Source organism: Actinomadura sp. NPDC023710 (genome assembly GCF_040639875.1).
Taxonomy (GTDB): Bacteria; Actinomycetota; Actinomycetes; order Streptosporangiales; family Streptosporangiaceae; genus Spirillospora; species Spirillospora citrea.
In genome coordinates, this window is sequence record NZ_JBFAGB010000042.1 from 1 (window position 1) to 54143 (window position 54143).

56 protein-coding genes, 3 tRNA genes and 1 riboswitch (1 of these 60 running past the window's edge) are annotated in these 54143 nt (G+C 72.9%); of the genes, 22 read left to right on the plus strand and 37 right to left on the minus strand.

Annotation, left to right across the window (positions count from 1 at the left end):
- Positions 1 to 133: 133 nt before the first annotated feature.
- The 7 genes from AB0H37_RS35895 to AB0H37_RS35925 all read right to left on the minus strand — a co-directional run bounded on the left by AB0H37_RS35895 (position 134) and on the right by AB0H37_RS35925 (position 7971).
- A complete protein-coding gene (locus AB0H37_RS35895) occupies positions 134 to 910 on the minus strand; it encodes an SDR family oxidoreductase (protein ID WP_360617128.1) in 777 nt (258 codons plus the stop codon).
- Positions 907 to 1761, minus strand: coding sequence for an ABC transporter permease subunit (locus AB0H37_RS35900; RefSeq protein WP_360617129.1), 855 nt, complete (start codon positions 1759 to 1761; stop codon positions 907 to 909). The genes AB0H37_RS35895 and AB0H37_RS35900 overlap by 4 nt, the downstream gene beginning before the upstream one ends.
- Entirely contained in the window at positions 1758 to 2648 is an 891-nt protein-coding gene (locus AB0H37_RS35905; RefSeq protein ID WP_360617130.1) for an ABC transporter permease subunit, read from the minus strand. The genes AB0H37_RS35900 and AB0H37_RS35905 overlap by 4 nt, the downstream gene beginning before the upstream one ends.
- A gap of 25 nt (positions 2649 to 2673) precedes the next feature.
- On the minus strand, positions 2674 to 3855 hold the full coding sequence (locus AB0H37_RS35910) for an ABC transporter ATP-binding protein (RefSeq protein ID WP_329089033.1): 1182 nt from the start codon (positions 3853 to 3855) through the stop codon (positions 2674 to 2676).
- Positions 3852 to 5069, minus strand: coding sequence for an extracellular solute-binding protein (locus AB0H37_RS35915; protein WP_329089032.1), 1218 nt, complete (start codon positions 5067 to 5069; stop codon positions 3852 to 3854). The genes AB0H37_RS35910 and AB0H37_RS35915 overlap by 4 nt, the downstream gene beginning before the upstream one ends.
- Positions 5070 to 5114: 45 nt before the next feature.
- Positions 5115 to 6158: a LacI family DNA-binding transcriptional regulator gene (locus AB0H37_RS35920; protein ID WP_329089030.1), complete on the minus strand. Its 1044-nt coding sequence runs from the start codon at positions 6156 to 6158 to the stop codon at positions 5115 to 5117.
- A 97-nt stretch (positions 6159 to 6255) separates the two neighbouring features.
- On the minus strand, positions 6256 to 7971 hold the full coding sequence (locus AB0H37_RS35925) for an MFS transporter (protein ID WP_360617131.1): 1716 nt from the start codon (positions 7969 to 7971) through the stop codon (positions 6256 to 6258).
- An 86-nt stretch (positions 7972 to 8057) separates the two neighbouring features.
- On the opposite strand from AB0H37_RS35925, the gene AB0H37_RS35930 reads away from it, so the two are divergent.
- Positions 8058 to 8459, plus strand: coding sequence for a PPOX class F420-dependent oxidoreductase (locus AB0H37_RS35930; RefSeq protein ID WP_329089025.1), 402 nt, complete (start codon positions 8058 to 8060; stop codon positions 8457 to 8459).
- 21 nt (positions 8460 to 8480) lie between these two features.
- On the opposite strand, the gene AB0H37_RS35935 is transcribed toward AB0H37_RS35930, so the two are convergent.
- From AB0H37_RS35935 to AB0H37_RS35965, 7 genes are all read right to left on the minus strand, one after another.
- On the minus strand, positions 8481 to 9575 hold the full coding sequence (locus AB0H37_RS35935) for a hypothetical protein (RefSeq protein WP_360617132.1): 1095 nt from the start codon (positions 9573 to 9575) through the stop codon (positions 8481 to 8483).
- Positions 9576 to 9752: 177 nt separating this feature from the next.
- Positions 9753 to 11951, minus strand: coding sequence for a carbamoyltransferase HypF (gene hypF / locus AB0H37_RS35940; protein ID WP_360617133.1), 2199 nt, complete (start codon positions 11949 to 11951; stop codon positions 9753 to 9755).
- A 114-nt stretch (positions 11952 to 12065) separates the two neighbouring features.
- The gene (locus AB0H37_RS35945; protein ID WP_179835814.1) at positions 12066 to 12695 is read right to left on the minus strand and encodes an SRPBCC family protein; all 630 of its coding nucleotides are present in this window, start codon (positions 12693 to 12695) and stop codon (positions 12066 to 12068) included.
- Complete coding sequence (locus AB0H37_RS35950; RefSeq protein ID WP_329089018.1) at positions 12692 to 13048, minus strand: metalloregulator ArsR/SmtB family transcription factor; 357 nt, start codon at positions 13046 to 13048, stop codon at positions 12692 to 12694. The genes AB0H37_RS35945 and AB0H37_RS35950 overlap by 4 nt, the downstream gene beginning before the upstream one ends.
- A 45-nt stretch (positions 13049 to 13093) precedes the next feature.
- Positions 13094 to 13687 carry an FMN reductase gene (locus AB0H37_RS35955; protein WP_329089016.1) on the minus strand — a complete coding sequence of 198 codons (594 nt, stop codon included), beginning with the start codon at positions 13685 to 13687 and terminating at the stop codon, positions 13094 to 13096.
- On the minus strand, positions 13684 to 14763 hold the full coding sequence (locus tag AB0H37_RS35960; RefSeq protein WP_360617135.1) for an LLM class flavin-dependent oxidoreductase: 1080 nt from the start codon (positions 14761 to 14763) through the stop codon (positions 13684 to 13686). The genes AB0H37_RS35955 and AB0H37_RS35960 overlap by 4 nt, the downstream gene beginning before the upstream one ends.
- Before the next feature lie 126 nt (positions 14764 to 14889).
- Positions 14890 to 16035 (minus strand): TDT family transporter, encoded by a 1146-nt coding sequence (locus AB0H37_RS35965; protein ID WP_360617136.1) that lies wholly within the window; start codon positions 16033 to 16035, stop codon positions 14890 to 14892.
- A 93-nt stretch (positions 16036 to 16128) separates the two neighbouring features.
- Between AB0H37_RS35965 and AB0H37_RS35970 the strand changes: the two genes are divergently transcribed.
- Entirely contained in the window at positions 16129 to 17043 is a 915-nt protein-coding gene (locus tag AB0H37_RS35970; RefSeq protein ID WP_360617137.1) for a LysR family transcriptional regulator, read from the plus strand.
- A 47-nt stretch (positions 17044 to 17090) separates the two neighbouring features.
- Here AB0H37_RS35970 and AB0H37_RS35975 read toward each other — a convergent pair whose 3' ends face one another.
- The gene (locus AB0H37_RS35975; RefSeq protein ID WP_360617139.1) at positions 17091 to 17666 is read right to left on the minus strand and encodes a YceI family protein; all 576 of its coding nucleotides are present in this window, start codon (positions 17664 to 17666) and stop codon (positions 17091 to 17093) included.
- A gap of 99 nt (positions 17667 to 17765) precedes the next feature.
- Here AB0H37_RS35975 and AB0H37_RS35980 point away from each other — a divergent pair, with 99 nt between their 5' ends.
- From AB0H37_RS35980 to AB0H37_RS36000, 5 genes are all read left to right on the plus strand, one after another.
- Positions 17766 to 18569, plus strand: a complete 804-nt coding sequence (locus tag AB0H37_RS35980; RefSeq protein WP_329089010.1) for a universal stress protein — start codon at positions 17766 to 17768, stop codon at positions 18567 to 18569.
- Positions 18570 to 18726: 157 nt separating this feature from the next.
- Positions 18727 to 19695: a CHAP domain-containing protein gene (locus tag AB0H37_RS35985; RefSeq protein WP_360617140.1), complete on the plus strand. Its 969-nt coding sequence runs from the start codon at positions 18727 to 18729 to the stop codon at positions 19693 to 19695.
- A 42-nt stretch (positions 19696 to 19737) separates the two neighbouring features.
- A tRNA-Gly gene (locus tag AB0H37_RS35990) sits at positions 19738 to 19810 on the plus strand.
- A 28-nt stretch (positions 19811 to 19838) separates the two neighbouring features.
- A tRNA-Cys gene (locus tag AB0H37_RS35995) sits at positions 19839 to 19909 on the plus strand.
- A 14-nt stretch (positions 19910 to 19923) separates the two neighbouring features.
- A tRNA-Val gene (locus AB0H37_RS36000) sits at positions 19924 to 19995 on the plus strand.
- A gap of 583 nt (positions 19996 to 20578) precedes the next feature.
- On the opposite strand, the gene AB0H37_RS36005 is transcribed toward AB0H37_RS36000, so the two are convergent.
- Both AB0H37_RS36005 and AB0H37_RS36010 read right to left on the minus strand, forming a co-directional pair.
- Positions 20579 to 20989 (minus strand): Rid family hydrolase, encoded by a 411-nt coding sequence (locus AB0H37_RS36005; protein ID WP_329089008.1) that lies wholly within the window; start codon positions 20987 to 20989, stop codon positions 20579 to 20581.
- Positions 20990 to 21069: 80 nt separating this feature from the next.
- Positions 21070 to 23115 carry a right-handed parallel beta-helix repeat-containing protein gene (locus AB0H37_RS36010; protein WP_360617142.1) on the minus strand — a complete coding sequence of 682 codons (2046 nt, stop codon included), beginning with the start codon at positions 23113 to 23115 and terminating at the stop codon, positions 21070 to 21072.
- A 200-nt stretch (positions 23116 to 23315) separates the two neighbouring features.
- Between AB0H37_RS36010 and AB0H37_RS36015 the strand changes: the two genes are divergently transcribed.
- Entirely contained in the window at positions 23316 to 24188 is an 873-nt protein-coding gene (locus tag AB0H37_RS36015; RefSeq protein WP_360617144.1) for a DMT family transporter, read from the plus strand.
- 24 nt (positions 24189 to 24212) lie between these two features.
- On the opposite strand, the gene AB0H37_RS36020 is transcribed toward AB0H37_RS36015, so the two are convergent.
- The 3 genes from AB0H37_RS36020 to AB0H37_RS36030 all read right to left on the minus strand — a co-directional run bounded on the left by AB0H37_RS36020 (position 24213) and on the right by AB0H37_RS36030 (position 27248).
- Positions 24213 to 25193: an NAD(P)-dependent alcohol dehydrogenase gene (locus tag AB0H37_RS36020; protein ID WP_360617145.1), complete on the minus strand. Its 981-nt coding sequence runs from the start codon at positions 25191 to 25193 to the stop codon at positions 24213 to 24215.
- Positions 25194 to 25352: 159 nt separating this feature from the next.
- Entirely contained in the window at positions 25353 to 26063 is a 711-nt protein-coding gene (locus tag AB0H37_RS36025; RefSeq protein WP_360617146.1) for a TetR/AcrR family transcriptional regulator C-terminal domain-containing protein, read from the minus strand.
- A 54-nt stretch (positions 26064 to 26117) separates the two neighbouring features.
- Positions 26118 to 27248 (minus strand): FAD-dependent oxidoreductase, encoded by a 1131-nt coding sequence (locus AB0H37_RS36030; protein ID WP_360617147.1) that lies wholly within the window; start codon positions 27246 to 27248, stop codon positions 26118 to 26120.
- Positions 27249 to 27338: 90 nt separating this feature from the next.
- Here AB0H37_RS36030 and AB0H37_RS36035 point away from each other — a divergent pair, with 90 nt between their 5' ends.
- Positions 27339 to 27716 (plus strand): helix-turn-helix transcriptional regulator, encoded by a 378-nt coding sequence (locus AB0H37_RS36035; protein ID WP_360617149.1) that lies wholly within the window; start codon positions 27339 to 27341, stop codon positions 27714 to 27716.
- A 26-nt stretch (positions 27717 to 27742) separates the two neighbouring features.
- Here AB0H37_RS36035 and AB0H37_RS36040 read toward each other — a convergent pair whose 3' ends face one another.
- Positions 27743 to 28345: an ATP-dependent Clp protease proteolytic subunit gene (locus tag AB0H37_RS36040; RefSeq protein ID WP_179835830.1), complete on the minus strand. Its 603-nt coding sequence runs from the start codon at positions 28343 to 28345 to the stop codon at positions 27743 to 27745.
- Entirely contained in the window at positions 28342 to 28968 is a 627-nt protein-coding gene (locus AB0H37_RS36045; protein WP_179835831.1) for an ATP-dependent Clp protease proteolytic subunit, read from the minus strand. Before AB0H37_RS36045 ends, AB0H37_RS36040 begins: the two co-directional genes overlap by 4 nt.
- Positions 28969 to 29182: 214 nt before the next feature.
- Between AB0H37_RS36045 and AB0H37_RS36050 the strand changes: the two genes are divergently transcribed.
- The gene (locus AB0H37_RS36050; RefSeq protein WP_329088998.1) at positions 29183 to 29566 is read left to right on the plus strand and encodes a hypothetical protein; all 384 of its coding nucleotides are present in this window, start codon (positions 29183 to 29185) and stop codon (positions 29564 to 29566) included.
- A gap of 3 nt (positions 29567 to 29569) precedes the next feature.
- Here the strand turns inward: AB0H37_RS36050 and AB0H37_RS36055 are convergent, their stop codons facing one another.
- From AB0H37_RS36055 to AB0H37_RS36100, 10 genes are all read right to left on the minus strand, one after another.
- Positions 29570 to 30529, minus strand: a complete 960-nt coding sequence (locus AB0H37_RS36055; RefSeq protein WP_360617151.1) for a catechol 2,3-dioxygenase — start codon at positions 30527 to 30529, stop codon at positions 29570 to 29572.
- The gene (locus tag AB0H37_RS36060; protein ID WP_360617153.1) at positions 30526 to 31584 is read right to left on the minus strand and encodes a 4-oxalomesaconate tautomerase; all 1059 of its coding nucleotides are present in this window, start codon (positions 31582 to 31584) and stop codon (positions 30526 to 30528) included. Before AB0H37_RS36060 ends, AB0H37_RS36055 begins: the two co-directional genes overlap by 4 nt.
- The gene (locus AB0H37_RS36065; protein ID WP_360617154.1) at positions 31581 to 32279 is read right to left on the minus strand and encodes a 4-carboxy-4-hydroxy-2-oxoadipate aldolase/oxaloacetate decarboxylase; all 699 of its coding nucleotides are present in this window, start codon (positions 32277 to 32279) and stop codon (positions 31581 to 31583) included. Before AB0H37_RS36065 ends, AB0H37_RS36060 begins: the two co-directional genes overlap by 4 nt.
- The gene (locus tag AB0H37_RS36070; protein ID WP_360617155.1) at positions 32276 to 33040 is read right to left on the minus strand and encodes a PIG-L deacetylase family protein; all 765 of its coding nucleotides are present in this window, start codon (positions 33038 to 33040) and stop codon (positions 32276 to 32278) included. The genes AB0H37_RS36065 and AB0H37_RS36070 overlap by 4 nt, the downstream gene beginning before the upstream one ends.
- Before the next feature lie 59 nt (positions 33041 to 33099).
- Positions 33100 to 33933 (minus strand): ABC transporter ATP-binding protein, encoded by an 834-nt coding sequence (locus AB0H37_RS36075; RefSeq protein ID WP_360617157.1) that lies wholly within the window; start codon positions 33931 to 33933, stop codon positions 33100 to 33102.
- A gap of 1 nt (position 33934) precedes the next feature.
- On the minus strand, positions 33935 to 34717 hold the full coding sequence (locus AB0H37_RS36080) for an ABC transporter permease subunit (RefSeq protein WP_360617159.1): 783 nt from the start codon (positions 34715 to 34717) through the stop codon (positions 33935 to 33937).
- Positions 34714 to 35535 (minus strand): ABC transporter permease, encoded by an 822-nt coding sequence (locus AB0H37_RS36085; protein ID WP_360617161.1) that lies wholly within the window; start codon positions 35533 to 35535, stop codon positions 34714 to 34716. Before AB0H37_RS36085 ends, AB0H37_RS36080 begins: the two co-directional genes overlap by 4 nt.
- Entirely contained in the window at positions 35532 to 36491 is a 960-nt protein-coding gene (locus AB0H37_RS36090; RefSeq protein ID WP_360617162.1) for an ABC transporter substrate-binding protein, read from the minus strand. The genes AB0H37_RS36085 and AB0H37_RS36090 overlap by 4 nt, the downstream gene beginning before the upstream one ends.
- A 497-nt stretch (positions 36492 to 36988) precedes the next feature.
- The gene (locus tag AB0H37_RS36095; protein ID WP_179835841.1) at positions 36989 to 37162 is read right to left on the minus strand and encodes a hypothetical protein; all 174 of its coding nucleotides are present in this window, start codon (positions 37160 to 37162) and stop codon (positions 36989 to 36991) included.
- A gap of 145 nt (positions 37163 to 37307) precedes the next feature.
- Positions 37308 to 38285: a helix-turn-helix domain-containing protein gene (locus AB0H37_RS36100; protein WP_360617164.1), complete on the minus strand. Its 978-nt coding sequence runs from the start codon at positions 38283 to 38285 to the stop codon at positions 37308 to 37310.
- Positions 38286 to 38409: 124 nt separating this feature from the next.
- On the opposite strand from AB0H37_RS36100, the gene AB0H37_RS36105 reads away from it, so the two are divergent.
- The 3 genes from AB0H37_RS36105 (at position 38410) to lexA (ending at position 40235) form a co-directional block, all read left to right on the plus strand.
- Positions 38410 to 38835 carry an LPXTG cell wall anchor domain-containing protein gene (locus AB0H37_RS36105; RefSeq protein WP_329088979.1) on the plus strand — a complete coding sequence of 142 codons (426 nt, stop codon included), beginning with the start codon at positions 38410 to 38412 and terminating at the stop codon, positions 38833 to 38835.
- A 9-nt stretch (positions 38836 to 38844) separates the two neighbouring features.
- The gene (locus AB0H37_RS36110) at positions 38845 to 39510 is read left to right on the plus strand and encodes a DJ-1/PfpI family protein (RefSeq protein ID WP_218935251.1); all 666 of its coding nucleotides are present in this window, start codon (positions 38845 to 38847) and stop codon (positions 39508 to 39510) included.
- Positions 39511 to 39572: 62 nt separating this feature from the next.
- Complete coding sequence (lexA, locus tag AB0H37_RS36115; RefSeq protein ID WP_329088976.1) at positions 39573 to 40235, plus strand: transcriptional repressor LexA; 663 nt, start codon at positions 39573 to 39575, stop codon at positions 40233 to 40235.
- 25 nt (positions 40236 to 40260) lie between these two features.
- On the opposite strand, the gene AB0H37_RS36120 is transcribed toward lexA, so the two are convergent.
- Together AB0H37_RS36120 and AB0H37_RS36125 are read right to left on the minus strand one after the other, a co-directional pair.
- On the minus strand, positions 40261 to 40800 hold the full coding sequence (locus AB0H37_RS36120; protein WP_329088975.1) for a YciI family protein: 540 nt from the start codon (positions 40798 to 40800) through the stop codon (positions 40261 to 40263).
- Positions 40801 to 40825: 25 nt separating this feature from the next.
- On the minus strand, positions 40826 to 42157 hold the full coding sequence (locus AB0H37_RS36125; RefSeq protein ID WP_329088973.1) for a cytochrome P450: 1332 nt from the start codon (positions 42155 to 42157) through the stop codon (positions 40826 to 40828).
- Positions 42158 to 42285: 128 nt separating this feature from the next.
- Here AB0H37_RS36125 and AB0H37_RS36130 point away from each other — a divergent pair, with 128 nt between their 5' ends.
- Positions 42286 to 43074: an SAM-dependent methyltransferase gene (locus tag AB0H37_RS36130; protein WP_268247829.1), complete on the plus strand. Its 789-nt coding sequence runs from the start codon at positions 42286 to 42288 to the stop codon at positions 43072 to 43074.
- Between the two features lie 89 nt (positions 43075 to 43163).
- Here the strand turns inward: AB0H37_RS36130 and AB0H37_RS36135 are convergent, their stop codons facing one another.
- Entirely contained in the window at positions 43164 to 44009 is an 846-nt protein-coding gene (locus AB0H37_RS36135) for an LLM class F420-dependent oxidoreductase (protein WP_179835847.1), read from the minus strand.
- 68 nt (positions 44010 to 44077) lie between these two features.
- Positions 44078 to 44554 carry a hypothetical protein gene (locus tag AB0H37_RS36140; protein WP_360617165.1) on the minus strand — a complete coding sequence of 159 codons (477 nt, stop codon included), beginning with the start codon at positions 44552 to 44554 and terminating at the stop codon, positions 44078 to 44080.
- A gap of 134 nt (positions 44555 to 44688) precedes the next feature.
- Between AB0H37_RS36140 and AB0H37_RS36145 the strand changes: the two genes are divergently transcribed.
- The 3 genes from AB0H37_RS36145 to AB0H37_RS36155 are packed head-to-tail and all read left to right on the plus strand — an operon-like array spanning position 44689 to position 48877.
- Positions 44689 to 46254, plus strand: coding sequence for a GMC family oxidoreductase N-terminal domain-containing protein (locus tag AB0H37_RS36145; RefSeq protein ID WP_360617167.1), 1566 nt, complete (start codon positions 44689 to 44691; stop codon positions 46252 to 46254).
- 59 nt (positions 46255 to 46313) lie between these two features.
- The gene (locus AB0H37_RS36150; protein WP_360617168.1) at positions 46314 to 47738 is read left to right on the plus strand and encodes an aldehyde dehydrogenase family protein; all 1425 of its coding nucleotides are present in this window, start codon (positions 46314 to 46316) and stop codon (positions 47736 to 47738) included.
- Positions 47735 to 48877 carry a M20 family metallopeptidase gene (locus tag AB0H37_RS36155; RefSeq protein ID WP_360617169.1) on the plus strand — a complete coding sequence of 381 codons (1143 nt, stop codon included), beginning with the start codon at positions 47735 to 47737 and terminating at the stop codon, positions 48875 to 48877. Before AB0H37_RS36150 ends, AB0H37_RS36155 begins: the two co-directional genes overlap by 4 nt.
- 102 nt (positions 48878 to 48979) lie before the next feature.
- Here AB0H37_RS36155 and AB0H37_RS36160 read toward each other — a convergent pair whose 3' ends face one another.
- Positions 48980 to 49891, minus strand: a complete 912-nt coding sequence (locus AB0H37_RS36160) for a class I SAM-dependent methyltransferase (protein ID WP_329088958.1) — start codon at positions 49889 to 49891, stop codon at positions 48980 to 48982.
- Between the two features lie 209 nt (positions 49892 to 50100).
- Positions 50101 to 50161, plus strand: a riboswitch (cobalamin riboswitch).
- 59 nt (positions 50162 to 50220) lie between these two features.
- On the opposite strand from AB0H37_RS36160, the gene AB0H37_RS36165 reads away from it, so the two are divergent.
- The 5 genes in view from AB0H37_RS36165 to cobO are tightly spaced (at most 8 nt apart) and all read left to right on the plus strand, a layout consistent with a single transcriptional unit that may run on beyond the window.
- Positions 50221 to 50406, plus strand: coding sequence for a CbtB-domain containing protein (locus AB0H37_RS36165; protein WP_179835852.1), 186 nt, complete (start codon positions 50221 to 50223; stop codon positions 50404 to 50406).
- Between the two features lie 8 nt (positions 50407 to 50414).
- Positions 50415 to 51215 (plus strand): CbtA family protein, encoded by an 801-nt coding sequence (locus tag AB0H37_RS36170; RefSeq protein WP_179835853.1) that lies wholly within the window; start codon positions 50415 to 50417, stop codon positions 51213 to 51215.
- Entirely contained in the window at positions 51196 to 51771 is a 576-nt protein-coding gene (locus AB0H37_RS36175) for a histidine phosphatase family protein (RefSeq protein ID WP_360617171.1), read from the plus strand. The genes AB0H37_RS36170 and AB0H37_RS36175 overlap by 20 nt, the downstream gene beginning before the upstream one ends.
- Positions 51768 to 53717 carry a VWA domain-containing protein gene (locus AB0H37_RS36180; RefSeq protein ID WP_360617172.1) on the plus strand — a complete coding sequence of 650 codons (1950 nt, stop codon included), beginning with the start codon at positions 51768 to 51770 and terminating at the stop codon, positions 53715 to 53717. The genes AB0H37_RS36175 and AB0H37_RS36180 overlap by 4 nt, the downstream gene beginning before the upstream one ends.
- Position 53718: 1 nt before the next feature.
- Positions 53719 to 54143, plus strand: partial view of a cob(I)yrinic acid a,c-diamide adenosyltransferase gene (cobO, locus tag AB0H37_RS36185; protein ID WP_329088950.1) — the 5' portion only. It continues 178 nt past the right edge of the window; the window shows 425 of its 603 coding nt (coding positions 1–425); it begins with the start codon at positions 53719 to 53721; its stop codon lies beyond the right edge, outside the window.

Here is a 54143-nt window from a genome sequence, read left to right on the forward strand (position 1 = left end):
CAAAAACAATTTTTTCCCCACCCCCCACCCCACCACCCCGCTCGCCCGACCTCCCCCGCGGCGCGACCCCCCCCCCCCCCGGCCCGGCGCCCCGCCCCGCCCCCCCCCCCCGGGGGGCGGCCGGTCCGCGCTTTCACCGCCTTGGGCCCGCGTCCTCGGACTCGCGCCGCCGCTCCTCGGACGGGTCGGTCCGCAGCCGCGCGTGCAGGCCGCCGTCCACGCGAACGACGTGCCCGTTGAGCTGCGACGCCGCCGAGGACGCCAGGAACAGCGCCGCGTCCGCGACCTCCTCCGGCGCGGTGGTGCGCCCGGCCGGGAGGTCGGTCGCGGGCCGGACCTCCCCGCCGACGCTGGCGGGAGCGATGCAGTTCGCGCGGATGCCGAGTCCGCCCAGTTCTACGGCGATCGCCCGGCTGAGCGCCTCGATTCCCGCCTTGGTCACGTCGTAGGCGCTCTGGTCCTCGTGCGCGCGGGATCCGCCCGGCGAGGACAGGCTGACGATCGTCCCGCCGCGCCCGGCGTCGCGCCAGTGGCGGACCGCCCGCACCGACAGCAGGTACGCCGAGCGCAGGTTGGCGGCGATCACCGCGTCCCAGACGCCGGCGTCGATGTCGATGAACGGGGTGCGCAGCCCCGTCATCGCGGCGTTGTTGACGAGCACGTCCAGGCCGCCGTCCCGCGCGACCCTGGCGAAGACGGCGTCGGCGACGTCCTCGCGGGCCAGGTCGCCGGGCATCGTCGCCACCCGCGGGTCGCCGTCGTGCACCGCGAGGCCGCCGGCGTCCACGTCGACGGCGAGCACGGCGGCGCCCGCGTCGGCGAACCGCCGTACCAGCGCGCGGCCGATCAGCCCCGCCGCGCCGGTGACCAGCACCCGCTCCCCCGTGTAGTCGAACCGGACAGCGCTCATTCGGCCGGGGCCTCCCTCACCTGCGCGACGATCTGCGTCGGGTTGACGAACATCAGGGCGATGACCAGCAGCACCGCCGACAGGGCCATGTAGATGACGGCCATCGCGTCGATGGCCTGGGCGGCGCGGATCCCGGGCGTGAACGCGGCGCTGTACAGCGCGACGACCAGCGTCTGGCTGTCGGCGTCCGCCACCAGGAACGTCAGCTCGAACATGGCGACGGTCCGCACGAGGACCAGGATCCCGGCGGCGAGGATCCCCGGCAGCAGGAGCGGCACCAGCACCCGCGCGAACACCTGCCGGGTGCGGGCGCCGCACATCCGCGCCGCCGACTCCACGTTCGCGTCGATCTGCTCCACGAACGGCGTCATCACCAGCACGACGAACGGCAGCGCCGGGACGAGGTTCGCCGCGATCACGCCCGTCATCGTCCCGGCCAGGTGCACCTTGTACAGGACGGTCGCGAGCGGGATCCCGTAGGTGATCGGCGGCAGCACCACGGGGAGCAGCAGCAGGACCGTCACGATCCGCTTGCCGGGAAAGTCGCGCCGTGCCAGCGCGTACCCGGCCGGGACGCCGACGAGCAGCGACAGCGCGACCACGATCAGCGTGATCTCCAGGGTCGCGGTCAGCACGTCGCCGAGCGCGAACTCCGCCCAGGCGTCGGAGTACCACGCGCCGGTGAAGCCCTGCGGCAGCCACCCGCCGAACCATTTCGTGCCGAACGAGTTCACGACCACGGACAGGATCAGCGCGGCCAGGTTCACCAGGAAGAACGCGACGAACAGCCAGACGGCCCAGCCGCCCGGCCTAATCGTCGGCAGCCGGCGCGGGCGCGAGACGGCGGTCATGATCCCTTACCTCCCGACGCGGGCCCGGTGTAGAGGCGGCCGCGCAGCAGCAGCGTGACCGCGATAACGAGCAGCTCGAACACGCCCATCAGCACGGCGATGGTGGAGGCCATCGAGTAGTCGTACTTCTCGAACGCCGCCTGGTAGGCCGCGATCGCCATCACCCGCGTCTCCCCGGCCGGCTCGCCGACGAGGTTCGCGGACGGGAACACCGAGAACGCCAGCACGAACGCGAGCACGAACGTCGTCGCGAGCCCCGGCGCGAGCAGCGGCAGCACGATCCGCCGCATCCGCTGCCAGGGCCCGGCGCCGAGCGTGGCCGCGGCGCGCTCCAGCGTCGGATCGATGCCCGACATGTAGGCCAGCACCAGCAGGAACGCGAACGGGAACCCGGTGATGAGCAGCGAGAGCAGCACGCCCCAGTAGTTGTAGACGAGCCGGACGGGTTCGTCCACGACGCCGAGGTCGAGCAGCACCCGGTTGAACCAGCCCTTGGGGCCGAGGTAGCGCAGCAGGCCGTCCGCGACCAGGACCGTGCCGAGCGTCACCGGCAGGACGAGGAGCGCCGTCAGCGGCCGCCGGCCGCGGAACCGGCCACGCAGCCGGTACGCGATCGGCACCGACGCGCCGACGTTGATCAGGGCGGCGGGCAGCGCCAGCCTGAGCGTCTTGCCGATGGTGCCGCGCTGGTAGGAGTCGCGGAAGAAGGCGGCGTAGTTGCCGAACGGGCCGCCGCCGTCCTTCGGCTGCAGCGAAAGCCCCACCCCGTACATCATCGGGTAGAGGAACAGCAGCGCGACGACGAGCACGGCGGGCACCAGCAGGAGCAGCACGCGGTCGACGCCGCGCTCGGCGAGCCGGTGCCGCAGGCCGCCGCGCCGGGGCATAGGTGCCTCGCCGCGGGCGGGGGCCTCAACCGCCATCGCGCGCCCCCGTCTCCCCGAGCGCCTCGGCGGCGGGTCCGTCGAGCGCCCGCGCCGCCTCCCGCACGCTCTCCCCGAACACGAGCACGCGCTCGGGCGGGACGGTCAGCGCGACCCGCTCCCCCGGCGCGACCCGCTCCGGCGTCCTGAAATGGATGACGCGTCCGCCGTCCGTCACGGCCTCGGCGGCGACCTCGCGGCCGTGGAACTCCGCCACCTCGACGCGGACCCTCACGAGGTTCTCGGCCGTCGCCGTGTCGGGGGACCCGGCGACCTGGAAGTCCTCCGGCCGGACGGCCGCGACCGCGCGCGGCCCGCCGACCGGCTGCCGGCTCCGCCCGGTCAGGGTCAGCCCGCTCTCGCCGCCGAGCCGGACCGTCCCGTCGCCGGACGACAGGACGGGCAGCTCCAGCAGGTTCCGGTAGCCCATGAACCCGGCGATGTAGGTGCCGGCCGGGTGGGTGTAGACGTCCTCGGGTGTCCCGATCTGCTCGATCCGTCCCGAGCGCAGCACCACGACCCGGTCGGCGAGCGCGAGCGCCTCCTCCTGGTCGTGCGTCACGTAGACGGTGGTCAGTCCGAGATCCTGGTGGATGCGCCGGATCTCGGTGCGCATCTGCACGCGGAGCTTGGCGTCCAGGTTGGACAGCGGCTCGTCCATCAGCACGAGCCTCGGCCGCAGCACGATCGCGCGGGCGATCGCGACCCGCTGCTGCTGGCCGCCCGACAGCTGTCCGGGCAGCCTGCCGGCGTGCTCGGTCAGCTCGACGGTGCGCAGCGCCTCGTCCACCCGCCGCGCGGTCTCCGCCTTCCCGACCCGCCGCACCGACAGCCCGAACGCCACGTTCCTGCGGACGGACAGGTGCGGGAACAGCGCGTAGTTCTGGAACACCATCCCGAACCCGCGCCGCTCCGGCGGCAGCGTGTCGATGCGCTCCTCGTCCAGCCAGATCGCGCCGCCGGACAGCGGCAGCAGCCCGGCCAGGCAGTTCAGCGCGGTGGACTTCCCGCAGCCGGACGGTCCGAGCAGCGCGATGAACTCGCCGCCCTCGATCCGCAGATCGAAACCGCTCAGCGCGGTCGCCTTCCCGAACCGCCGCGTGACGCCGTCCAGGCGCAGCCGCCCGAACCCGGGCCGCGCGTCCCGCTCCGTCGCGGTGCCGAGCGTCATGACTGCTTGACCTTCTGCCCGCCCACCTCGCGGTCCCAGCGGTCGAAGGCGGCGACGAGCGCCTTGGCGTCGAGCGGCGGGGCCTTGGGGCTGCCGGCGATGAGCGAGTCGTACTCCGGGCGGCCGTACTCCTTGATCGCCTTCTGGCTCTCGGCCGGGGCCATGTCGAGCGTCACGCCCTTCACGGCGGGGCCCGGGTAGAAGTAGCCCTTGTCGTAGGTGATCGCCTGCTGCTTCGGCTGGAGCGCGAACTTCACCAGGTCGAGCAGGACGGCGAGCTTCCCGCCGGACACGCCCTTCGGGACGACCATGTAGTGGGCGTCGGTGACCCAGGTGAAACCCTCCAGGGGCTGGATCCGCACGTCCTTCGGCACCTGGCCGAGGACGCGCGGGTTGATGTCCCAGCCGGTGGTGCTGAGGATGATGTCGCGGGTGCCCTCGCCCAGTTCCTTCATCGTCTGCGAGGTGCCGGTCGGGTAGTACTCGATGTAGCGGTCGAGGTCCTTGAGATAGGCCCAGGTCTTGGGCCAGCCGTTCGAGGGGTCCTTGGGGTCGGAGTCCTTGAGGATGTAGGGCAGGCCCATGAGCCACGTCCGTCCGGGGCCTGAGTTGGACGGGCGGGCGTACTCCAGCTTTTTCGGATGCGCCTTCGCCCAGGCCAGCAGGGCCTCGGCCGTCTTCGGCGGGTCCGGGACCCTCTTCGGGTCGTACTCCAGCAGCGGGCCGGAGGGGTAGTACGTCACGACGACGCCCCGGCCCTGCGCGAGGTCCTGCATCTTGGCGGCGGGCTCCAGGTACTGCGACCTCAGATCGGGCAGCTTGGCGGCGTACCTGCCCGCGAGGTCGACCCACAGGTTCTGCTCCAGGCCGGCGGAGAGGCCGTCGGTCCCGGTCAGCACGAGGTCGATGTCGAGGCGTCCGGCGTCCTGCTGCGCCTTGACCTTGCCGGCCAGCTCGGGCGCGGTGGCCTTGGTGTAGGTGATCCTGCCGACGAGCTCCGGATGCTCCTTCCTGTAGTTCTCGAAGATCTGCTGGGTGAGCTGGAGGTTGCCGGCGACGTCGATGATGTTGAGGGTGACGGGCTTGGACGGGAGCCGGACGTCCGAGGCGGCCGGTTCGGAGGCGGCGCCGCCCGAGTCCGGCGCCCCGCAGGCGGTCATCAGCAGGCCGGCGGCTGTGGCGAGGGTGAGGAGTGCGGATCGAGGAGTTCTCATGGCGGATCCTCCAGGCAGGACGTGCGGTCCTACGGGCTGGGCCGGTCACGCCGGCCCGGTGGTGCCTCTGATCAGCAGTCGGGTCGCCAGCTCGGTCGCCGGCGGCAGCGGAGGCGCCTTGGGCGCCCGGGGGTCGAGCATCGCGTGCACGGTCGCGGCGGCCGCCCGCGACAGCGCGTTGACGGGCATGGCCACGCTGGTGAGCGGCGGGTTGGTCATCGAGGCCATCGGGACGTCGTCGAACCCGACGATGCTGAGCTCGCCGGGCACCGGCACGCCGCGCGCGGCGAGCCGGGACAGCACGCCGAGCGCGACCAGGTCGTTGTAGGCGAACACCGCGGTGACGCCCGCGGCGAGCACCTCGTCCGCCGCCCGGTACCCGCCGGTGAAGCGCGGCTCGTACGGGCCGAGGTCCACCGGCTCGATGCCGCGTTCCGCGCAGGCGGCGCCGAGGAACCTGCGCCGCTGCCGGTTGGACCAGGAGTTGGCGGGGCCGGAGAGGTAGGCGCAGCGGCGGTGGCCGAGCGCGTGGACGTGCGCGACCGCCTGCTCCATGCCGGGCCGGAAGTCCAGCAGGACCGAGGGCGCCGCCCCGCTGGTCCGGTTCGCCAGCACCACGGCGGTTCTGGCCGCGACGGCGCGCAGCCGCGCCCCGGTCATGCGCGGGGCGCACAGGATCAGCCCGTCCACCCGCTCCACCATGGCCTCGGCCAGCCGGACCTCCGTCGCGGTGTCCTCGTCGGTGTCGGCCAGGAACACCGCGTACTCGGTGTCCCGGAAGTAGGCCTCGACGCCCTTGATGAACGGCGCGAAGAACGGGTTGGCGATGTCGGGGACGATCAGGCCGACGTTGCGGGTGCGCCCGAGGACCAGCGACTGCGCCGCCCGGTTCGGCCGGTAGCCCAGCCGTTCGGCGCATTCGAGCACGCGCCGCCGGGTCTCGGCGTTCACGAGTTCGGGATTGTTCAGGGCGCGCGACACCGTGGACGGCGACACCCCGGCGAGCCTCGCCACGGCCCGGATCGAGGCCCGGGGGCCCTCGGCGCCGCGGCGCCCGGTCGCGCCTCCGCCGGTGCCCGTACCGCCCATGCCGAGGAGTATGAAAACGTTTGCGGAACAGTGTCAAGAGCCCAGCGGAAAGCCCCCGGCCGGGCGGGGTGGCCGGGGGCTCTCGGTCGGGGCCGGGTCAGGCGGCGCCGCGGCCCGCCTTCTGCGGCGCGGGCTCGTCGGCGACGGCGTCGTCGTCGTGCACGTACCGGCGCCCGCGCAGCAGCGACACCAGCGCCGCCACCAGCGACATCGCGATCGCCAGGCCGAACACGATGACCAGGCCGTGGTGGAACGGCTCGGAGATCAGGTGCGGGAAGTACGAGCGGCCGGTGAGCGTGGCCACGTCGTCCGGCGCGAGCCCGCCGAGCACGTGGAACGGAGCGAGCAGGTTCTGGATCGGGTTGTAGCCGAGGAACGCCGCGAACAGCGTGCCGACCGGCGGCAGTTCGCCCACCCGTGCGGCCGGCCCGGCCGGAACGCCGTGCTCGGTCAGGCCCCGCGCCAGCGTCCTCGGCAGCGTGTCGGCCAGGCCGGCGATCATCAGCGAGAAGAACACGCCGATCGACAGCACCATGCCGGCGTTCATGAAGGTGGCGCGCATCCCCGAGGCCACGCCGCGCTGGTCCGCCGGGACCGAATTCATGATCGCGGTGGTGTTGGGGGCGGCGAACAGCCCGGAGCCGATCCCGTTGAGGAAGATCAGCAGCGCGAAGGTGGTGTACCCGAAGTCGGTCGGGATCACCAGCAGCCCGGCGAACGCCAGCGCCGACAGCACCAGCCCGCCGGAGGCGAACGCGCGGGCGCCGTGCCGGTCGGACAGGTGCCCGGAGATCGGCCCGGCGACCAGGAAGCCGGCGGTGAGCGGCAGCAGGTAGATGCCCGCCCACAGCGGGGTGTCCTCGTAGTCGTAGCCGTGCAGCGGCAGCCAGATGCCCTGCAGCCAGATGATCAGCATGAACTGCATCCCGCCGCGCGAGATCGCGGCGAGCAGCCCGGCCAGATTGCCGGCCGCGAAGGCCCGGATGCGGAACAGGCTCAGGTGGAACATCGGCTGCTCGACCCTGGTCTCGATCCAGCAGAACACCGCCAGGACGGCGAGGCCGCCGATCACCCCGGCGAGCACCCAGGGATTCGTCCAGCCCATGTCGTGCCCGCCGTAGGGCTGGATGCCGTAGGTGATCGCGGCGAGCAGCGCGGTCAGCCCCACCGCGAACGTCACGTTGCCGAGCCAGTCGATCCTCGCGCCCACCGCCCGCTTGGCGGTCTCGACCAGGCTCCGGTACGCCCAGATCGTCCCGACGATCCCGATGGGCGCCGAGGCGAAGAACACCAGCCGCCAGTTGATCTCGCTCAGCAGCCCGCCGGCGACCAGGCCGATGAACGTCCCGGCGATCCCCGCGACCTGGTTGACGCCCATCGCCATGCCGCGCCGGTGGGCGGGGAACGCGTCGGTGAGGATCGCGGCCGAGTTCGCCATCAGCATGGCGCCGCCGATCCCCTGGAGCACCCGCCAGCCGATGAGCCAGAGCGCACCGGCGCCCCCGTGCAGCGGGTCGAGCGCCAGGACGAGCGTCCCGACCGTGAAGACCGCGAACCCGGCGTTGTACATCCGGACGCGCCCGAACATGTCCCCGAGCCGCCCGAGTGTCACCACCAGCACGGCCGAGACGAGCATGTAGCCCATCAGCATCCAGAGCAGGTAGCTGACATTGCCCGGTTCGAGGGGGTTCAGATGGATGCCGCGGAAGATCGCCGGCAGCGAGATGATCACGATCGATGAGTTGACCGTGGCCAACAGCATGCCCAGCGTCGTGTTGCTCAGCGCGATCCACGAATAGTGCTTGGACGGCACGCCGCCCCCTCCCCATCTCAGATAGTTTCTTACGCTAACTAATCATAACCCCGTCGTATCCGACCAGTCCGGATAGGCTTCCTCCAGTGGACGGACGACACCGGCTGGACCTCACCGACGAGCGGCTCATCGCCTTCTGGCGGGAACGCCACCTGTGCACCCTCGTCACCCTCCGCCCGGACGGCACCCCGCACTCGGTCCCCGTCGGCGCGACGCTGGACGCCGGCACCGTCCGCGTGATCACCTCGGCCTCCTCGGCGAAGGCCCGCCACGTTCGCGACGCCGGCGCTTCCGGCCTGCCCGTCGCCGTCACCCAGGTGGACGGCCGCCGCTGGTCGACCATCGAGGGCCGCGCCGTCCTGCGGACCGACCCGGCCTCCGTCGCGCACGCGGAGGACCTCTACACCGCCCGCTACAAGCCGCCGCGCCCGAACCCGAACCGCGTCGTCATAGAGATCACCGCCACTCGGGTCCTGGGCAACCTCTGACACCGCCCCGAGCGGGCGGGGTCAGTAGGCGTAGGCGACCGAGCAGCCCAGGCCACTCCCCGAGGCGTCCGCGAAGAGGCCGTCACGCACCCTGCCGAAGGAGTCGACTCCTCCCAGACAGGCGTACCGGGGGTGGTCGTCGGTGGCGATGATGAAGGCCGTCACGACGTTCGGTCCGCTCTTGTAGGTCTGGGTGACCTTCATCGGCCTGCCGGCGGAGAAGGAGAAGATGACGGAGCTCGGCGGCCGCGCCTTCTTCATCGCGCCGTAGCCCGCCCGCCCGTCCGGGTTCATCACGGCGGTGGTGACCGCCGCGGAGTCGTCGGGTTGCCGGAACAGGACGCGGCCGCCCCGCAGGTCGGCGCCTCGCACGCCCGTGTCCAGGGCGTGCACGGTGACGTTCCCGACTCCGCGCTCATGGAAGGGGCCGGGTTCGGCCTCCGACCGCACATCCCCGATGGTGTAGCCGAGCGTGCGGTCGTCCCGCGCCCAGACGATCTCACCGACGACGGAGGGGGCGGCCGTGCTCCAGGTTCGCCGCCGGCCCGAACCGAGGTCGAGGACGGTGACCGTCGCCTGGGGCTGAGCGGCCTGCGCGCAGGGGGCCGTCGCGTAGGCGAGCCGTTCACCGTCCGGGCTCATGGCCAGCCCGGCCACACGTGCCGTGACGCTGTCCGCGGTGAGCGGCGCGAGTTCCTTCACCTTGCCGTCGCCGGCGAGGCGGAACCGGTAGAACCGCGTCGCGCACGACTTCTCCTCGAAGGCGGAGAGCACGAACGTTGCCTCCGGTCCCGCGATGACCGACTGCGCCGCGCCGGCCGATCGCGGCGCGGGCACCGAGTCCACGGGCCGCACTCCACCCTTGGCCGCTCTGACCCGGAACCACGGCTTCGGCCCGCGCCCCGGAGGGGCTCCGCCGATCTCTCCGACCGCGATGATGAAGCGCGGCATGCGCTGCTCGCCGGCCGGTCCGGTGGCCGTCGACCCGTCCGCCAGCAGGTGCACCGCGCCGATGGAGGCGGCGACCGACACGGCCAGCGCCAGCGGGGCCGCCCATCGCCGGATGAACCATGACCTCGGCCGGGCCCCCTGTGACTCGTCTCCTTCGTCCGCCATTCGATGATCATGCCTTCCGGAACCGCCGCCGCGTCGCCGTTTCGCACCGGACGCGGTGCCCCGCAGGACCGCGACGGAGAGCGCCAGGGTGCCGCGCACCTGATGGGCACGGTCCATCCGGGAGCATCGCCGGTTCCCGGGGCGACGCGACCGGATCCGGACAGGGCGGATCCGGAGTCAGCCGCGGGCGGTGGCGACGGCCGCCTGGCCGAGGCTGATGCCGCCGTCGTTGGGAGGGACGCGGTGGTGGGTCAGCACCTCGAAGCCCGCGCCGGCGAGGCCGGAGACGGCGCGGTCGAGCAGGAGCATGTTCTGGAACACGCCACCGGAGAGCGCGACCGTGCCGATGCCCGTCTCCGCCCTGATGCGGGAGGCGGCGGTGACGACGAGCGCAGCGACGCCGTTGTGGAAGCGCGCGGCGATCGTCGGGACGGGGACGTTCGCCTTGAGGTCGGCCAGCACCGCGTCCAGGAACTCTCCGCCCGCGACGGTGAAGCCGGTCCCGCCGTTCAGGGACGCCGAATATGTGCCGGTTTCGGCGATGTCGGCGCACTGCTCCAGCTCGATGGCGGCCTGCCCCTCGTAGTTGACGCGGTCGCGGACGCCGAGGACGGCGGCGACCGCGTCGAAGAGGCGGCCCATGCTGGAGGTCGGCGGGGCGTTGACGCCGCGCCGGGCGAGGGCGGTGACCGCGGCCCATTCGGGGCGGCGGGCCACCGGCAGGTCGTCCGGGACCCCGTAGGCCGCCGCCATGCGCCACGGCTCGCGGATCGCGGCGGCGCCGCCGGGCAGCGGAACCGGTTCCAGATGCCCGGCGCGCTCGAAGCCGCGCAGGTCGGCGACCAGGAACTCGCCGCCCCACAGGGTGCCGTCGGTCCCGTACCCGGTGCCGTCGAACGCCACGCCGATCACCGGGCCGTCCGCGCCGTTGTCGGCGAGGCAGGAGGCGATGTGCGCGTGGTGGTGCTGGACGGCGACCCCGGGCAGGTCCTGGTCGAGCGCGTACTTCGTGGACAGGTACTCCGGGTGCGGGTCGTAGGCGATCAGCTCGGGCGCGATGTCGAACAGCCGCCGGAAGTGCTCGATGCCCTCCTCGAAGGCGCGGAGCGTCTCGTGGTTCTCCAGGTCGCCGATGTGGTGGGAGACGAACGCCCGGCCGTCGCGGGTCAGGCAGAACGTGTTCTTCAGCTCCGCGCCGCACGCCAGCACCGGGCGGCCGGCGGGGACGGCAATCGGCTCCGGCGCGTAGCCGCGGGACCGCCGGACGGGCAGCGTCCGGCCGTGGAACGCCCGCATCACCGAGTCGTCGGTCCGGGTGTGGATGGGCCGGTCGTGCACGAGGAAGGCGTCGGCGATGCCGGCGAGCCGTTCCAGGGCGTCCTCGTCTCGGTAGGCGATCGGCTCGTCCGAGACGTTTCCGCTGGTCAGAACGATGGGCTCGGTGACGAGCAGGTGGTGCAGCGGGGTGTAGGGCAGCATGAGGCCGACGGACCGGTTGCCCGGTGCGACCGCGTCCGCGAGGGCCGCGTCCGGTCGGCGCCGCGCCGGCACGATCGGGCGGCGCGGTCCGGTGAGCAACGCCTCCTCGGCCGCCGTGAGTTCGCACAGGTCCCGCGCCGCCTCCAGGTCGGGGACCATCACGGCGAACGGCTTGTCCTCGCGGTGCTTGCGGGAGCGCAGCGCGGCCACCGCGCCGCGGTCCGCCGCCCGTGCCGCGAGGTGGTAGCCGCCGAGTCCCTTGACGGCGAGGACCGCGCCGTCCGCGAGCACCGTCCGCGCGGCGTCCAGGGGATCGCCGGCATGGGGGCGCAGGGTGAGGGACGGACCGCAGGCGGGGCAGCACACCGGCTGGGCGTGGAACCTGCGGTCGGCCGGGTCACGGTACTCGGCGGCGCACGGCCCGCACATCGCGAAGCCCGCCATGGTCGTGTTCGGACGGTCGTACGGAACGCCCGTGACGATCGTGAAGCGCGGCCCGCAGCCGGTGCAGTTGATGAACGGGTACCGGTGGCGCCGGTCGCCCGGATCGCGCATCTCGCGCAGGCAGTCGTCGCAGGTCGCCGCGTCCCACGACACGAGGGCCCGGCGCTCACCCGACGCGTCGCTTCCCACGATGGCGAAGCCGCCGCGCCCGACGGCGTCCAGCTCCCGCGTCGTGACGCGCTCGACGAGGGCGAGCCGGGGCGGGCGCGTGCGCAGCCCGTCCAGGAAGCGCCCGACCTCGTCGGGGGCGCCCTCGACCTCGATGAACACGCCGCCCGCGTCGTTGCCGACCAGCCCCGACAGCCCGAGGCCGGTCGCGAGACCGTGCACGAACGGCCGGAACCCGACGCCCTGCACGACTCCTTCGACGCGGACACCGACCCTGACGTCCACCCCGCCATTCTGCCTCGCCGGTCACCGCCGACGGCTGAAGGCGGCTACAGGGCGTGTCTCAATGACGACTTCGCGAAGGGCGGGGCGGACGCCGGGCGCGCTCGGCGCCGGAGGTCACTGCTCCCCGGTGTACATGGCGATGGTGAAGTCCGCCGCGGTGCGGGCGGTGGCCTCGTCGGCGCCGGCCGCGACGTCGGCGGCGTACCAGCCCTCACCGGCCTGCCGCGCGAACTCGCGGCCCTCCTCGGACATGGCCCAGGCGTCGCCGAGCTTGGCCCGGGCGTCCTCGCCGGACTCCACGTGGATGGTGAGGCCGAGGAGCCCCATGTCCCAGCCGATGCCGACGACGCCCGGGCCGAACTGGTTCTGCGAAGGGTCGACGAGGGCGGTGTGCTCCAGCTCGAACCGGGTCCGGCCGTCCGCCTCGGGGGTCAGCCGGACCTCGATCCAGGTGGTCTGGCCGCCGTACTCCCACGTCGCCGCGAACCCCTTCGGCGGGTCGCAGCGCTCGATCGTCCCGCTGGCGTTGCCCTCCAGCTGGAAGCGGCCGCCGAGGCGCAGGTCGCCGGAGACCGGCAGGAACCAGCGGGAGATCCGCTCGGGGTCGGTGACGGCGTTCCACAGGTCGTCGACGCCGGTGTCGTAGACCCTGCTGATCGTCGCGGTCCTCGCGGTGCCGGACTCCAGCGCCTTCTCGCCCACCGTGCGGGTGACGGTGTTGATCTGGCCGGTGACTTCGATCATGTCTCGCTCCCTGGGTCGTCGTGATGCGTACGGTGTGCGCGCTTCCCACGGGCGATCTCGGTCGCCAGGGCGTCCAGACGCGGCGTCCAGGACCGGCGGAAGCGTTCGAGCCACGCGTCGATCTCCTGCAGAGGTGCTGAGTCGACAGCGTAGAGCCGGCGCGTCCGCTCCGCCCGCACGACGGCGAATCCGTTGTCGCGCAGCACCCTCAGATGCTGCGACACCGCGGGCTGGGAGATCCCGAACTCCCTCCGGACGGCCGCCGTGACCTCACCGGACGAGCGCTCGCCGCCGGCGAGCAGCTCGAGGATCCGGCGCCGGACGGGATCGCCCACCACATCGAATGCGTGCACGTGACCCAAGTTACAGGCTTGGCTTATATAAGCCAAATCTCAAGTTCAGTGTCCGGCGAGAAGCTGCTCGAACGGCACGGGCGCCTCGTACGGGTCGTCCTTCACCGGGGCCGGCCGGGCCTCCACCAGGGCGGCCAGTTCGGCGCCGGCCCGGGCGACGCGCTCCGGCAGGGCCGTCTCGGCGCTCCCCCAGTCCTCGGACGCCGCGTAGACACCGGTCGGGACGACGCTAGCGCGCAGGTACGCGAACAGGGGCCGCATCGCGTAATCGATGGCCAGAGAGTGCCGGGCGGTGCCGCCGGTCGCGCCGAGCAGTACCGGCGTGCCGTCCAGGGAGCCGCGCTCCAGGACGTCGAAGAAGGTCTTGAACAACCCGCTGTAGGACGCGTTGAAGACCGGCGTCACGGCGATGAGGCCGTCGGCGTTCGCCACCGTCTCGACGGCGGAGCGGAACGTCCCGGACGGGAAGCCGGTCAGGGTCGCGTCGACCATCGCGTGCGCGTGGTCGCGCAGCTCGATCGTCTCGACGGTCGCGTCCCCGCGGAGGGCGCCGGCCGCCGCCTCGGCGAGCCGGTCGGCCAGGAGCCGGGTGGACGAGGGCTGCCCGAGCCCGGCGGAGACGACGGCGAGGGCGGTCATCGCACCTCCTCGACGAGGCGGGACGCGTGGGTCGGGGCGGTCGCCGGGACGTGCGCCGGACGCAGCGCCTCGAACTCCTTGCGCAGCACGGGCACGACCTCCTCCCCCAGCATGTCGATCTGCTCCAGGACCGTCTTCAGCGGCAGCCCCGCGTGGTCCATCAGGAACAGCTGGCGCTGGTAGTCGCCGAAGTGGTCGCGGAACGTCAGCGTCTTGTCGATGACCTGCTGCGGGCTGCCGACCGTGAGCGGCGTCTCCGCGGTGAACTCCTCCAGCGACGGCCCGTGCCCGTAGACCGGCGCGTTGTCGAAGTACGGGCGGAACTCGCGGACGGCGTCCTGGGAGTTCCTGCGCATGAACACCCGCCCGCCGAGGCCGACGATCGCCTGGTCGGCGGAGCCGTGCCCGTAGTGCTCGTAGCGCCGCCGGTACAGCCCGATCAGGCGCTGGAAGTGGTCCGTCGGCCAGAAGATGTGGTTGGCGAAGAAGCCGTCGCCGTAGAAGGCGGCCTGCTCGGCGATCTCCGGGCTGCGGATCGAGCCGTGCCAGACGAACGGCGGGACGCCGTCCAGCGGCCGCGGCGTCGAGGTGAACGACTGCAGCGGCGTGCGGTGCTCGCCCTCCCAGTCGACGACGTCCTCGCGCCAGAGCCGGTGCAGGAGGTGGTAGTTCTCGATGGCGAGCGGGATGCCGTCGCGAATGTCCTTGCCGAACCAGGGATAGACGGGGCCGGTGTTGCCGCGGCCCATCATCAGGTCCACCCGGCCGTCGGCGAGGTGCTGGAGCATCGCGAAGTCCTCGGCGATCTTCACCGGGTCGTTCGTGGTGATCAGCGTGGTCGCGGTGGACAGGATCAGCCGCTCGGTGCGCGCCGCGATGTAGCCGAGCATCGTGGTCGGGGAGGACGGCACGAACGGGGGGTTGTGGTGCTCGCCGGTCGCGAAGACGTCCAGGCCCGCCTCCTCGGCCTTGAGCGCGATCGCCACCATGGCCTTGATCCGCTCGGCCTCGGTCGAAACCCGCCCGTCGGTCGGGTCGGGGGTGACGTCGCCGACCGTGAAGATCCCGAACTGCATGCCGGCCTCCAAATAGTAGAACTTTCAATTATTCTACCGAACCCCGGCCCCCCGGCGGGTATTCCTGCCCCGCCCTCCGGGAGGACGAGCGTGATCGACGCCGGACCACCGGCTCGCGCACGCCTGCTAGGCGGCGGGAAGCGGTCGCAGCGGAGCCGGACGCGGCACGGCGGGCAGGAAGAGGCGCCCGCTGAGCGCGCCCCGGACCGTCTGGACGCCTGCCACGGCCCAGGCCGTGACGAGGAGGAGGTAGAGGAGCACGGCCACGTCGGTCAGCGCGTCCAGGCCGGTGATCCGCGACAGGCCGGACGCGCCGGTCACGCACGTCCCGACCGGGAAGGTGAACGCCCACCACGTCATCGCGAACGGCATGCCGCCGCGCAGCGCCCGCAGGTTCGCGGTCGCCGCGATGACCAGCCAGAGCAGCGCGAAGCCCATCACCGGAGCGCCGTAGAGGACGGCGAACGCGCGCGTCGCCGCCGCGTACCCGGGAGCGGCCGCCCCCGCGGCATTCGCGATCTGCACGACGGCCGTGGTGGACTGCCCGAGCGGCCCGAGCACGAGGAACAGCGTCGGGGTGAGGGCGACCGGTGACGGCGGGCCGCCGGCGAGCCGCGCCCAGATCCCGGGCAGCAGGACCAGCGTGGCCAGCAGGCTCGCGCCGAACAGGGCGTAGCAGCCGAACAGCAGCGTGGCGCGGGCCTGCCCCTCCGGCAGGTGCGGGACGAGCGCGGGCCCGAGCGCCGCGGCGACCATCGGGGCGACGACGGGCAGCAGCCAGGTCGGGTCCGCGGGCCCGAGCCGGTGCCTGGTGATCATGAGGTAGGGGACGCCGGCGGCGGCCAGCGCGGCGTAGAGCGTCCCGAGCGTCCAGAGGACGGTGTCCAGGGCGATCGCCGCCTGGGCGCCGATCACCTCGGGGCCGAGCATGAGCGTCCCGTAGCCGACGGCGAGCATCGCCATCGGCGGGCAGCCGTAGAACACGGCCGTGGCGGGGTTGTCCAGGAGCTGGAACCGCGCCACGTCCGCGTGGCGGGTGAAGTGGACGGCGCGCGCCGCCATGAGCGCCACGAGCATCAGCAGCGAGCCCGCCCACACGACCACGGCGAAGGCGTGCAGGCCGGGGACGTCCACCGGCAGCGCGTTCGCCCCGTTCGCAACGATCGACGTGCCCATGACGGCCGCGTACCAGTTGGGGCCGAGATGCCGGAACACCTCGGTGGGGCGGTCGAGCGCGCCCAGCAGGGAGCGGTTCGGGGTGGGGAGGCTCATGGCGTCCAGGTTCCCCTGCATTCGCCCCCGTCAGTAGAGGTCATAGCTCTATGAGGTCATAAAGCGGGCCTATGGGTCCGTAGAATCGCGGTCATGGCCGTCTCGCACCGCGTCCCCGACCTCGGCGCCCTCGAACTGCTGCTCGCCGTCGTCCGGCTGGGCAGCGTCGGGCGCGCGGCGGCCGAGCTCGGCGTCACCCAGCCCGCCGCCAGCGCCCGGATCCGCTCGATGGAGCGGCAGATCGGCGTGGCGCTGCTCGAACGGTCGCCGCGCGGCTCCCGTCCCACCGAGGAGGGCGCGCTAGTCGCCGAGTGGGCCCGGCAGGTGGTCGCGGCGGCGGAGGCGCTCGACGCGGGGCTCGACGCGCTGCGCGAGCGGCGCGACGGGCGGCTACGCGTCGTGGCGAGCCTCACGGTCGCCGAGTACCTGATGCCCGGCTGGCTGGTGACGCTCAGGACCGTCCGCCCCGGCGTCGCGGTGACCCTGCGCACCGCCAACTCGACCTTGGTCGCCGAGCAGGTGCGCCGCGGCGGCGCGGACCTCGGGTTCGTGGAGGGGGCGCGCACGCCGTCCGGACTGCACGGCACCGTCGTCGCCACCGACCGGCTCGTCGTCGTGGTCGGCCCGCGGCATCCCTGGGCGCGGCGGCGCTCCGGGGTCCCGGCCGCCGAGCTGGCGCGGACGCCGCTCGTCCTGCGCGAGGAGGGGTCGGGCACCCGCGAGGTCCTGGACCGGGCGCTGGCCGCGCACGGCGGGACGGCGCCGCCGATGCTTCAGCTCGCGTCCACCACCGCGCTCAAGGCCGCGGCCGTCTCCGGCGCCGGGCCGGTCGTGGTGAGCGATCTGGCCGTCGCCGACGAGGTGGCCGCCGGGCGGCTGGTCTGCGTCCCCGTCCCCGAACTGGACCTCTCACGCCCGCTGCGCGCGGTCTGGCCGGCCGGCCGGCGTCCCGCCGGCCCCGCCCGCGACCTCCTGGGCCTGACCCGCGCCTCCCGCCCCGGCGCCTAGTCGCGACCCGGCCGCTTCGGGCCGGGGACGGCCGGTCGGGCCGGCGGTCAGCGGTCGAGCGGGACGTCGGCGGCGGCGAGCACGGCCTGGATCTCCAGCGCGATCGCGATCTCGTCGCCGAGCATGACCCGGTCGCCCTGCAGCGGGATGTTGAACTCGATGCCGAAGTCGCGGCGGCTGATGGAGGCGGTCGCGGTGAAGCCCGCGCGGACGCCGCCCCACGGGTCGGGGCCCACGCCGTGGAACTCGGTCAGCAGCCGGACCGGGCGGGTGACGTTCCTGATCGTCAGGTCGCCGTGCAGGTGGTAGCGGGGCGTCCGGGCGCGGCGGCCGATCCTGGCACGTTCCACACCGGTACCGGCGAAGCTCATCACCGGGTGGCGGCGCACGTCCAGGAAGTCGGCGGAGCGGACGTGCTCGTCCCGCTCGGCGCTGCGGGTGTCGATCGAGCCCATCCGGATCTCCGCGCGGGCGGTGGAGTCGAACGGGTCCTCCCCGATCACGACCTCGCCCTCGAAGTCCGGGAACGAGCCGCGCACCGTCGTCATCAGGTGCCGGACCGAGAAGGTGATCTCGGAGTGGACCGGGTCGACGGTCCAGCGGCCGGCTTCGAGGTCGGGCACCTCGCCACCCATAAATCCCCCCAAAAATCTGCGAACCTGGCAAAAGTACCCCAAAACTCATCCTGGTCTGTTCCGGGCCTCAGGGGGAATGCTTCGGACATGATCGGTGAACATGTGCTCGCCGGATACGTTCCCGACGCGGGCGGCCGGGAGGCACTCGACCTCGCCCGCGGGATCGTCGCGCTGACCGGCGGCCGGCTGAGCGTGGCGACCGTCCATCCGCCGGACCTCCCGGCCGCGGCGGGCGAGGCCCGCGCGCTCCTGGACCAGGCGGCCGACCTCCTGGACGGCGAGCCGGCGGACCTGCTCGTCCAGGAGGGCCGCAGCGTCGGCCGCGGCCTGACCGTGCTCGCCAGCCGGATCGGCGCCGATCTGATCGTCGTCGGCTCCCCCGAGGGCGGCGCCCGCGGCCGGATCGGCGTCGGCGCCGCCGCCGACCACCTGCTCCACTCGGCGACCGAGGCCGTGATGCTCGCCCCGTCCGGCCACCGGTCGCCCGACGAGCTGGGCCGGATCACGGTCATGTACGTGCGGCGGCCCCAGTGCGACGAGGCGGTCATCCGCGCCGCGCAGGCCGCCGACCGCCTGGAGGTGCCCCTCCGGCTCGTGACCCTGGCCATCGGCGACGTCAACCCCGAACCGCTCCGCGACGACCTCGCGCTCGCCATCCGGCTCGCCCTGGACTCCGCGGACCTGCTCCCCGAGGACGTCACCGCCGAGGTGGCCGAGGGCGACGACGTGGCGGACGCACTGGAGGACGTGGACTGGCCCGAGGGCGAGCTGCTCGTCTGCGCGTCCAGCGAGGACGCCGCAGCCCACCGGGTCTTCCTGGGCGAGGTGGCCCTCAAGGTCCTGCGCGCCGCGCCCTGTCCGGTCACCGTCCTCCCGCGAGGCTACTACTGAGTAGTCCCTTTTGACCGGTTCCATGGAACCGCTTGCCGCCCACCGTTTACCTCGGCTACATTCCGTCGAGATCGGAACGTGACCTTGGAACGCGGCACGTTCCGTCCCCCGGTCGGGCGCCACCTCGCCCGAACGAGCGAGGCGCGTCAGGAGCGAGATGGACCCGATCGGCAAGAAGCTGCTCGACATCGCCACGAAGGAGCTCGGGTACACCGAGAAAGGCGACGGCTACACCAAGTTCGGCGAGTGGTACCGCAAGAACCTCGACGGCGACCACGACGAGTACTTCTCGACGGCGCCCTGGTGCGACATGTTCCTCGCCTGGGCCGCCGACAAGGCCGACGTCACCGGCCAGGCCGGGCAGTTCGCCTCCACCGTCGACCACGCCAAGTGGTTCAAGAAGAACGACGCCTGGGGCCACGACCCCGAACCCGGCGCCATCGTCTTCTACGACTGGAACGGCTCCGGCGACATCGACCAGGTCGACCACGTCGGCATCGTCGAGAAGGTCGACGGCCACACCCTCCACACCATCGAGGGCAACGCCGACGGCTACAAGCTCATGCGCAAGACCCGCGACATGGACTCCGTCGTCGGCTTCGGCTACCCGTCCAAGATCAAGGTCGAGGCCAAGTACGCCCCGAAGCACGCCGCCCCCGCCCCCACCGTCGACCAGGTCGGCGCCCCCGCCGTCTCGACGCGCACCCACGAGCAGCAGCACTCCCCCGCCCCCGAGCACGTCCCCGCCCAGGAGGTCGTCCTCGGCGGCATCCTCGCCTTCGTCCTGTGCGGCACCGTGGCCCTCGCCGCCGGCCGCGTCGCCGCCGCGAAGGCCCCGACGTCCCCGCCCATCCGCGTCCGCAAGCGCGGCAAGCACCACCGCCCGGCCACTCCCGTCGCCCTCCCGGCCGACGTCACCCCCGCCGACCTCGACGCCGCGGACGCCGGCACCACCCTGATGCCCGCCATCTCGCTCGCCGCCGCCCACGAGGCCGAGGACCGCGAGTTCTGGGGCCGCATCGCCCACCTCGAAGAGGACGGCGAACTCGACTTCTGGAACACCCTGCACGCCGAGCTCACCGACTCGGCATCCGACCGGTACGCAAGCACTCCGGGATTCCGCTAGAGTTGTTCGTGCGAGCCCGGGGGGCGACCCCCGGACCGGCACGCGGACGTGGCTCAGTTGGTAGAGCATCACCTTGCCAAGGTGAGGGTCGCGGGTTCGAATCCCGTCGTCCGCTCTGAGAGGCCCCCGTCAGGCCTCGCTCTGGTGGAGTGGCCGAGAGGCGAGGCAACGGCCTGCAAAGCCGTGTACACGGGTTCAAATCCCGTCTCCACCTCGCAGCACACGCAAGGGCGATTAGCTCAGTGGGAGAGCGCTACCTTGACACGGTAGAGGCCACTGGTTCAATCCCAGTATCGCCCACGAGTCGGGCCACCGTGTTCGGCGCTGACGCGCCTTCCCCGGTGGCCCGCAATGCTTTCCCGGGGGACGCCCCCCGGACCCCCGAGTCGGGCCACCATGGTCGGCGCTTTTCGGCGCCTTCCCGGGGGCCCGCAATGCTTTCCCGGGGGACGACCCCCGGACCCCCGATGTGGGGGACTCCGTCCCCCACTCCCCCTGCGCGCGGGGCTGGACTTTGCGGCACGCTTTCAGAACTCACGTGGCCCGGCCCCTGTCGGCGCGCGGATGCGTCGGAGCCAGGGCTAAGCCGTTGTAGACGCGCTAGCCACTCGGCAGCCTTGGCGGTGGCAGCAGAGCCTGGTTCATATATTGGCGGCACTAGTCCTTCGCTGGCCCTGGGACGGGCGACCGTCTCAACGATGCGCTGATGGGCTGTGCCTCAGCGCGTTGACTCTCACATCTTTGTGAGGGCCTTGCGTCTCGTCATGACCGCTGGTGCTGGGCGTCAGCGTCCGGCAATGCCGCTACCTCATGACGAGAGAGAACATTTTCTCTGCGCTGCCTTGGGCGTCCTGATTCGCGGGGTTCTGCGCGATGTCCGGGGTCAGGGGTCGAGTACGGCGGCGGTGGCTTCGATCTCTACGAGTTGGTCGGCGTAGCCGAGCACGGTGACGCCGATCAGTGTGCTGGGGACGTCGTGGTCGCCGAACGCGTCTCGGACCACCTGCCATGCCGTCGCCAGGTCCTCCTGCCGGGAGGAGGCCACGAGTACGCGGGTGCTGATGACGTCGTGCAGCGCCGCGCCGGAGTCCGCCAGGGCGGTCCTCATGTTCTCCAGGGCCTTGGCCGCCTGCCCGGCGTAGTCGCCTGTGGCGGCGGTGGAGCCGTCCTCGTTCAGCGGACACGCCCCGGCGAGGAAGATCAGCCGTGCCTCCGCCGGGGCGGTCGCCGCGTAGGCGTACTCGGCGGCGGAGGACAGGGACGCGGAGCGGATCAGCGTGACGGCGCGGGGCATGGCGTTCCTCTGGCGTGGGGCTGTGGGGCTCACACCCTTCCAAAGGTCGACCCGGCGGTCGACGCATTTTCTCGCCGGCGTCAGCGCCGGAGCTGCGGGGTGAACGCCGCCGCGCGGGCGTAGAGCTTGTACAGCTTGAACTGGCCGGCGAAGGAGAGGCCGCAGGCGTTGTCGAGGACGCTGGTCGCCTTCTGGTTGCTGAGGGTGGTGCCGCGTGCCCCGGGGTGGTCGATCTGGCCGCCCATGAACACCTGCATCCTGGTCAGCATGTGGTCTCGCTGGTCGGTGTTCATCTCGTGCCAGGAGTGGCAGGTCACCGCCGCGAGCAGCGCGTCGTTGAGCTCTCCCCCCGCGCCGTGGTCGTGGTCGTCGGCGGGCGCCGCCTTCCCCGCGGTCGGGGACGTGAACCAGGGACACGGGCCGCCGGGCTTCAGGTCGGACATGCAGACGAACAGTTCGGCCTCGTTCCCGAGGTTGCCGAGTCCGATGCTCAGCCAGGGGATCTTGCCGTTCAGGCAGTCGGGCAGGTTCTTCGGGGAGCCGGTCGCGTTGCCGTTGGAGTACCAGCAGTTGCCCACGTTGCCGGGGAAGGCGTCCCACCAGAAGTCCACGCCGTTGCCGGACATCGTGTTGCCGTGGAACGAGTTGCGGTGGGACGTGGACAGCTTCAGGGGGTCGCAGCCCGTGATGGGCCCGTTCCCAGGCCCGCAGACGAAGGCGTCGGGGACGGCGAACAGCATGGCGCCGCGCTTCTTGTTGTCACGGAACCGGTTGTCGCGGACCACGTTGTCGTCGCCGCCGGCGATCCACATGCCGGTGCCGACGGGGACCGGCACCGACGGCACCACGTCACTGCCGGGCAGGTAGGGGTTGAAGTTGTTGGAGTAGAAGTCGTTCTTCTCGATCAGGTCGCCCTGTTGCGGGAAGCCGGGGTGCCCCGCCGCGGTGAACACGTCGGTCGTGAAGCCGAGACCGTTGTCGTAGAAGTTGTTGTGGTGCAGCCAGGTGCCGCTGCCGTCCGTGCCGGAGTAGCCGCTGGTGTTGTGGTGGGAGTCGCAGTAGCGGATCTCCTGGCTGTACCGCGCCGTCGGATAGACCTTCGGGTCGCGGCCCGCCGAGGTCTTGGCGCCCGACCCCGGATAGAGCCCGGAGTCGCCGTTGCCCGCCGCCTCGCAGTTCTGCATCACGCCGTGGTCCTCGACGAAGGTGAGCACGCCGTACTCGCCCGCGTAGAAGGTCTTGAAGCGGTCGAGCAGGTACCCGTTGCTCTCCAGCACGTAGATGTCGTGCTCCTCGGCGTGCCGGACGGTCACGTTCCGCAGGACGAAGCCGTCGGCCCGGTCGGCGCGGATGCCCACGTCCTTCGCCGAGCGGCGCGGGCCGCCGTTGCCTGACGAGGGGTCGCCGGCCTCCACCACCACGTCGTCCGCGCTGACGCCGGACCCCTCGACCTGGAGGTTGCAGCGCACGCACGCGCCCCGGTTGGGGATGCCGTGCCGGTCGACCAGCGGCGGGTCCGGGTCCTTGCCGGAGCCGGGCGAACGGCCCAGCACGGCGATGAGGTTGGCGTCGTTCTGGCACATGTACTCGCCGAGGTAGGAGTAGGCCCCCGTGCTCAGCTTGTACGGGTCGCACGCCTTGTCGTGGGTGGGCTTCGCGCGCGAGGTGGGCTCGGTGTAGACGCCCGGCAGGACCACGACCCGGTCGTTGTTGCCCGAGTCGGTCACCGCGGGCTGGATCTCGCCGTACCGGCACCGCGAGGCCAGCGCCCGGTTGATCCGCGTGAGCTCCCGCGCCTCCGCGGCGCTGAACCGCCGGTGGTCGTGCGGCCGGATGTCGTAGCCCGACTTCCGCGCCCGCTTGATCGAGGCCTCCAGCCGCTTGAGCGAGTCGGGGCGGCACACGACGCGGGTCTCGCTGCCCTTGCTCGTCGTGATCGACGAGGCCAGGCTCCTGGCCTTGGGCACCGCGCCGCCCGCACACGGGCTGACCGAGCAGTCCGGGCCGGGCAGCGGCCAGTACGAGGGACGCTCGATGTGCGCGTCCGCGCTCGCCATCAGCCCGAGGACCAGCCCGGCCGCGGTGGCGACGATCAACCAGAGTCTGCCGAGATACCGTCTGCCCATCAGCCAACCCTCGTCCCGGAGACCTCGGCCAAGCGCTTGCTCGACCAACGGCCCCACGAATCACGAAATTTGAGTGAAATTCACGTTCAATCTAGCTGCGCGCAGGTCGGAAGATCCCGCCCAGCGTCCACAACCGGTCACCACTGCCCCGGACGGAGGGCGCGAGTACGATGGCGCCGCAGTCGGGGGAAGGTCTCCTTGTGAACGGCTGGGCACTTTCGCTCGTTCTCGTCGCCGCGGTGGTGCACGCGTTCTGGAACTTCTCCGCGAAGCGGGTCGGCGACGGAGGGGCGGCCTTCGTCTTCCTCTACTACACCGTTTCGGCCATGGTGTTCGGCCCCGCCGCGGCGGTACTCCTGGTGCTGGAGCCTCAGCGTCCGCAGTGGACATGGCTGCTCGCCGCACTGGTGACCGCGATCCTGCACGTGGCGTACGGGATCGTGCTGCAGCGCGGGTACGCCGTCGGCGACCTGTCGGTGGTCTATCCCCTGGCCAGGGGCACCGGACCGCTGCTGTCGGTGCTGGTGGCGGTCCTCTTCCTCGGCGAGGACCCCGGCCTGCCGGGGCTGGTCGGCGCGCTCCTGGTGATCGCCGGCGTCCTGGTCGTCAGCAGCGGCGCACCGGCGGAGGGCGGCGCCTCGCCGGCACGGCGCCGCGCGGGCGTCTTCTACGGCGTGCTGACCGGGGTCATGATCGCGGGCTACACGCTGTGGGACGCGCATTCGGTGACGGAACTGGCGGTCCCGCCGGTGGTCTACTTCGGCTCCGGCGCGCTCGCCCAGAGCCTGCTCCTCGCGCCGTACGCGTTGCGGGACAGGGCGCGGGTCGCCCGGCTGTGGCGCGACCACCGGCGCGAGGTGCTCACCATCGGCCTGCTGTCGCCGGTGGCGTACCTGCTCGTGCTCTTCGCGCTCCGGATCGCGCCGGTCAGCCTGGTCGCTCCCGCCCGTGAGCTGAGCATCGTGCTCGGCGGACTGGCCGCGTGGCGGGTGCTCGGCGAGACGAACGCCGTCCGCCGTCTGGCGGGCTCGGTCGTGGTGCTGGCCGGGATCGCCGCCATCGCGATGGCCTGACTCCCGGACGGACCCGCCCGGGAGTCAGAGGGCGATGGCGACCTTCCCCCGGGCGTGGCCGCGCTCGATGTAGCGAAGGGCCTCGGGGAGTTCGGCGAACGGGTAGGTCCGGTCGATGACGGGCGTGACCTGCTCCTGCTCCATCAGCCCGGCCAGGAACCGCAGGTCCGCGGAGTTGGGTTTCCAGCCGACGGAGTCGATGCGCTGGCTGACGAAGGGGGAGGCCAGAGCGCCGCGGACGATCTGCCCCGCGGGGCCGAGCAGCCCGCCGCGCGGCGAGGCGATGCCGCCCACGATCACCAGCGTGCCGCGGGACGTCAGGCAGCGTCGCAGTTCGGCGAGCGGCCGGTCGCCCACGATGTCCATGAGCAGGTCGTACCGTCCGGTCCGCTTCGTGAAGTCCTCGTGGGTGTAGTCCACGACATGGTCCGCGCCCAGGGAGCGGACCAGTTCGAGGTTGCGGGTGCTGCACACGCCGGTGACCTCGGCTCCGAACGCCTTGGCGAGCTGGACGGCGAACGTCCCGATGCCGCCGGAGGCCCCGTTCACGAGGACGCGCTGCCCGGCGGAGATCCTGCCGGTGTCCCGCAGCCCTTGCAGCGCGGTGTGCGCGGCCATCGACACCGACGCGGCCTGCTCGAAGGCGAGACGGGCGGGCTTGACGGCCAGCCGGTCCTGCGGGACGGCGACGGCCTCGGCGAACGCCCCCAGGCGGACCTCCCCGAAGACCTCGTCGCCGGGGCGCAGCCCGGTCACCGCGCCGCCCGTCCGCTCCACGACGCCGGCGAGGTCGGCGCCGAGGATGAGGCCCGGTCTCGGCCGCCGCAGCCCGCAGCTGAGCCGCACCAGCTTCGGGTCGGCCCGCATGTGACGCCAGTCGTAGGGGTTGACGGACGCCGCCCGTACCCGGACGAGCACCTCGTCAGGGGCGATGTCGGGTTCGTCGACGTCCTTGAGGGCCAGCACGTCGGTCGGGCCGTAGCGGTCCCAGGTCCAGGCCTTCATGGCGACCTTCTCTCCCGAAGGCGCGGGGGACGCATCCGTCGTACGCCGTAAGGTTCTCATACGCCGTAAGGTATTCGTACGACGTAAGGCAGTCAAGGCCCCGCAGGGCGGACTTTGTCGGGGGGGACGTCCGGTGCGCTCGCGGGCGACCGGCAAGGATCACCTGCCGGCGGCGCGGCGCCGCTCCAGCCCTTCGAGGATCAGGTCGAGGGCGAACTCGAACTCGAACTGGTCGTCGCAGAAGCCCAGGGTGCCGTCAGGATCGTCGTGGGCGGCGTCCGCCAGCATCCCGGCGAGGTGGGGGAACCGGCCGGCCATCTGCTCCATCAGGGCAGGATCGTCGGCGGCCTGAGCCTCGCCGGGCTGGAACAGCTCCTGAGCGAACCCGAGGGCGCGGCTGCCCAGGACGTGCAGCGCGCGGTGGGCCAGGTCGAAGGAGAGACCGCCCGCCCGGAGGAGGCCGACGACCTGGTCGTAGTACGCGATGACGACCGGGTTCATGGTGCTGCGGGTGCCGAGCAGTTGCGGGGCCCAGCGGTGGCGGAGGAGGACGTCCCGGGCGGCGAGGATCCGCGCGCGCAGCGCCCCCCGCCAGTCCCGCTCGGGGGGCGGGGCCTCGGTCTCCTCCACCGCCGTCATGATCTCGTCGAGCACCACCTCCACCACCCCGTCGAGAACGGCCTCCTTGTTGGCCACATGGTGGTAGAGCGACATCGCCTCGACACCGACCTCCTGGGCGAGCCGGCGCATGGTGAGGGATTCGAGGCCGTCGCGGTCGGCGAGCCGCACGGCCGCCCGCAGCACCCGCCTGCGGCTCAGCGGGACGCGGGGCTGCTCGGTCAGCTCGTCGGCGTCGGCCCGTGAACTCATGGATCTTCCTCCCGGCGCACTGTACCCGTACACGGTAAGTCCGGCCCGGCAGCTCTAGGGCCTCGGGTGTGGGGGTGGGCGGTTCGGGCGGTAGGGGGCGAGCGCGGGGGACGGTCGGCCGGCGAGCTCCTGGGCGATCAGGGCGGCGAGGTGGGGGGCGAGGGTGATGCCGCTGTGGGTGACGGCGGTGTACAGGCCGGGGCGCTGGAAGCCGATGAGCGGGTACCCGTCCGCCGGCAGGGGCCGGACGCATCGCCGTACGTCGGAGATGTTCGCGGCCAGGGCGGGGATGAGCGCACGCGCGCGGGCGAGCAGCTCGCCGCCGACCTGCCGGATGAGCGCCGGGGAGGCCGACTCGTCGATTCCGGCGTCCAGGTCGTCGGCCTCCAGGACCAGTCCCCCGGCCTCCGCGGGCCGGGCGGACAGGCCGGGGGCGTGGACGAGTCCGTTGAGGACGCCCTGTGCGGGAGAGGTGGTGGCGACGAGGCACGGGGCGGCCGAGCCGGGCTCGGACGGGTCGACCATCGGGAGGGGGACCCCGGCGGTGGCCAGGAGCGCGGGGCTGCGCCGCCCCGCCGCGCAGACCGTGAGGTCGGCGTCCAGGTCGCGGCCGTCGTCGAGCCGTATGCCGGTCACGCGGTCGCCGTCGGTGTTGAGGCGGACCGCCCGGTGGCCCGTCACGACGTCGGCGCCGTGTTCACGGGCGCGCCGGGCCAGAGCCCGCGCGGCGGGGCCTCCATGCACGTAGGCCTCGTCCGGGTAGTGCGCGACGAGTGCGTCCGGTGGAACCGCGACGTGCGGTTCCAGCTCGTGGAGGCGGTCGGAAGTGATCAGGTCGGCGGCGTAGCCGAGGCCGGAGAGCCGGGCGACCCGGTCGGCCAGCCGCTCCTTGGCTTCATCGGCGGTCGCCCACATGATGTTGCCCGACGGCCGGTGCCAGGCGGGGTCGCCGAAGCCGGCCGCCAGGTCGCGCCAGGTGGACATCGCCGCCGTCCGGAACCGGTGGTAGGCCGGGTCCGCGGGGTCGTTGGCGTTGATCCACGCATAGCTCGTGCCGGACGTCCCGGCGCCGGGCCCCTCCCCCTCGACCACGGTGAGGCGCGCGGGGGCGCCGGACGCCGGGCGGGTGAGCCGGTCGGCCAGCGCGGCCCCGATGATCCCCGCTCCCACGACCAGTACGCGCATGCCCCCAGGATGGCAGCCGCCCCCGGCTCCGCTGTTCTGCGGTGGGCGGAATTCCTGGGGCCCGCAGCTCGGCCGATCTACGATGTTCGCATGGCCGAGACCGCGCGACCGCTCATGCCCGCCGACGACGTGCCCGCCGACGAGACGCCCCGCGAGCCGAACGCGGCGCGCCGGGCGGAGCCGCTGTGGCGCGACGCGCTCGGCCAGAGCCTGCGGCGCCTGCGCCTCGAACGCGGCGAGATACTGGTGGAGACCGCCCGCCGCGCCGGGGTCTCGCCGCAGTACCTCTCGGAGATGGAGCGCGGCGTCAAGGAGCCGTCGAGCGAGATGATCGCCGCCGTCGCCGGCGCCCTGGACGTGACGCTCGGCGACCTGACGCTCGCGATCGCGACGACGCTGCTGGCCGTGCCGGCCGGAGCGGCTCCGGCCGGCCCGACCTGCCAGGTCGCGTACGCCCTGGCCGCGTAGGCGGACCACGCCGCGTAGGCGGACCACTACGCGGGCATCGGCTGCCGCTCCTCGATCACGTGGTCGATGAGGCCGTAGTCCTGCGCCGTGTTCGCGGTGAACACGCGGTCGCGGTCGGTGTCGGCGCGCAGGGTCGCGACGTCCTGCCCGGTGTGCCGGGAGAGGATGCCCTCGATGTCGGCGCGCACCCGGACGACCTCGTCCGCCTGGAGGATGAGGTCCGGGATCGCTCCGCGGCCCTGCCCCATCGGCTGGTGCAGGACGACGCGGGTGTGGGGAAGCGCCGCGCGTTTGCCGGGAGTGCCCGCGGCGAGGAGGACGGCGCCGACGGCGACCGCCTGCCCCACGCACGTCGTCGCCACCTGCGGGCGGATGTAGCGCAGCGTGTCGTACACGGCGAGCATCGCGCTCGGGTCTCCCCCTTCGCAGTTGATGTACAGCTGGATGTCGCGCTCGGGGCTGTCGGACTCCAGGAACAGCAGCTGCGCGACGAGCGCGTTCGCGACCCCCGCGTCGATGGCGGTGCCGAGATAGATGATCCGCTCGGTCAGCAGGTGCGAGTAGACGTCCATGACGCGTTCGCCGCGGGGGTGCTGCGCGATGACGTTCGGGATCGTGTAGGTGCTCATCGTGCGGCTCCTGACGGGGCGCCGAGCCCCACGGGTCGGTGACGGGTGGGCATGACCTCGTCGAACGTGCTGACGATCGCGTCGACGAACCCGTATTCGAGTGCTTCGCCCGCCGTGTACCAGCGGTCGTGCAGCGAGTCCTCGAAGACCTGCTCGATGGGCTGGCCGGTGTCCTCGGCGATGAGCCCGAGCACCGTGTCGCGTGTGTGGCGCAGGTCGTTCGCCTGCAGTTCGATGTCGACGGCGGCGCCCGCGATCCCGGCGGAGCCCTGGTGCATCAGCACGCGGGCGTGCGGCATGGCGCGGCGCTTGCCCCGGGTGCCGGACGACAACAGGAACTGACCGGCGCTGTAGGCGATGCCGAGCACCAGTGTGGACACCTCGCACGGGATGAGCCGCATGACGTCGCGGATCGCCAGCATCGACGGCACCGACCCGCCGGGGGAATGGATCCACAGCGCGATGTCGGTCGAGGAGTCCTCCCTCGCCAGGATCATCATCTGCGTCGCCAGCAGCGTGCCGTTGTCGTCGTCCAGCGGGCCGTCGAGGACGAGAACGCGCTGCTGGTAGAGCTCGCGCCGCACTCGTTCGTTGAACAACGGGATTGCCTGTTCCTCGCTCATGCCCTTCACTCTGCGTCCGCCCGCGCACCGGTGACAGCCTGATCTGCCCACGGCGGATCCGCCCAGAGCAGCGCGGCCCGCCTGGGTCCGCGGGCCCGCGGGGCGTATTTGCGCGCGCGAGGGCATGTTGCCTGGTCAGCGCGGGTATCAGGAGTGTTCGGACGTGAGGCCGGACGGACGCCGGGGGGAAGCTGTGCGCGAGGAGACCAGGGGCATGGACGCCGAGACGGACGTCGAGCGGCGCGTCCAGCGCGTCGGAACCGGTGCGAGCGACCGGCCGGGAATGCTCCAAACCGAGGCCGGGCCGGGCGGGGACGAGGCCGAGACCGATGTCCGGCAGCGCGTCCGGCACCTCGGGACGGGCGGGCACGGCGATGTCGGGGACCGCGCGCCGGAGTCGGCGGGCGAGCGGGCCCACGCCGATGTGCAGCGGCGCATCCGGGGCGTGGGGACGGGCGCGAGCCAGGCCGCCGGGACGCTCGGGTCGGACCCGGCGCCCGACACCGGCGGCGCGCGCAGGGACGTCGAGCGGCGCGTCCGGCATCTCGGGACGGGCGCCAGCGGCACCGCCGGGGACGCGACGCGCAGCGAGCGGTGAGCGTCAGGGCGCGGGGGCGTCCACGGGCGGGGTGCCGTGCGTGTGGAAGGACTCGATGGTCTTCAGCCCCCACGCCTGGCCCTTGGCGCGTTCGGCCTCGGTCCAGGTGATGGTCTTCCAGTCCGGGGCCAGGATGAGGCGGGCGCAGGGGTTGCACAGCTCGATGCGGTTGCCGCCCGGCTCGTAGACGTAGAGGAAGAACGTCTGCTGGATGGCGTGCTTGTGCGGGCCGGTCTCGATGAAGACGTCGTTGTCGAGGAAGATGTCGGCGGCCCGCAGGATGTCCTCGCGGGTGTCGGTGGCGAACGCGATGTGGTGCAGGCGGCCGCGGGCGCCCGTCCGGTCGCGCGTGTAGACCAGGTCGTAGGACTTGTTGGTGAAGGTCAGCCACCGGGCGCCGATGGCGCCGTCGTCCAGCCGGATCTGCTCGGTGGGGTGCCCGCCGAGGACGTCGCGGACGAACCCGGTGCTCGGTTCCACCTCGGCGGCCAGGAAGTTGACGTGGTCGAGGCGGCGGACGCAGACGCCGAGCGCCGGATAGGCCTGCGCCTGGTTCTTCAGCGACGGCCTCAGCTCCGGCGGCGCCTCGTACCACTGCGACTCCCAGTAGATCTCCAGCTCGTGGCCGTCGGGGTCGCGGAACACGTAGGTGGGGCCGATGCCGGGGTCGCCGTCCCGCCAGCCGACGCCGAGCCCGGCCTCCTCGATCGCTCGGACGCGCCGGTCGAGCGCCTCCCGGGAGGACGCGCGCAGCCCGGTCCGGCGGATGCCGGAGGTGGTGTGCGCGGTCAGCTTGAGGGTGTGGTGCTCGTAGTCGTCCCAGGTGCGCAGGTACACCGAGTCGCCCTCGGCGCCGACCTCGGTGAGGCCCATGACGCGGGTGAAGAACCAGAGGCTCCTGTCCGGTTCGGGGGTCAGCATCTCGACGTGGGCGACGTGCGCGATCTCGTGTCTGACGTTCATGCGGAACTCCGGGGGAAGACGGTGCCGTCGAAGAGCTTGCGGGCGGTGCGGACGATGCTGGACCGGCGCGGGGACATGCCGTCGAGCTCGACCTCGACGTCCAGCCGCCCGGTGGGGTGCTCGACGCTCATCGGCGCGCCGGGCTCGGGGAGCCGCGCCATGTCGTGGCCGACCGCGCCGTCCATGAGCAGCGCGGTGGCCACGCTGACGGCGCCGAGGACGCCGATGGAGGCGTGCGGGCGCAGCGGGATGAAGGTGCGGGTGCAGATCGTCCCGCCGTCGCGGGCGGGGGCGACCAGCGTGGTCTTGGGGACCGGGGCGCCGGAGACGTCGCCGAGGCCCATCAGCTCGCCGGCCCGCAGGCGCAGCGCCTGGACACGGTCGCGCAGGCCGTCGTCGGCGGCGAGCTCGTCGGGCGTCTCGTAGCCGGTGACACCGAGGTCGCGGGCGGCGGCGACCACGACCGGCATCCCGTTGTCGACGCAGGTGACCGCGACGCCGTCGACGACGTCACGGACGTTGCCGGTGGGCAGCAGCGCGCCGGTGGCCGAGCCCTCGGTGTCCTCGAAGTCCAGCACGATCGGCGCCGCGGTGCCGGGGACGCCGGAGATCGCGGTGTCGCCGTCGTAGCGGACGGCACCGCCCGGGGTCGCGAACCGGGCGGTCGCGACGCTGCCCGAGTTCACCATCAGGATGCGGACGCCGGTGCGCTCGCCGCCGGGCGCCGCGAGGCCGCGTTCGACGGCGAAGGGCCCGATGCCGGCGAGGATGTTGCCGCAGTTCTGCCGGTCGGAGACCGTCGCCGCCTCCACGCCGAGCTGGAGGAAGAGGTACTCGACGTCCACCCCGGGCCGGTCGGAGGGGGTGACGACGGCGACCTTGCTGGTCAGCGGGTGGGCGCCGCCGATCCCGTCGATCTGCCGCGGGTCGGGCGTGCCCATGATCCGCAGCAGCAGGGCATCGCGCTCGCCCGGGTCGGCGGGCAGGTCGGCGGCGAGGAAGTAGGCGCCCTTGGAGGTGCCGCCCCGCATCAGCATGCAGCGCACCCCGTTCATGTCTCCTCGTACTCCTCGTAGGGGACGTACTCGATGCCCATTCCGGGGAGCCGGTCGCGGAGCCCGTACCGGTCGAGGCCGAGCTGCCCCTCGCGGAACGCGGCGCGGGTCGCCTCCTCCTTCTCCGCGCGCGCCCGCGCGGCGGTGACGGCGCGGGGCACGTCCTGCCGGGCGACGCGCATCACGCCGTCGTCGTCGGCGACGATCGCGTCGCCGGGACGGATCGTCTGCCCGCCGACGGCGATCGGCACGTTGACGGCGCCGGGCGTGGCCTTCACGGTGCCCTGCGCGCTGACGGCCGCCGACCACACGGGGAAGCCGATGCGGTGCAGGTCGGCCACGTCCCGCACTCCGGCGTCGATGACGAGGCCGCGAACGCCGCGGTGCTGGAGGGCGGTCGCGAACAGCTCGCCGAACATCCCGTCGGTGGACGGGGAGGTGGTCGCCACCACCAGCACGTCCCCGGGACGGCACTGCTCCACCGCGACATGGATCATCAGGTTGTCGCCCGGCCAGGACAGGACCGTGACCGCGGTCCCGGCGATGCGCGATCCGAGGTGCACCGGCCGCAGGGACGGGCCGAGGCAGCCCGTCCGTCCCATCGCCTCGTGGACGGTCGCCACGCCGTGCCCCCCGAGCGCGTCGACCTGCGCGAGGTCAGCGCGGGGCGGGTCGGTGACCACGATCGTTCTCATGCCAGCACGTCCGTGGTCTGCGGGTACAGCCGCACGTACGCCTCGGCCATGGTGTCGTGCGCCAGTCCGAGGTTCGGCCCGGCGTTGCGCTTGAGCTGGACGCCGCGCCGCCTGGCCAGGTCGGTGTAGTAGTCCCACATGTGCCGTTGCGCGGGCAGGCACTCCATGGCCTTGCGCTTGCGGTCGAACACCGGCGTGATGTCGAGCAGGACGTCCGGCTTGAAGTCGCACTGCTCCGGCTGGTGCGGCTCGAAGAAGAACACCGGGGGCGCGCCGAGCGGCTCGCCCGGCGCGTCGTACCCGATCGCCTGGGCCAGCACCCGCGCCTGCAACGCCATCCGCGCGGCGGCCGGGTGGTCGCCGTTGTAGGGGTCGGCCGGCGGATGGGTCAGCACCACGGCGGGCTCGAAGTCGCGGTACACCCGCACCAGCCGGTCCACCAGCTCGGGGCTCTCCGGGAGCGGGTAGTCCCCCGCGTCCAGGAACTCGATATCGGCGCCGAGCTCGGCCGCCGCGGCCTCCGCCTCCGCGCGGCGCACCGCCTTGATCTCGTCGAGGCCCTTCCCCTCGCGCCAGGCGCGCGCGGACTCCCCGCGCTCTCCGTAGCTGAGGCACACCACCTTCGCCCGGTCACCGCGCGAGGCGGCCAGCGCGATCGCGCCGGCCGCACGCCAGACGAAGTCCCCGGCATGGGCGCTGACGACCAGCAACGGACCCGCGGCCGACGCCTTCTCCGCGCTCACCGCAACCTCTGGACTCATCTCAACCTCTCAGATCGTCAACAGTCGTGCATCGCCTGGTGCGTGAACGTGGGCGCGCCTCACGCGTCCGCCGGCCGGTGGCCGCCCTTCGCCTGCTGGACGAGCCGGTAGACCCGGGCCCGCAGTTCGGCGAAGCGCGGGTCGGAGCGGGTGGCGAGCTGGTCGCGCTCGTCCGGCAGGTCGATCGCGACCTCCTCCAGGACGACGGTCGGCGAGTCCGACAGCACGATGACGCGCTGCCCGAGGTAGACGGACTCGTCGATGTCGTGGGTGACGAACAGGACGGTCACCCCGAGCCGGCGCCAGAGGGCCCGGACGAGGTCCTCGAGGTCGGCGCGCGTCTGGGCGTCGACGGCGGCGAAGGGCTCGTCCATCAGCAGGATGTGCGGCTCGTAGGCGACCGCGCGGGCGATCGCCACGCGCTGCTGCATGCCTCCCGACAGCTGCCAGGGGTGGGCGTCGTGGGACTCGGCCAGACCGACGGCCTCCAGCGCCTCCCGCACGAGCCGCCGCCGTTCCGCCTTCGGGACCCTCTTCTCCTTCAGCGGGCGTTCGACGTTCTGCCGCACCGTCATCCAGGGGAACAGGCTGCGGCCGTACTCCTGGAAGACCACGGCCATGCCCGGGGGCGGGCCCGTGACCCTCTGCCCTTCGAGCACCACCTCCCCGGACGTGCACCGCAGGAGCCCGGCGACGCATCTCAACAGGGTGGTCTTGCCTGCGCCGGAGGGCCCGACGATGCAGACGAGCTCCCCCGTCCCGACGGAGAAGGTCAGGTCGCGGACCGCTTCGACGTCGCGGCCCCTGCCCTCGTACACCTTCCTCAGGCCGCGGACGTCCAGCAGCGCCGTGGATGTGCCCGGGCTCTTCGCGCCGGTGGGCGTGGTGGTCATGTCAACCCTCTCGCTGCGACCGGCGCAGGCCGGTGTACCAGTTCAGCAGCCGGGTCTCCACGAGCTGGAAGATCCCCGACAGCGCGATCCCGACGAGTCCGAGCAGGAGGATCCCGGTCCACATCTGCGGGATCGAGAAGGCGCGCTGGAACTGGATGATCGTGAAGCCGACCCCGTTGCTCGCCGCGAACATCTCGCTGATCACCATCAGGATGATCCCGATGGACAGCGCCTGCCGCGCGCCCGCGGCGATCCGCGGGCTCGCGCCCCGCAGCACCAGATGGACGAGCCGGGAGTGCGGGCGCATGCGGTAGCACCGGGCGGTGTCGCGCAGCACCTCGTCCAGCGCGCGCACGCCCTCCACCGTGTTCAGCAGGATCGGCCAGACGCATCCGGAGACGATCACCAGGATCTTCATCCCGTTCCCGATGCCGGCGACCAGCATCAGGATCGGCACGAGCACCGGCGACGGGATCGCCCGGAAGAACTCCAGAACCGGTTCCAGGAAGGCCCGCAGGACGCGCACGGAACCGATCGCGATCCCGAGCGCGACCCCCAGGAGCAGCGCCAGGAGGTAGCCCGCGAGCAGGCGCGCCAGGCTGGGGAGCACGTCGGCGGTCAGCCGGCCGTGGAACCATGTGTCGTCGAACGCGCCGACGATCCGGCTCAGCGGGGGCCAGAAGAAGTCCGTGCTGCCCGCCGTCGCCGCCCACCACGCCGCGACCAGCAGCGCGGGCACCGTCACCGCCTGCAGGACCCTTCGCAGGACGCCGAGGACGGTCACGAGACCACCTCCCGGCGGATCGACGGGTGCCATCGCAGCACGCGGCGCTCGGTGGCCCGCGCGAGCACGTTGACGACCACGCCGACGAGGCCGACCACGATGACCAGCGCGTACATCGACGCGACCGCGCCCGACCCCTGCGCCACCGCGATCTGCCTGCCCAGCCCCGGCGACCCGATCACGAGCTCCCCGGTGATCTCCAGGATCAGCGCGACCGCCGCGCCCAGCCGGAACCCGGTCACCACGTACGGCAGGGCGGTCGGCCAGATCACGGTCCGCACCTGCGACAGCGGGCCGAACCGGTACGAGCGGGCCGTCTCCCGGGCGATCGGGTCCACGTCCTGCACCCCGTACAGGACCTGCACCAGGATCTGCCAGAAGGAGGCGTACACGACGAGCAGGAGCGTCGAGCGCATCTCGGTGCCGTACAGCAGCACCGCCAGCGGGATCAGCGCCACCGACGGGATGGGCCGCAGGAACTCGATCGTCGAGGCCAGGGCCGCCCGCACGAACGGGACGCCGCCGATCGGGATGCCCAGGACCACGCCCGCCGCCATCGCCACCGCCAGGCCGATCGCCCAGCCGCGCAGCGTCTCCAGCAGCGCCCGCCAGAACACCGGCGTCCCGGCCTGCTCGGCCAGCGCCGAGGCCATCGCGCTGAACGGTGGCAGGAAACGCTCCTTCACCAGCCCGGCCCTGGGCGCCACCTCCACGACCGCCATGAGGCAGGCCAGGCCGGCGAGGCCGAGGGCCCAGGCGGGAACGGGACGGCGGCGCCGCCCCTCCCGGCCGCTCCCCGTCGCGACGGCCGACGTCACGGCAGGAGGTCCTTGACGTCCGGGGCCGTCTTGATCAGCCCGTCCTGCACCGCGAGGGCCGAGAGCGTCTCCAGCGATGCGGCGTTCACCTGCGCGGGGTAGGTGGGAAGCGTGAGCGAGCCGGTCAGCGCTGGGTCGATCTTGGTGTAGCTGCCGAGCACCTTGCGCACCGCGTCGGGGTTGTCGGCGGCGTACCCGAGCGACTTGCGCATCGCCGAGGCGAACCTCTTCACCATCTCCGGCTTGGCGGCGGCGGTCTTCTGGGAGGTGAAGTAGCCCGCGATGGTCAGGTCGGGGGCGGTGTCCACGTAGTTGGACGCGACCAGCCGGCCGCCGTTCTTCAGCGCGGTCGTCAGGAACGGCTCGACGACCTGGACGGCGTCGACGTTGCCCTTGTCGAGAGCCGCGAGCATGTCCGGAAAGGCGAGCTCGGTGAACCTGACGTTCTCGGCATCGCCTCCGGCCGTCCGGATCGAGGCCCGGACCGTGGTGTCGTTGATGTTGTTCAGGGTGTTGACCGCGACCCGCTTCCCCGCGAGGTCCTTCGCCGACCTGACCGGACTGCCCGTCTTGACGACCACACCCCCGAAGTCCTTGCCCTTGACGCCGGTCGACCCGGCGCCGGGCGCGACGACCTTGAGCGGCAGGCCCTTGGAACGGGCGAGGATCAGCGAGGTGTAGTTGCTGAACCCGAAGTCGACCTGGCCGCTGACGACGGCCGGCACGATCGCGGCGCCGCCCTGGGCGGAGGCGAGCTCCAGCTTCAGCCCCTGCTCGGCGAAGAAGCCCTGCTGCCTCCCGAGGTAGATCGGCGCCACGTCCACGATGGGGATGACGCTGACCTTCACCGAGGCGGGACCGTCCCCGGACGCGTCCGCACCACCCCCTCCGCTTCCGCACGCGGCGAGGAGGAGGGCGCAAGCGGCGGCGGCCGCGGCCGCGCGGATTCTGATCACGGGGCTTCTCCTGGACGGTCGGGGGGCGCCGCCGGGGCACCGCCGGCGTGTCGGCGATGCTACGAATCTGCAGACGAGATTGTCAACAATTTGTGCGTGAAAGTAGCCGCGCAGATTGCGTGCTAGATCGTTGACATTTCGAGGAACGCCCCTCTGGAACCGGCGCTGCCGTTGCCGGGTCCGGGCCGCCGTGATAGTCCCGGAAGCGGGGCGGTGCCGACCGAGAATCCAGGAGCGATCATGGCGGAGCCGAGCACGGAGCGGCTGTCCCGTCCCAGCGGCACTCCCCTGGCCGCGTTCACCTGGGCCGACGTGCGGTCACGGCTGGCCGGCAGCGAGACGTATCTGCTCGCGACCTCGGGCCGCGGCGGAGGCCCTCACGTCGTGCCGGTGCTGGGCGTCTGGCTGGAGGGGGCCGTCTGCCGGTTTCGCCTTCGGGAAGGAGAAGGGGTTCAGTGCGGCCCGCTGGCGCTTCCAGGACGGGGGCGTGCCGTGGCTCAGGAGGGATCGGACGCGGTGAGCGGGGAACGGGCGGCCGACGTGGGTGAGGTCGCCGCGGTGAAGGAGGCGTAGCGGGCGGCGGTGTGGCACGGCGGCCCGCCCGCCTGGTCGCCGGTCGGGTCCTCGGGCGCGCGTACCTGGTCGCGGTGCGGCTGGTCTGAAGGTGGCATGACTCGTCTCCCGAGGCGACCGAAGGAATCGGTCCGCTCGCTACCGCCCCGACCTCGATCTAAACATCCCGCTGGTGCCGGCGGTGCCCGATCGCGCGAAACGGCGGATCCGCACGTCCACCGGCCGTCGCGCCACGCACCCGGCTCACTGTGCGGTGCTCTGTGCGGTGCTCTGCGTGGCGCGGTAGTGGGACGGGGAGACGCCGTACAGGCCGCGGAACGCCTGGCGCAGCGCCTCCTCGCTGCCGAACCCGCAGCGGGCCGCGATCGTCTCGACGGTCAGCGCCGTGCCGGTCAGCAGGTGCGCCGCCGCCTCGCCGCGCGCCCGGCGCACGAACCGTCCCGGGGTCATGCCGAGTTCGGCCAGGAACAGGCGGGCCAGGTGGCGCTGGCTGAGGCCCGCGCGGGCCGCCAGCGCCGCTGTCGAGAGGTCGGCGGCCGGGTTCCCGGCGATGTGCGCGACGGCGTCCTGGACCAGCGAGTGGCGCGCCGAGGGAGCCGTGAACATGCTCATCTGTGCCTGGTTGCCGGGCCGCTGCAGGTACGTCACCAGTTGCCGCGACACGCTCCGGGCCAGGTCCGGGCTCACGTCGGCCTCGATGAACGACAGGGTGAGGTCCAGGGCGGCGGTCACGCCGGCGGACGTGCAGACCCTCCCGTCGGACACGAAGATCGGCCCGCTGTCGAAGTCGACGGCCGGGAACCGGCGCGCCAGGAAGTCGGCGTGCTCCCAGTGGGTCGACGCCCGCCGTCCGTCCAGGAGCCCGGCGGCGGCGAGGACCCCGGCGCCGGTGCACACCGACGCCACGCGGCGCGACTCCAGGCCGAGCCTGCGCACGTGCGCGACCAGCCGCTTGTCCTCCATCGCGTCGACGTAGCCGATGCCCCCCGACACCACCAGCGTGTCGAGTGGTCCGGTGGCGCGCTCCAGCGACCCCTGCGCCTGCAGCGTCAGGCCCGTCCCGGTGTGGATCGGCCTGCCGCCCGGCGAGGCCAGCGTGACCTCGTAGATCCCGCGCCGGTTCAGGAAGTTGGCCACCTGGAGCGCCGACACGACGCAGGCGATGTCCAGCAGTTCGGCCGCCGGGTAGCCCACCACGAGGACGCGCCGCAGTTCGTACATGCCGCCACGATATTGCTCGACACGGCACCTATGATCTATGTCCGATAGACAGCCACCCCAAGTTTTCGGACCTGTCCCCCGTCCGAGACTGGCGGACGCGCCCCGGCGCGCCGAAGGTGATGCCATGGCTACCACGTCCCGCCCCCTGGATCCCGGTCCACAGGCCCCCGCACACCGGCGCACCACCTGGCCGCGGCTCGCCCTGCACTACGTCGAGATGGTGCTCGCGATGTTCGCCGGGATGCTCGTCTTCGGCGGCCTTCGGGCGCTTCTCGGGCTCACGGTCGACTTCGACGCGCATCCGGGCGCCCACTACCTGCTCATGGCCACCGACATGGCGATCGGCATGGCCGCCTGGATGCTCCTGCGCCGCCACGGCCGGGCCTGCACGCTGGAGATGTGCGCCGCGATGTACGTGCCCGCGGTGCTGGTCCCGCTCGTGTGGGCCGGCGTCATGAGCGGGATGGCGTTCATGACGGCCGCGCACGTCCTGATGATGGTCGCGATGCTCGGCGTGCTGCTCCGGCGCCGGCGCGAGTACCACCACTGAGCCGCCGCCATGACCACTCCCGACATCACGGTCGTCATCCCGCTGTACGACCGCTTCACCGCCCTGGACGTCATCGGCCCGTACCAGATGCTGGCCCTCACCCCCGGCGTGCGGGTGGTGTTCGCCGCCGAGCAGGCCGGGCCGGTGCTCGACGACTGCCGCACCCTCCGGTTGACCGCCGTGGGCCTCGACGAGGCGCCGCGTCCGGACGTGGTGGTCGTCCCCGGCGGGCCCGGCACCGTGCACGTCCTGGAGGGGGCGCTCCCCGCCTGGCTGCGCGAGGTCCACCCCGCCACCCGCTGGACGACCTCCGTGTGCTCCGGTTCCCTCATCCTCGGCGCCGCCGGCCTGATCGACGGACTGCGCGCGACCACCCACTACCGGCACCTGGACAAGCTCCCCCTTTTCGGTGCCGTCCCGGCTCAGGAGCGCGTGGTGGTCGAGCGCGACGCCCGCGTCGTGACCGCCGCCGGCGTCTCCAGCGGGATCGACATGGCGCTGCGGCTGGTGGAGTTCCTCACCGACACGCGGACCGCCCAGGCCGTCCAGCTCTGGACGGAGTACGACCCGCGGCCTCCGTTCGACGCCGGCTCCCCGTCCCGCGCGCCCGAGGACGTCGTGGCACTGGCCGCCGCGTTCGAAACGGCCGCGCTGGAGGCCGCCACGCGCTCCTGAGGACCACCGCCCCGGCGCGCGTCCCGGCCGCTCCCGGGCGCCGCGCCCCTACAATTCCGTGGGTGACCGCCTACAGTGATCTTGACCCGTTCGGAGACCTGGACGCCTCCGCGCTGCCCCCGCGCCAGCAGCGGATCCTGGCCATGATCCGCGACTGGGCGGTCAGGTACGGGTACGCGCCGAGCACGCGCCAGATCGGCGACGCCGTGGGCCTGCGGTCGCCGTCGTCGGTGTCGCGCCACCTGGCGAGCCTGGAGGACAAGGGCTTCCTGCGGCGCGGCGACGCGGTGGCCCGCCCGATCGACGTGCGCGTGTTCCTGCGCGAGGGCCCGTCACGGGAGTCCGCCGACGGCCCGGTGACCGTCCCCGTGGTCGGGGACATCGCCGCCGGTTCCCCCATCCCGGCCGAGGAGCACGCCGACGACACGCTGCTGCTGCCCCGCGAGCTCACCGGGCGCGGCACCGTCTTCGGGCTGCGCGTGCGCGGCGACTCGATGGTCGACGCCGCGATCTGCGACGGCGACATCGTCGTGGTCCGCCGGCAGCCCGAGGCCCATTCGGGCCAGATCGTCGCCGCCATGATCGACGGCGAGGCCACCGTGAAGGTGTACCGGCGCCGCGACGGCCACGTTCTGCTCGAACCCCGCAACCCCGCCTACGACGTCATCGACGGCGACGAGGCCGCCGTCCTCGGCATCGTCGTCTCGGTCCTGCGCAACGTCTGACGCGGGGAGCGGCGGTCGGGCGAGGTCAGCGGCGGCCGCCGAACTCCCATGGGTGGACCTCGACCGCGGCGTAGCGGTCCTGGGTCAGGATGGTGCGGGCGGCGCCCGCGTCCGGGGCGCGGAGCAGGGCGGCCGTGCCGAGCCAGGCCTCGCCGTCGTCGGAGAGCAGGGGGCCGTAGGCGATCAGGTCGTCGTCCGCCGGGACGTCGAGGTCGGCGGCCTCCCCCTCGCCCAGGCCGATGACCAGGAAGCGGTCGCCGCCCGTCCGGCCGCCGGGGAAGTCCCACATCGTGCGGCCGAGCGCGTTGCGCCACCGGCGGACCATGACGTCCCGGTAGGCGCCCGCCTGGTAGTTGGGCTCGTCGAAGGCGAACGCGCGGGCGGCGGCGGGATCGGGCAGGTCGACGATGTGGACGCTGCCGGTGGGGACGTCGCCGGCGAAGGTCGGGCCCCGGGCGATCAGCTCCTTCTCGTACCGGTCCATGTAGGACCAGTGCTGCTCCCCCAGTTCCTCGCGGAGCCCCATCGAGCCGGCACGGTCACGGTGGTAGCAGAAGAACTCCATCCGGTTGTTCTACCACCCACCGGGCTCAGGCGGACTCGCGCGGGGTGACGGTCAGGTGGATGTCCTCGGCGGCCCAGAGGACGAAGCGTTCGATGGGAGTGACCGTCTGGCCGGGCGCCGACCGGAAGGCGAAGCGCCTGAGCAGGACGGCCAGGACGAGCTGGGCCTCCACCGTCGCGAGCGCGGCGCCCTCGCAGCTGCGCGGGCCGATCCCGAAGGGGATGTAGGCCAGGCGCGGGCGGCCCGCCGACGCCCCCGGCGCGAACCGGCCGGGGTCGAAGGTCTGCGGGTCGGGCCAGTAGTCGGGGTTCGTGTGCACGGCCCAGAACGGGTAGAAGATGGTCGTCCCGGCCGGGACGGTGTAGTCGCCGAGCACGATGTCCTCGGTGGCCTCCCGCGCGCCGTACGGTCCCGGCGGGTACAGCCGCATGGTCTCCCGGAGCACCATGTCCAGGTAGGTCAGCCGCTTGAGGTCGGCGTACTCGGGGACGAGCCGGTCGCCGAGCACGCGGTCCAGCTCCTCGGCGACGCGCTCGGAGGCGTCCGGGTGCCGGGCCAGCAGGTACAGCGTCCAGGAGATGGCGACGCCGGTGGTGTGGTGGGCGGCGAGCATCGTCATCAGGACCGTGTCGCGGATCCGCGCCGGGGACTCGCCCGCCTCGACCAGGGCCGCGACCAGGTCGCTGCGCCCGGCCGGCGCCGAGTCGCCGCGCTCGCGGTGCGCGGTCAGCACCTGGTCGACGGTGGCGCGCAGGTAGGCCAGGGCCTCCTGGGCGCGGCTCCCCGCCCCGTCCCCGGCCTGGCCCATGTACTCGGTGAGGACGGTCTCGAACGCGGACACGACCCGCGCGGCCGAGTCCGGCGACTCCAGGCCGCTGCCGAGCGCGTACTGGCAGATCATGCGCAGCGACAGCTCGCTCAGGTCCTGCTGGAGCGCGACCGGGCCGTCGTGCGCCTCCCACCGGTCGGCCAGCTCGGCGGCGAGCGCGGTGAAGCGGGCGAAGTGCGCCTCGTGGGAGGGGCGACCGGCCAGCACCGACAGCATCACCCGGCGCCAGGGGCCGTGCTCCTCGGCCGGGATCGTCTGCAGGTTGCCCGACTCCTGGAGGGGCGCCAGGAACTCGAACAGCTTCTCCGGCCGCTTGTTGATCTTCGCGGTGGCCTCCAGCAGCACCGGGTCGGCCACCGACACCGCCAGGCCCGCGCCGGGCAGCGGGAACCGCACCACCGGCCCGTACTCGGCGTGCAGCCTCAGCTGGTATTCGTGCAGCCCTCCAGCCGCCGCGATGGCCGCCGTCCCATCGTCCTCCGTGGGCGGACCGGGGATATCCGATGGGGTACCGGCGTCGCTCCGCATTCGCGCCCTCCGCGTCGGCATCGTCGTTTCGGTTGTTTCCGGGTTGATCGCAATGCTTACATGTCCCGGGTAACTTCGCGACATTCTCCAGGCCGGAAGTCGCGACGCCGCGAGCCGGGGAGAGGACGCTGGACACCGTCGATCCGCACACGCCGAACGTCCCGCGGATGTACGACTACCTTCTGGGTGGAAAGGACAACTACGCCGCCGACCGGGAGGCCGTGGAGGAGGTCGTCAAGCATGCTCCCGACACCCCCTTCATGGCGCGCCAGAACCGCGCCTTCCTGCGGCGCGCCGTGCGCTTCCTCGCCGAGTCCGGGATCCGGCAGTTCATCGACATCGGCTCCGGCCTGCCCACCCAGGGCAACGTGCACGAGATCGCCCACCAGGTCGCGCCGGACTCCCACGTCGTGTACGTCGACATCGAGCCGGTCGTGCTGGCCCACGGGCGGGCGCTGCTGGCGGGGACGCCGGAGGTGACCGTCATCCAGGGCGACGCCCGCCGCCCGGGTGAGATCCTGGCGAACCCCGAGCTGAACGGGCTCATCGACTTCGACCGCCCGGTCGCCGTGCTGATGCTGGCCGTGCTGCACTTCATCGGCGACGGCGACGACCCGCCCGGGATCGTGGCGCGGCTCCGCGAGGCGATGGCCCCCGGCAGCCACCTGGCGCTGTCGCACGTGACCGGCGACTTCGACGCCGACAGGAGGGTCCGGCACGCGGGCGCGGTGTACGAGCGGGCCACGTACCAGATCACCCTGCGCAGCCGCGCGGCGGTCACGCGGCTGTTCGACGGTTTCGAGCTCGTGGAGCCCGGCCTCACCACCCTGTCGATGTGGCGCCCCGACCCGGGGACGACCGTGCCGCCGCACGCGGACCGCCAATGGTGCTATGCGGGGGTCGGCCGAAAGCACTGACCGGCGCGTCCGCGCCATTGTCTCCGGCATTTCGGACGAGCCCGGCAAAACAGGTTAAAAGCCCTTTTGACTTCGCTCTCCGGCGCGTGTCACAGGCCGAGGCGGGCGGCGTGGCGGGCGAGGAAGGCGACGACCTCGTCGGCGGGCCGGTCCGGCAGCCCCCACATGATCTCGGTGACGCCGGCCTCCTCCCAGGCGGCGACGTCCTCGGGCGAGGGGCGCGCCGCGGCGAGGACGCAGACCTCCGGCCGGCCGGCGCGCCCCGCGTCCGCCCACGCCGCGCGCAGGGCGGCGACCTTGGACAGGATGTCCCGCTCGGTCGGGGTGGTCATCCAGCCGTCGGCGTGGGCGGCGATCCACGCGAGGGTCTTCGGGCCGCCGCCCGCGCCGATCAGCAGCGGGACGTGCGGCTGGACGGGCTTGGGCCACGCCCAGGACGGCCCGAACGAGACGAACTCCCCCGCGTAGGAGGCCTGCTCCTGCGTCCAGAGCGCCCGCATCGCCTCCACGTACTCGCGCAGCACCGTCCGCCGCCGGTCGGCGGGCACGTTGTGGTCGGCGAGCTCGTCGGTGTTCCAGCCGAACCCCGCGCCGATCGTGACCCGGCCGCCCGACAGGTGGTCGAGCGAGGCGACGGTCTTGGCGAGCGTGATCGGGTCCGACTCCACCGGCAGCGCGACGGCCGTCGCGAGCCGGATCGTGGAGGTGACGGTGACCGCGGACGCCAGCGCGACCCAGGGGTCGAGCGTGCGCGAGTAGCGGTCGTCGGGGAGCGACTCATCGCCCGTCCCGGGGTGCGCCGCGTCGCGCCGGACCGGGATGTGGGTGTGCTCGGGCACGTAGAAGGTATGGAACCCGTTCTCCTCGGCGGCCTGCGCGGCGGCGGCGGGCGTGATGCCCCGGTCACTGGTGAAGAGCACGATGCCGTGTCGCATACGGCCGATACTAGAACGCGTTCTATCAGGGTGCCGAGGGCGGGGCGACCGCTTCCGGCGGGCACGGTTCAGCGGGACGCCTCGTACTCCTCGAGGAGTGCTTCGAGGCTGCTCACCATGAAGATGTAGAACTCGTGCATCTGACGGAGGCGTTCGCGCTGGCGCTCGGGGAGGCCGGCGCTGCGCGCGTGCGCGCGCTGGGCGAGGACCAGCAGTCCGGTCGTCGCTTCAAGCTGGTGCTGGAGGCAGCCCGCCCACGCGTCCTCGCGCCACTCGTACACGTACTGGCGGGAGCCCGGTTGCTTGAACCGCCGGACGGTGCCGCTCTCCACCAGCAGGCGCGTCATCTCCGACATCGAGCCCTTGCTGGCGTTCAGGGCGTCCTGCAGGTCCGCCATGGTCATGGGCGTCTCGCTGAGCATCAGGACGCCGGCGGTGCGCCCGGCCATGGGGGGCCAGCTCATCGCACGGCCGATGCGCAGGCCGAAGTCGTCGATCAGGGCGTCGCCGCCGGCGGGATCGCCGTCACGGGCGGGGCTGGACACGACCGGCTCCTATTCGATCAAAGAAAAATGAACTTTCACTCTTGACTGAATTAAACGCGGAGGGCAGTCTACCGCCATCAGCGGTTCGGACCTCCCCCCCAGCCGCTCACCTGGCCTAACGCAGGAGGTTCGCCATGGCAGACGCGGGCTGGGACATCATCGTCGTCGGCGCGGGCTCCGCGGGCGCCGCGTTCGCCGCCCGTTCCGCCGAGCGGGGCAGGCGAGTGCTGCTGCTGGAGGCCGGTCCCGACTACAGGTCGGCGCAGATGCCGGAGGCGTGGCGGTCGCCGAACCCGGCGCGGGCGCTGATGGACCCGGCCGCCGTCGCAGGCCTGGTCTGGGAGGGCGTCACCTCGTCCCGGACGGACAAGCAGCCGCATGCGCCGTACTGGCGCGGCCGTGGCGTGGGCGGCAGCTCGTCGATCAACGGGCAGATCGCGATCCGCCCGCCTATGGAGGACTTCGCGGACTGGGCCGCCGCCGGATGCACCGGCTGGTCGCCCGAGGACGTCCTGCCGTACTTCGCCCGGCTGGAGGACGACGAGGAGTTCGGCGACGAGCCCTACCACGGGCGCGGCGGGCCGACCCCGATCTTCCGGATGCCGCAGGCGCGGTGGGGCGGCGTGGACGCCGCGCTGTCGGAGGCGGCACGAGCCGCCGGGCACGCCTGGGCGCCGGACGTGAACGCGCCCGGGGCGGCCGGGGTCTCGCCGTACCCGATCAACTCGTGGGCCGGGCGCCGGGTCACCGTCAACGACGGTTACCTCGAACCGGCCCGGTCCCTGGACACCCTCACGGTCCGCGGCGACGCCCTGGTCGACCGGGTCGTCTTCGAAGGCGACCGGGCCGTCGGCGTCCGCGTCATCACGGGCGGGACGGCGGTGACCGAGTACGCCGGCGAGATCGTGCTCAGCGCCGGAGTGATCCACTCTCCGGCGATCCTGATGAGGTCGGGCATCGGCCCGGCGGACGACCTTCGCCGCCTCGGCATCGCCGTCCGGGCCGACCTCCCCGTCGGCCGCGCCCTGCAGGACCACCCGATGATCGTCGTCGGGCTGCCGCTGACCGCGGACGCCGCTGTCAAGACGGCCGACGACCGCCACACCAACGTGTGCGTCCGCTACAGCAGCGGGTCGCCCGGCGGCACGGCCCTCGACATGATGTTCGTGTCGCTGAACATGAACGTGCTGTCCATGGAGGGGGCCGACACGCGGTTCCCGGTGGGCGGCTTCGGGGTGTGGCTCAACCAGAACCACTCCCGCGGGGTGCTGACGCTGACGTCCGCCGACCCGCAGGCCCAGCCCGAGGTCCGGGAGCGGATGCTCTCGGACGACCGTGACCTGGCGCGCCTGCGCGATGGCGTCCGCACGCTCGTCGAGCTGGCGCGCAGCGCGGAGGCCGCCGCAGTCGTCGAGGGATCGGTGGAGGCCGTCAACGACCGCCTGTTCGCGGTGCTGGACGACGACGCGGAACTCGACGATCTCCTGCTGGCCACCGCGGTGGACGCCCAGCACGGCACCAGCACCTGCCGAATGGGCGCGCCCGGTGACCGCCGCGCGGTGGTCGACCCGGCGTGCCGCGTCCTCGGCGTCGACGGCCTGCGCGTCGCGGACGCGTCGATCTTCCCGTCCGTCCCGCGGGCCAACACCAACCTGGCATCGATCATGGTCGGCGAGCTCATGGCCGACCGCTTCGACTGACCCGTACGACGCCCGGCCCGGGCCCTCGGGCGATAGTACTCGCGCAAGGAGCACGACCAGTGAAGGCTTTGCAGAACCTGATCGGCGGCGTCTGGGAGGACTCCCGCGGCGACGCGTTCCACGAGGTGGTCGACCCCGCGACCGAGGAGGTCGTCGCGCGTTGCCCCAGCGGCTCGCCCGAGGACGTCCGCCCGGCGGTGGCCGCGGCCGCCGGAGCGCAGCCGGCCTGGGCGGCGCTGCCCGCCGCCGAGCGGGTGGCGCGGCTGACCCGGTGGGCGGACGCGGTCGCCAAGCACGCCGCCGAGCTGGCGGAACTCGAGTGCCGCGAGATGGGCAAGCCCGTCGCGCTCGGCACCGGCTTCATCGGCGCGGCCGCGCAGCAGGTCAAGGCGGCCGCCGCCGAGGCCCTGGACTACCCGTTCGAGGAGACCGTCCCCGGGCCGGACGGCAGCAGCACCACCATCCTGCGCAACCCGGTCGGCGCGACCGCGGTCATCGTGCCGTGGAACTTCCCGGTGCCGATGGCGCTCGGCGCGATCGGCCCGCTGCTCGCCGCGGGCAACACGGTCGTGGTCAAGCCGTCCGAGCGGTCCCCGATGTCGGCGGTCCGGCTCCTCGAACTCGCGGACCTGCCGCCCGGCGTGGTGAACCTCGTCCACGGCGACTCCCGGGCCGGCGTGCCGCTGGTCGCGGACGAGCGGATCGGGCTCGTCCACTTCACCGGCTCCGTCGAGGCGGGCCGCCAGGTCGGCGCCGAGACCGGGGGACGGCTGAACCGTTCGATCCTCGAACTCGGCGGAAAGGACCCCGTGGTCGTCGACGCCGATGTGGACCCGGCCGTCACCGCCGCGGCCGTCGCGTTCGGCGCGTTCGCCAACTCGGGTCAGATCTGCACGTCCATGGAGCGCATCTACGTGCACCAGGACGTCGCCGAGGAGTTCATCGACGCCCTCGTCGACGCCGCCGGGACCTACACCCTCGGGAACGGCCGCGACGCGCAGACGGTGCTGGGTCCGTTGGTGGACCAGCGGCAGCGCGACATCGTCGAACGCCACGTCGCCGACGCCCTCGAACGCGGTGCGACCGTCCGCACCGGAGGGAAGAGGCCTGAGGGCAGGGGCTTCTTCTATCCCGCCACCGTGCTCACCGATGTCGACGACTCCATGCTCGTCATGAACGAGGAGACCTTCGGCCCGCTCGCCCCGGTGGTGGTCGTGCCCTCCTTCGAGGAGGGGCTGGCGCAGGCCGCCAAGACGCGGTTCGGTCTCGCCGCCACCGTGTACACCAACGACCCCGAGCACATGGCCGCCGCACGCGCCGTCCCTGCCGGCGTGGTGTGGGTGAACCAGTGGCAGGGCGGCGGTCCCGAGCGCCTCTACGAGCCGACGGGCGACAGCGGGATGGGCGCCACCGGGTCCAGGGCCGCCTACGACGCGGCCACCCGCCCCGTCTCGATCCACACCGCACCGGCGGCGCGAGCATGACCGCCACCGTGAGGATCGAGAACGCGAAGCGGCACGCAGCGGACGTCGTCGGCGCTTGGAGCGACCGCCTGGTCGAGCTGTCCCACCGCATCCACGCCAACCCTGAACTGGCCTTCGAGGAGACGCGGGCCAGCGCGTGGGTGGCCGAGGCGCTGGCCGCCGCCGACTTCGAGGTCGAGCACGGCTGCTACGAGCTGCCCACCGCCGTCCGCGCGACCGCCGGGACGGGACCGGTGCACGTCGGGATCTGCGCCGAGTACGACGCCCTCCCCGAGATCGGCCACGCCTGCGGCCACAACATCATCGCCGCCGCCGCGGTCGGGGCCGGGGCGGCGCTCGCCGGCATGGCCGACGACCTGGGGCTGACCGTGACCGTCCTCGGCACCCCGGCGGAGGAGGGCGGCGGAGGCAAGATCCTCATGCTGGAGCGCGGCGCGTTCCAGGGAATGGACGCGGCGATGATGGTGCACCCCGCCGCGGTCGAGATGGCCGCGATGCCGGGCTCGGCCGTCTCCCAGTTCCAGGTCGCCTACCGCGGCAAGCCCGCGCACGCCGGCGCGTACCCGCAGTTCGGCGTCAACGCCGCCGACGCGATGACCGTCGCGCAGGTCGCGATCGGGCTGCTCCGCCAGCAGACGGGCCCGGACGACCGCATCGCCGGCATCGTCACCGAGGCGGGCACGGCGGCCAACATCATTCCCGACGCGAGCCGGGGAGGGTGGATCGTGCGGTCGTCCACGATGGAGGGTCTCGCCGAGCTCAATCAGCGCGTGCGGCGTTGCTTCGAGGCCGGCGCGGTGGCCACCGGTTGCGAACTGACCACCACGCCGATCTCCCCGGACTACGCCGACCTGCGGCCCGACCCGGCCATGCTGGAGCTGTACCGGGCCAACGCCGAGGCGCTCGGGCGCGTCTTCCCGGACCTGCCCGGCGGCTCCCCGGCCGGCGCGGCCACGGACATGGGCAACGTCTCCCACGCCGTTCCCGCCATCCACCCGATGCTCGGGCTGGACTGCCTGCCCGCGGTGAACCACCAGCCCGAGTTCACCGCGGCGTGCGTCACCCCGGCCGCCGACAAGGCGGTCCTGGACGGCGCCACCGCGATGGCGCGGACGGCCATCGACCTCGCCCGTCCCTGACCGGCCGGCGGTGGGCCTTCCGCGTGTCGAGGTCGCGTCCCCACGCGGCGCCGGTGCGCGGGGTGATCTGCTTGACGGTCAGCGCCACCTCGATGGTGTCGTCTAGGGCTTGCGGCCGCCGCGAAGGGCGCGCGGGAGGGCGGTGGCCGCCCGGCCGACCCTGAAGCTGACCGAGCCGCGGACGGCCTCCAGTTCGTGGCGCGCTCGGGCCAGCCCGTCCTCCGCGCGGGCGAGCCGCTTCTCCGCCCGCGCGAGCCGCTCCTTCAGCCTGCCCGTCTCGTTCGGTGGGCGTGTCGCTCCCTTGCCCTTGATGCGGACGAGCCGGCGGCCGGCGACCTGCTGGACCTCGTGCCAGGCGTCCTCCCGCGTCGCCAGCCAGTCCAGGAGGTCGTCCTGGACCGCGTCGGCGTCGCCCCAGGTGCCGTAGAGCTTCTGCGTGGTGACGCAGATCGGGCGCAGCCCGTCGGTGGCCACCGCCTCCCACACCGCGGCGGAGACCCCGGGGGTGTGCTCGGACCGGTAGTCGTCGCACACGATGAGGCCACCGGCGGGGAGCAGCACGTGCGCCGCCTTGATGTCGGCGTGCACGTGCTCGTACAGGTGGGACGCGTCCACGTGCACGAACCGGCAGGTCTCCGGCTGGACGTGGTCCAGGATCAGCGAGGTCGGCCCCTGGACGATCTCCGGGAGCCGGTCGTGGAAGGCGCGGTAGTTCGACTCGAACGCCCGGCGGGTCAGGGTCGAGTACGACCCCTGCATCTCTGCCTGGTTGGAGTCGTCCGGGGCGTCGCCGTCGAACAGGTCGCACACGGTGAAGGTGTCGCCCTCCCGCAGGTGGCGGCCCATCAGGATGGCGCTCTTGCCGAGGTAGGAGCCGAGCTCCACCAGGTTGCCGCGCTCACCGAGCCGCTCCTGGCGTTCCAGGAGCCAGGTGAAGAGCAGTTGGTCGATCTTCGGGAACCACCCCTTGACCTCGTCGAGGGAGGCGGGCGGCACGGTCTCTTGGCTGATCATGTAGGGAGCTCCAACGTCGTCGTTCTCGACAGCGGGGGGGACGCGAGACGAAAATCGCCATGATAGGCGAGTCGCTCCTCATGGCAACAAAACCGGATTTCGGGCTCTTGCCGACCGGTTATCTGGTTCTGCGGGGGGCGGGGACCGCTGTTGACAGGGCGATCGCCGGGCCCGTACCGTTCGGCTGATTCACGGTTGCCCGAGGGAAATCCGGTGAGATGCCGGTGCGGACGCGCCACTGTATCCGGGACGACGATCCCGGGAGCCAGGTCGCTCGGGTGATCGCGACCTCATTGTCCGGGACGCGCCTGATCCCCACCGGAGGCTCCGTGAGCACGCTGTCGGCTCGCCACATCCCCCTTTCCCACCTCGTTCCCTGGTTGCTCGCGGTTCCCGCGCTGCTGCTCCTCGGCTACCTCGTCCTGATGGACAACGGCGCCGTGTCGCAGACCGGCGGCTACCTCCACGAGCTGATGCACGACGGGCGGCACCTGCTCGGCGTGCCCTGCCACTAGGCCGCCGCATGGTGCGCACCCTGCTGGTCAGGGGCCTTCTTCTGGGCCTGCTGGCCGGTCTTGTCGCGGGCGTCTTCGCCTTCACGGTCGGCGAGCCCCGCATCGACGACGCGATCGCCCTGGAGAACGCCGCCGCCGCGCACGAGCACGGCGCGGCCGCCGAGCCCGAGTCCGCAACGCACGGGCACGAGTCCGGAACACACGAACACGAGTCCGGAACCGGCGGGAAGGAGTCCGGAACGCACGAGCACGGCGAGGAGGTGAGCCGCGGCACGCAGAAGGCCGGGCTCTTCCTCGCCACGGGTCTCTACGGCCTCGCGGTGGGCGGCGTGTTCGCGCTCGCCTTCGCGGGACTGCGGGGACGCGTCGGGCCGCGCTCGGACGCCGCGCTCGCGCTCGCCGCCGCCGGGACGGCCTTCGCCGCCGTCATCGTCGTGCCGTTCCTGAAGTACCCGGCGAACCCGCCCGCGGTGGGCGACCCGGAGACGATCAACACCCGCACCCTGCTGTACCTGGCGATGATCGGGGTCGGGCTCCTCTCCACCGCCATCGCGGTGACCACGGCGCGCAGCGTGCGCGGCGGGCCGTGGGCGCGGTGGCCGGCGGCCGTGCTGGCGTTCGTCGTCCCGGTGGTGGTGGCGTCGCTGCTGCTGCCGGGCGTGGACGAGGTGCCGGACGGGTTCCCCGCCACCCTGCTGTGGCAGTTCCGCATCACCTCGCTCGGGACGCAGCTGGTGTTCTGGGCGTCCTTCGGAACCCTGTTCGGATGGTTCTGCGACCGGGCCGCCCGTGCCCCGGCGCCGGCGTGATCGGCCCGCCCTGACCGGCGTGCTGTTCGTCCGGCACGCGACGTCGGCGGGGATGCGGCAGGCCCGCTTCCCCGCCGACCTCGCCGCCGACCCGTCGAGTCTGGCGAGGGCGGAGGCCCTGGCCCGCGCGCTGCCGGCCGGCGAGGCGTGGACCTCGCCCGCCCGCGCCGCCCGGGAGACCTGCGCCGCGCTCGGCCTCGACGCCCGCCCGGTCGCGGCGCTCGCCGAGGCCGATCATGGTTCCTGGGCGGGCGTGCGCTTCGCGGAGGCCGATCCGGACGCGCTGGCCGCCTGGCTGGCGGACCCGGACGCCGCGCCCCCCGGCGGCGAGAGCCGGTCCGCGCTCGCGGCGCGGGTCGCGGCGTGGCTCGACGGACGTCCCTGCGGCGTCGCCGTCTGCGACGCGGGCGTGATCCGGGCGGCGCTCGCCCACGCGCTCGGCGCCGGCGTTCTCGCGGCCGACCGGATCGACCTCGCGCCGCTGTCCACCACGAGGCTCGCCGCCGCCGGGAGCGGCTGGCGGGTCGCCCATGTCAACCGGAAGGTCCAGGTGTGAACGTCGCCTATCCGTTCAGCGCCGTCGTCGGGCTGGACGACCTGAAGCTGGCGCTCCTGCTCAACGCCGTCTCACCGCGGGTCGGGGGTGTGCTGGTGCGCGGCGAGAAGGGGACCGCCAAGTCGACGATCGTGCGGGCCCTGGCCGCGCAGCTCCCCGCCGTGGACACGGTGCCGGGCTGCCGGTTCGCCTGCGACCCGGCGGCGCCCGACCCGTCCTGCCCGGACGGCCCGCACGATGCGGGCGGACCGTCCGAGCGGCGGCCGTCCGCGCTGGTGGAGCTGCCGGTGGGCGCCTCGGAGGACCGTCTCGCCGGGGCGCTGGACGTCGAGCGCGCCCTGACCGAGGGCGTCAAGGCCTTCGAGCCGGGGCTGCTCGCGGCGGCGCACCGCGGCGTCCTGTACGTGGACGAGGTGAACCTCCTGCACGACCATCTGGTCGACCTCCTGCTGGACGCCGCCGCGCTCGGCACCTGCTACGTGGAGCGCGAGTCGGTGTCGGTGCGGCACGCGGCCCGGTTCCTGCTGGTCGGGACGATGAACCCCGAGGAGGGCGAGCTGCGCCCCCAGCTCCTCGACCGCTTCGGACTGACGGTCGAGGTACGGGCGACGCGGGACCCGAAGGAGCGCGCCGAGGTCGTGCGGCGGCGGCTGGCGTTCGAGGCGGACCCCGCCGCGTTCACCGCGCGCTGGGAGAACGCCGAGGCGGAGCTGGCGGAGCGCATCGCGGCCGCGCGGGAGAGGCTCGCCGGGGTCCGGCTGCCGGACGAGCGGCTGGAGCAGATCGCGGCCGTGTGCGCGGGCTTCGAGGTCGACGGGCTGCGCGCCGACCTGGTCACGGCGAGCGCCGCGCTCGCGCACGCCGCGTGGCGGGGAGGCGACGAGGTCACGGACGAGGATGTGCGCGCCGCGGCCCGGCTGTCGCTGCCGCACCGGCGCCGGCGGGATCCCTTCGACGCCCCCGGCCTGGACGAGTCGCTGCTCGACGACCTGCTCGACGGCACGTCCCCCGAGGATCCTCCCCCGGACGGCGGCGGGGGCGGTGAGCCCCCGGCCCCGCCTGAGGACGGCGGGCGGGGACCGGCCCCGTCCGAGGACGCGGGCCCCGAGCAGGACGGGCGGCCGGGAGGCGGGGGCGGCGAGCGGGTCGCGTCGGCCGCCGCGCCGCACGCCGTGCCGCTGCTGGAGGTGCCGGGCGTCGGCGAGGGCGCCGCGGGACGGCGGTCGCGGTCGCGGACGGCGCGGGGCCGGGTCACCGGGGCGCGCCGCCCGGCCGCGAGGGTCCGCGACCCCCACGTGGTGGCGACGCTGCTGGCCGCCGCGCCGCGGCAGCGGGCGCGCGGCCGGTCCGGCGCCGGGCTCGTGCTGCGCCCGGACGATCTGCGGGAGGCGGTCCGCGAGGGCCGCGAGGGGAACCTGGTGCTGTTCGTCGTGGACGCCAGCGGCTCGATGGCCGCCCGCCGCCGCATGACGACGGTGAAGACGGCCGTCCTCAGCCTGCTGCTGGACGCCTACCAGCGCCGCGACAAGATCGGCCTGATCACGTTCCGGGGGCGGACCGCCGAACTCGTGCTGCCGCCGACGTCGTCGGTCGAGGCGGGCGCGGCGCGGCTGCGGGCCCTGCCGACCGGGGGCCGCACGCCGCTGGCCGCCGGGCTCGCGCGCGCCGCCGAGGTGCTGCGCGCCGAGCGGCTGCGCGACCCGGCGCGGCGCCCGCTGCTCGTGGTCGTCACCGACGGGCGGGCGACCGCGGAGGGCGACGTGGACCGGGCCGCCGGATTGCTGGCCGGCACCGCCGGGATCGTCGTGGACTGCGAGGACGGCCCGGTCCGGCTCGGCCTGGCGGGGAGGCTCGCGGCCCGGCTCGGGGCGCGGCTCGTCCCGCTCGGCGACCTCGACGGGATCGTCCGCGCCCACCGCGGGCGCGACGGCGGGAAGGCGGCCTGAAATGCCACAGGGAAAGCCCGAGTCCGTCCCCGACGACGGCCTCACCACCCGGCAGCGCCGCAACCGGCCGCTGCTGATCGTCCACACCGGTCCCGGCAAGGGGAAGTCGACGGCGGCGTTCGGGATGGCGCTGCGGGCCTGGAACCAGGGCTGGCCGGTCGGGGTGTTCCAGTTCGTGAAGTCGGCGAAGTGGCGCATCGGCGAGGAGCGGGCGCTGCGCGTGCTCGGGGAGAGCGGCGAGGGCGGCCCGGTCGCCTGGCACAAGATGGGCGAGGGCTGGTCGTGGATCCAGCGCCCCGGCACCGAGGAGGACCACGCGGCCGACGCCCGCGAGGGCTGGGCGCAGATCAAGCGGGACCTGGCCGCCGAGAGCCACCGTTTCTATGTGCTCGACGAGTTCACCTACCCGCTCAAGTGGGGCTGGCT

What these genes read in the sequence shown, in the direction of transcription:
- AB0H37_RS35895 (WP_360617128.1), bottom strand. Translation starts at nt 910, where the DNA reads ATGAGCGCTGTCCGGTTCGACTACACGGGGGAGCGGGTGCTGGTCACC.
- AB0H37_RS35900 (WP_360617129.1), bottom strand. Translation starts at nt 1,761, where the DNA reads ATGACCGCCGTCTCGCGCCCGCGCCGGCTGCCGACGATTAGGCCGGGC.
- AB0H37_RS35905 (WP_360617130.1), bottom strand. Translation starts at nt 2,648, where the DNA reads ATGCCCCGGCGCGGCGGCCTGCGGCACCGGCTCGCCGAGCGCGGCGTC.
- AB0H37_RS35910 (WP_329089033.1), bottom strand. Translation starts at nt 3,855, where the DNA reads ATGACGCTCGGCACCGCGACGGAGCGGGACGCGCGGCCCGGGTTCGGG.
- AB0H37_RS35915 (WP_329089032.1), bottom strand. Translation starts at nt 5,069, where the DNA reads ATGAGAACTCCTCGATCCGCACTCCTCACCCTCGCCACAGCCGCCGGC.
- AB0H37_RS35920 (WP_329089030.1), bottom strand. Translation starts at nt 6,158, where the DNA reads ATGGGCGGTACGGGCACCGGCGGAGGCGCGACCGGGCGCCGCGGCGCC.
- AB0H37_RS35935 (WP_360617132.1), bottom strand. Translation starts at nt 9,575, where the DNA reads ATGGCGGACGAAGGAGACGAGTCACAGGGGGCCCGGCCGAGGTCATGG.
- AB0H37_RS35945 (WP_179835814.1), bottom strand. Translation starts at nt 12,695, where the DNA reads ATGATCGAAGTCACCGGCCAGATCAACACCGTCACCCGCACGGTGGGC.
- AB0H37_RS35955 (WP_329089016.1), bottom strand. Translation starts at nt 13,687, where the DNA reads ATGACCGCCCTCGCCGTCGTCTCCGCCGGGCTCGGGCAGCCCTCGTCC.
- AB0H37_RS35960 (WP_360617135.1), bottom strand. Translation starts at nt 14,763, where the DNA reads ATGCAGTTCGGGATCTTCACGGTCGGCGACGTCACCCCCGACCCGACC.
- AB0H37_RS35965 (WP_360617136.1), bottom strand. Translation starts at nt 16,035, where the DNA reads ATGAGCCTCCCCACCCCGAACCGCTCCCTGCTGGGCGCGCTCGACCGC.
- AB0H37_RS35970 (WP_360617137.1), top strand. Translation starts at nt 16,129, where the DNA reads ATGGCCGTCTCGCACCGCGTCCCCGACCTCGGCGCCCTCGAACTGCTG.
- AB0H37_RS35980 (WP_329089010.1), top strand. Translation starts at nt 17,766, where the DNA reads ATGATCGGTGAACATGTGCTCGCCGGATACGTTCCCGACGCGGGCGGC.
- AB0H37_RS35985 (WP_360617140.1), top strand. Translation starts at nt 18,727, where the DNA reads ATGGACCCGATCGGCAAGAAGCTGCTCGACATCGCCACGAAGGAGCTC.
- AB0H37_RS36005 (WP_329089008.1), bottom strand. Translation starts at nt 20,989, where the DNA reads ATGCCCCGCGCCGTCACGCTGATCCGCTCCGCGTCCCTGTCCTCCGCC.
- AB0H37_RS36010 (WP_360617142.1), bottom strand. Translation starts at nt 23,115, where the DNA reads ATGGGCAGACGGTATCTCGGCAGACTCTGGTTGATCGTCGCCACCGCG.
- AB0H37_RS36020 (WP_360617145.1), bottom strand. Translation starts at nt 25,193, where the DNA reads ATGAAGGCCTGGACCTGGGACCGCTACGGCCCGACCGACGTGCTGGCC.
- AB0H37_RS36025 (WP_360617146.1), bottom strand. Translation starts at nt 26,063, where the DNA reads ATGAGTTCACGGGCCGACGCCGACGAGCTGACCGAGCAGCCCCGCGTC.
- AB0H37_RS36030 (WP_360617147.1), bottom strand. Translation starts at nt 27,248, where the DNA reads ATGCGCGTACTGGTCGTGGGAGCGGGGATCATCGGGGCCGCGCTGGCC.
- AB0H37_RS36035 (WP_360617149.1), top strand. Translation starts at nt 27,339, where the DNA reads ATGGCCGAGACCGCGCGACCGCTCATGCCCGCCGACGACGTGCCCGCC.
- AB0H37_RS36040 (WP_179835830.1), bottom strand. Translation starts at nt 28,345, where the DNA reads ATGAGCACCTACACGATCCCGAACGTCATCGCGCAGCACCCCCGCGGC.
- AB0H37_RS36045 (WP_179835831.1), bottom strand. Translation starts at nt 28,968, where the DNA reads ATGAGCGAGGAACAGGCAATCCCGTTGTTCAACGAACGAGTGCGGCGC.
- AB0H37_RS36050 (WP_329088998.1), top strand. Translation starts at nt 29,183, where the DNA reads ATGGACGCCGAGACGGACGTCGAGCGGCGCGTCCAGCGCGTCGGAACC.
- AB0H37_RS36055 (WP_360617151.1), bottom strand. Translation starts at nt 30,529, where the DNA reads ATGAACGTCAGACACGAGATCGCGCACGTCGCCCACGTCGAGATGCTG.
- AB0H37_RS36060 (WP_360617153.1), bottom strand. Translation starts at nt 31,584, where the DNA reads ATGAACGGGGTGCGCTGCATGCTGATGCGGGGCGGCACCTCCAAGGGC.
- AB0H37_RS36065 (WP_360617154.1), bottom strand. Translation starts at nt 32,279, where the DNA reads ATGAGAACGATCGTGGTCACCGACCCGCCCCGCGCTGACCTCGCGCAG.
- AB0H37_RS36070 (WP_360617155.1), bottom strand. Translation starts at nt 33,040, where the DNA reads ATGAGTCCAGAGGTTGCGGTGAGCGCGGAGAAGGCGTCGGCCGCGGGT.
- AB0H37_RS36075 (WP_360617157.1), bottom strand. Translation starts at nt 33,933, where the DNA reads ATGACCACCACGCCCACCGGCGCGAAGAGCCCGGGCACATCCACGGCG.
- AB0H37_RS36095 (WP_179835841.1), bottom strand. Translation starts at nt 37,162, where the DNA reads ATGCCACCTTCAGACCAGCCGCACCGCGACCAGGTACGCGCGCCCGAG.
- AB0H37_RS36100 (WP_360617164.1), bottom strand. Translation starts at nt 38,285, where the DNA reads ATGTACGAACTGCGGCGCGTCCTCGTGGTGGGCTACCCGGCGGCCGAA.
- AB0H37_RS36105 (WP_329088979.1), top strand. Translation starts at nt 38,410, where the DNA reads ATGGCTACCACGTCCCGCCCCCTGGATCCCGGTCCACAGGCCCCCGCA.
- AB0H37_RS36110 (WP_218935251.1), top strand. Translation starts at nt 38,845, where the DNA reads ATGACCACTCCCGACATCACGGTCGTCATCCCGCTGTACGACCGCTTC.
- AB0H37_RS36120 (WP_329088975.1), bottom strand. Translation starts at nt 40,800, where the DNA reads ATGGAGTTCTTCTGCTACCACCGTGACCGTGCCGGCTCGATGGGGCTC.
- AB0H37_RS36125 (WP_329088973.1), bottom strand. Translation starts at nt 42,157, where the DNA reads ATGCGGAGCGACGCCGGTACCCCATCGGATATCCCCGGTCCGCCCACG.
- AB0H37_RS36135 (WP_179835847.1), bottom strand. Translation starts at nt 44,009, where the DNA reads ATGCGACACGGCATCGTGCTCTTCACCAGTGACCGGGGCATCACGCCC.
- AB0H37_RS36145 (WP_360617167.1), top strand. Translation starts at nt 44,689, where the DNA reads ATGGCAGACGCGGGCTGGGACATCATCGTCGTCGGCGCGGGCTCCGCG.
- AB0H37_RS36155 (WP_360617169.1), top strand. Translation starts at nt 47,735, where the DNA reads ATGACCGCCACCGTGAGGATCGAGAACGCGAAGCGGCACGCAGCGGAC.
- AB0H37_RS36160 (WP_329088958.1), bottom strand. Translation starts at nt 49,891, where the DNA reads ATGATCAGCCAAGAGACCGTGCCGCCCGCCTCCCTCGACGAGGTCAAG.
- AB0H37_RS36170 (WP_179835853.1), top strand. Translation starts at nt 50,415, where the DNA reads ATGGTGCGCACCCTGCTGGTCAGGGGCCTTCTTCTGGGCCTGCTGGCC.